Consider the following 57,671-nt stretch of genomic DNA (forward strand, 5'->3'; position numbering starts at 1 on the left):
GCGTGGCGGAGCCGCCCACCGACAGCTGGAACGACGGCACCGCCGGCACCAGCGTGCGCACGCTCGGCGGCGTCACGGTCACGGCGACGTCGCCCACCGGACGCCCGCTGAACCACGCCTGCACCGTCGCGGTGCCGCGCGCGACGCCGGTGACCAGGCCGCTCGCGGCATCCACGCGCGCGATCGACGGGTTGACGCTGGTCCACGACACCACGCGTCCCGCGACCGCCTGCCCGGCGACGTCGAGCGGCGTGGCCGCGAGGCGCAGCGTGTCGGACTCCTCGACGCGGGCCGCGAAGGTGCCGCCCGTGCCGGCGGTCACGCCCGGCGCGGTCACGCGCACCGCCTGCACCTCGTACAGCGTCACCGACGGCGCCGCGGCCGACTCGCCCGGCCGCACGACCACCGGCACCGACCGCTCGTCGAGCGTCGTCGCGTCGCGCAGCAGCCGCACCCGCAGGTCCACCATGCAGTCGGGCATGACGGGCACGCGCTGCGCGTCGGCCAGACACGGGCGCAGGTCGAGCGACAGGCGCGCCTGCTGCGACCCGCCGGCGAGCGGCACGCGCGTCGATGCCAGCTCGACGCGCGCGCCGTTGCTGCGGAGGTAGCCGGCGCTCACCTCGACGGCGGTCGCGGACTGCGCCTGCAGCACGGCGTGCACGCCGATGGAGGACGGCGCGAGCCGCGCATCCGGCCCGCTCGCGTCGCCGCTGCATCCATTGAGGAGCGCGAGCGCCACCGCGCCGAGCGACAGCCGGGAGGTCGGGCGGATCGGGACGCGCCACCGGAGGGCGGCGGCGGACACGGACGACACGAGCATGTGGGGAGGGCCGACGCGTCCGCGCGGACGCGAGGTGCAGAAGGGGCGCGACGCTCGGAGGGTCGCGTGGCCCCGCACCAGCGCGAGGCCGCCGCCGCCGCTGGCGCGAGGCGCCGGGGACGGAACGGGCGGAGATGTTACGGTCGAGCACGGTGGCGTGCAATGTTGCGCGATCGCAGCAGCACGCATCCCGGGCGGGCGGCGCACGCGCGCCGCGGCACCCCACTAGGAGAGGGACGGGCGCCGGCGCCGCTCCCGGCCGCGCACGTCCGCGCCGTCCGCGCCGCTCACGTCCGTCGCGTCAGCGTCGCATCAGCAGCGCCGACACGACGTCGCGCCGCTTCTGCACCCCGAGCTTCTGCATCACGCGCTCGGTGTGGTGCCGCGCGGTGTGCACGCTCACGCCCAGCGCCGCGGCCAGCTCCGCGTTGCTCAACCGGCGCGCCAGCAGCTGCGCGACCTCCGTCTCGCGCGTCGTGAAGCCCAGTGCGGCGAGCGCCGCCAGCGGCAGCGCGCCGGCGCCGAGGTCCTGCGCGGCGACGAGCGGCGCGTCGACCGGCGACGCGACGACGGCCTCGCGCTCCAGCGACACGAGCACCACGCCCGCGATCCCCCACAGCGCCTCGCTGCCGTAGGTCGCGCGCACCGCGTAGCGCGCGTGCGCCGTCACCACCCGGCGCTCGCCCGCGGCCGCGCGCGACGTCGGCAGCAGCAGCATCGTCGGCGACGCGGCGCCCTGCGCGTCGGTCAGCGCCCGGGCCGCCGCGCGCATCGTCTCCAGCACGCGCTCGCGCTCGGGCTCCCCGGCCAGCTGCTGCACCAGCGCCCTGTTGCGATGCCGCTCGCGGCCGTCGGGGCCGATCACCAGCAGCGCATCGGGCACGCCGTCGAGCGTCGAGACGACCGCCGCCTGCCGCGCCGCGAGCGACGCGAACGCGTGATGCCCCGCCTGCATCGCCGGGTGGAGCACCTGCAGCAGCGCCATCCCCTCGGTCTGCTGCATCGACCAGCGGTCGCCGCGCTCGATGCTCCAGCACAGCACCGCCTCGCGCGCCTCGACCTCGGTGGTCATGCAGACGTAGCCCTTGAGCCCCGCGGGCACGAGCCCGTCGTGGTACCAGAGCGCGTCCGAGAGCCCGAACCCCATCGTCGCGAGGTCGCGGAAGTTGGTCGCCTCGCCCCACACGGCCTGCCGCGTCGCGCGGCGGTGGCGCAGCCACGCGTCGGTGGCCCGGCACTGGATCGTCATGTGTCCGTCGGCATTCACCGTCGTGAACGCCGACAGCTGCCGGATCCAGGCGTCGTCGATGCCGTTCGACAGGTGCCGCGGACGCTCCCCGTCGAACGCGGTCAGCATCGCGTTCGAGCCGGGCACGAGGCCCTGCATCCGCGACTCCACCTCGCGCCACCAGGCGTCGAGCGTCGGCCACCGGAGCGGCGACAGCATCGCCTCGGCGGTGTGCCCGAGACGCCGGGCGACGTCGCCGGAGAGGTGGAGGGTCATGACGCGGGGGGACAGCCGGGGGAGGGGGTGGGCAGAAATAGGCAGTTTCGTCCCATTCGCGTCAATCACGGCCCTCGCATCCTACCTCCGTCGGCGACCCGACGCGGGGGCGCCGGCTGCAACCTTGGCCGGATGGGAGAGGACGGGCGGGAGCGCCCACATCCGGCCGCGCAGGACGCTCCCGTTTTCCCCCCGGTTCCGCTCATGTCGACCGAGACCACCCGCGCCCACTGGCGCACCGGCGAGTTCCCGATCCACCGCACCGGCGAGTTCCGCATCGTCGACCGGACCGTGGCCCGTCCGCGGCCCGCGCCCGCCGACCAGGCGCCGTCGCTGACGCCGTCGCCGGCCGACCTCCGCCTCGACGCGCTCGGCCACGCGCTGCGCGTGCTCCTCTCTCCGCTCGACGCGACGGGCCTGACGGCCTGGCGCGAGGCGGTCCACGCGGCCCTCCTGCGACTCTTCGGCGCGGAGCGCGTGGCCCTGCACTTCCCCGTGCACCCGGACGGCGCGCCGGCCTCGGTGCTGGACGACTGGACGGCGCCGCACCTGACGCCCGACGCCATCGCCGCGCTCCACGCCGCGGCCCAGCGCGACGACCTGCCGGCCGACCGCGCGCCGCTGCTCCGCCTCGACTTCGGCGGCGCCGACGAGGCGCGCGTGTGGATCGAGGGCGGCGCGGTCGCGGCCGGGGTGCCCGACGCGCACACGCAGCAGCTCGCGCGCACGGTGCTGCCGGCGCTGCGCGCGGGGCTCGCGACGTGGGCGCAGCTCGGCGCCCGCCGCGCGGCGCTCGGCCGCCTGCTCGACACGGGCGACGGCAGCGCGCTGCTGATCGGCGCGCGCGGCGAGGTCGCGCACGAGAGCGCGGCCTGCCGCCGCCTGCTCTCCGACGAGACGCCGGCCGACGCGGAGTGCGTGCGCCAGGCGGCCGCGCGCCTCGCGCTCGGCGCGCACGCGGCGGACCGCGGCGCCGCGCGCGGCCAGCCGCACGCGCCGGTGAGCACCGTGGTCCGCACCGCGCGCCACCGCTACGAGCTGGCGTGCACGCGCACGCGGTCCGCGGACGATCGCTCGCCGCTGGCGCTGGTGACGGTGCAGCGCCAGGTGCCGCGCCCCCTCACCGACGACGAGATCCGCGCGCGCTTCGGCCTCACGCCGCGCGAGCTCGAGGTGGCGCGCCTGCTGGCCGAGGGGCTGACGAACCAGGAGCTGGCGGAGCGGCTGGGCGTCAGCTTCTTCACCGCGCGCAACCACGTCGAGCGCCTGCTGCCGAAGCTCGGCGCGGCGAACCGGGCGTGCGTGGGCGGGGCGCTCATCGGCGCGTGATACCACGCGCTCCTCGGAGCGCACGCCGCCGTCCGTCAATCATCTCACGTCGCGGCGCACAGCGAGCGCCGGGCGCGGAGCGCCGAGCGGAACTCTCTGCTCGGCGCTCCGCGCTCGGCGACACCAAGCAGGATGACTGGGAGGCTCTGTATGGCGCGACGTTCCATGCGCCGGTGCGGAGCCTCTTCGTCATCCCGTCCAATGCCGTTCCGGATCCCGCGCGCCGGACCTGCGGCTCTTGGAGAGGGATGCGGATGCTCCGGATCGGGCGGATGCTGCGGATCGCTCCCTGTGGCGCATGGGGCGTCGCCGCCACGCGGGACGATCCGCAGCATCGGCTCAGATCCGGAGCATCCGCGTCCCCCCAACAGGTAAGAGGATCCGGCGCGTCGACGCGTCCCGAGGCAGTGCACGCAGCACGGAGCACGCAGCGGATCGAGAGTGTCCACCCGGGTCGTGACTGGGTAATTCGAACCATGCGACACCTTCCACCCCGTCGCACCGTACGGGCGAGGCGCGCCGCGATCGCGGTCCCGCGACACGCCCGGCGCCTCTCTCTGCACGCACTTCACGACACATCCGGGGATCCTCCCATGCTGCCTCCCTTCGCCCGTCTCCTGGCCGTCGTCTTCGACGCGTCGCGCCGCACCGCCCCGCACATCTGGCTCGGCGCCGCCGTCGCGCTGACCGTGGCCGCGGCGCCCGCGCCGGCGCACGCGCAGCTGCTCAAGCGCATCAAGCAGGCGGCCACCGAGAAGGCCGCCGAGGCCGCGGGCCGCAAGGTGCTCGGCGGCGACAGCGCGAGCGCGCCGGCCGCCGCCGATGCGCCGGCGGCGCGCGGCACCTCGTCCGCCGCCGCGTCCGCGTCCGCGCGCAGCAGCGGTCCCGCGAAGCTCGAGATCACCGGCGAGCGCGTGGCGCTCTTCCTCACGGCGATGGAGCCGGCGCTCGACGCGGCGCGCGAGCGCGACGCCTACCTCGCGGCCAAGGCGAAGCGCCAGCAGTACGACAAGTGCGTCGGCGACGTGCAGGTGAAGAACGCGCAGGCGATGGCGCGCGGCGAGGACGTCCCCACGCCCACCAAGGCGCAGCAGGCCGAGATGGACCGCATCGCGGACCGCGGCACCGTGATCGTGAACGAGATGATGGCCGCGCAGCAGAAGAACGACACCGCGAAGATCCGGGTGCTCGTCGAGGAGTCCGAGCGCAACCTGTTCCGCATGACGCTCCTCGCGACGCCGGCCATCGGCAGGACGTGCGGCACGACGCCGCCGCCCAAGGCGGTGGAGCCCGACGAGGCGCGGATGAAGGAGAAGTCGCGCCCGCGCAAGGTCGACGGGATGTCGGCGACGCAGTTCGGCCGCATGCGCGAGCGCATCGCGATGTACCTCGTCGCGCCCGAGAAGGGGAACGACCTGACGCCCGAGGAGAAGTCGGCGATCGACGCGCGCCGCGCGGACTTCGCGCCGTTCGTGAAGGCGTGGAAGGACGGCTCGCTGGAGTGGAGCTACTGGGGCGACGTCTTCAGCGCCTGGAAGTGACGTGACGACGCGGCGGCGTCTCGCGGTCGCGGCGCTCCTCCTCCTGGGAGGGGCGCCGGCGGCGCCGGTTCGCGCACAGAGTGCGCGACCGGCGCCGCTGCGCGTGCGCACGCCCGACGGACGCTGGCACGCGTGGTGGCAGGCCGACCGCGCGCCCGCGCGCTGGCCCGCCGCCGACGCGCGCGTCGCCGCCGCGGTGCAGTGGCGCGCCGTCGCGCCGGGGCTCGAGACCGCGGAGCTGGAGGTCGCGACGCCCGGCGAGGCGGGGATCGCCGCGCTGGGACGCATGCGCCTCGTGCTCGCGCGCATCGATCCCGCGCGCCACGCGCTGCGCCTGGTCGCCGGCTCGCCGCCGGGCGCGCCGTGGAAGGTGGACGACGCGCCGGGCGACGCGCGCCTCGCGCTCAACGCGGGACAGTTCACCGACGACGGCCCGTGGGGCTGGCTGGTGCACGGCGGCCGCGAGCTGCAGGCGCCCGCGACCGGCCCGCTGTCCTCGGCGCTGGTGGTCGCGCGCGACGGCGCGGTGCGCCTGGCCGATGCGGCCGAGCTCACCGCGGTGCGCACCGGCGTGGCGCGCGGCGAGATCGCGGAGGCGGTGCAGTCGTACCCGACGCTGCTCGCCGGCGACGGCGCGGTGCCCGCGCCGCTGCTCGCCGACGGACGCGGGCTCGATCGCGAGCACCGCGACGCGCGCCTCGCGGTCGGCACGCTGCGCGACGGACGCGTGCTCGTCGTCCTCACGCGCCTCGACGCGCCGGGCGTGATGGCGCGCGTCCCCCTCGGCCTCACGGTCCCGGAGATGGCGGCGGTCACGGGCGCGCTGGGCGCGTCGCGCGCGATGCTGCTGGACGGCGGGCTGTCGGCGCAGCTGCTCGTGCGCGACGCCCGCGGCGACGCGCAGCGGTGGCCGGGGCTGCGGCACGTGCCCGTCGGCCTCGTGGCGACGCCGCGCGTGTCCGAGGTCGCGGCGCGGCGCTGACACTCACGCGCGCCGTGGGGAGATCGACCCATGAGAACGCGCGCCGGGTGACCGATCGTGAAGGCGAACCCTTCACGCGCTCACCATGTCCCGCCCCACGTCCGGTTCTCCGTCCCGCCTGCGCACCGTCCTTCGCTGGACGGGCCGCATCGCGCTCGCGCTGGTCGCGCTGCTCGTCGTCGCCGCCGGCTCGGTCTACGCGCTCTCCGAGACCCGCCTGCGCCGGCACCGCGACATCGCGGCGCACCCGTTCACGGTGCGCGCGGACTCCGCGACCATCGCGATGGGCGAGCGCCTCGCGCTGACGCGCGGCTGCAAGGACTGCCACGGCGAGAACCTCGCGGGCAACGTCCTGATCGACGACCCGGCGATCGGCCGCTTCGCGGGCCCCAACCTGACGATGGGCGGACGCGGGAAGCACCTCACCGACGCCGACTGGGAGCGCGCGGTGCGCCACGGCCTGCGCCGCGACGGCTCGCAGCTGCTCGTGATGCCGTCGAACGAGTTCACGGGCTTCTCGGACGAGGACCTGGCCGCGATCGTCGCCTACGCGCGCAGCCTCCCTGCAAGCCCGAAGGTCGCGCCGGCATCGTACGTCGGGCCGGTCGCACGCGTGCTGTTCGTCACCGGCCAGATCGACGCGCTGCCCGCGCAGAAGATCGACCACGCGGCGCCGCACCCGGCGCGCGTCGTGCCCGATCCGACGGCCGCCTACGGGAAGTACCTGGCCGCCGGCTGCCAGGGCTGCCACAACCCGAGCTTCACCGGCGGCAAGATCCCGGGCACGCCGCCCGAGTGGAAGCCGGCGGCGAACATCACGCCGGAAGGCATCGGCCACTGGAGCGAGTCGGACTTCGTCACCGCGCTGCGCACCGCGCGCCGCCCGGACGGCAGCGCGATCGATCCGCAGATGCCGGTGAAGATGACGAAGCACATGACCGATACGGAGCTGAAGGCGCTGTACGCGTACCTGCGGACGGTGCCGCGCAGACCGTACGGCGTCCGATAACCAAGAATCGGAGAACGAAGAAGCGGAGGACGGAAGGGCGGAAGCCAGTGAAGCGTGAGACGGAACGGCGGACCCATCGAGCTTGAAGCTTCAAGCCGGGGGGTCCGCCTCCTCGTTTCACGCTTCATCGTCCTCCGCTGCAACGTTCTCCGCCGTTCCGTCCTCCGCTCTATGGCTCCGCCATTCGTGCGGACGCTTCACGGCGCGACGACACGCCGAGCTTCGCCATCACGCGCTCCGTGTGGTGCCTTGCGGTGTGCGCGCTCACGCCCAGCGCCGCCGCCAGCTCCGCGTTCGTGAGCCGCTGGCCGAGGAGCCGCGCGACCTCGCTCTCGCGCGCGGTGAAGCCGTAGCGGGCGCGCAGCGCGTCGTCGGTGGCGTCGGGCGCGCCGGTGACGGAGAGCGCGACCAGCAGCGTGCCCGGCGCGGCCCACAGCTGCGCGGGCGCGGGCGTCGCGCGCAGCGCGTAGCGCTGCCGGGCGCCGTGCACCACCTGCTCCTTCGCGGGCGCGAGCAGGAGCGCGGGCGAGAGCGGCGCGCGCAGCGCGCGTGCGGCATCGTGCATCGCCGCCACCAGCGCGTCGCGCGCGGGCTCCGCCGCCAGCAGCTCGACCAGCGTACGGCTGCGGTGCGCCTCGCGGCCGTCGGTGCCGATCACCAGCACCGGTGCGCCCGCCGCGTCGAGCATCGCCGCCAGCGCCGTCCCCTGCGCCGCGTGCGCCAGCATCGCGCGGTGCGCGGTGCGCAGCGCCGGGAGCAGCAGCCCGAGCCGCGCCGTGTCGTCGTCGCGCGCACGGCCCGCACGATCGTAGCCCACCTGCATGAACAGCTCGGCCGATCCCTCCTGCGAGGCGACCGTCGAGAAGTCGTGCATCCCCGACGCGAGCAGCCCCTCGTTGTAGAAGAGCGCGCGTCGCTGGTCGAATCCGATCTCCGCGAGCACCGCCCCGTTCTGCGCCTCGTTCCAGATCGCCAGCCCGCGCTTGCGCCGCGTCTCGAGCATCACGGTGGTGATGTCGCAGTGGACGATGAACTGGCCCGTGCGCGGATCGGCGTTGAGCAGCGCGCCGATGCGGTCGCGGCGCGTCGCGCCCATGCTCTCGGACAGGACGCGGAGATGCCGGCCCTCCGGGAGCCCGAGGGCGACGTTGGCGCGCGGGAAGAGCGGCTGCACGCGCGCCTCGACCTCGCGCCACCAGGCCCGCGGGTCGACGGCCGCGATGGGCGCGAGGAGCGCGTCGGCGGCGTCGTTGAGCAGCCGCGTGTCGCGGGCGGTGAGATGGAGGGTCACGCGGAGGGGCGGCCGACGGGTGGGATCGGTCGAAGATAGGACGCCGACCGGCGCCGGCAACTCGGGGCGCGGTGACGCGGCGGGCCGCCGCGGTGCGTGCGCTGCGGCATGCGAACGTCCGCACCACGGGCGACGAACGGCCGTCGGGCGCGAGACGGCGCCGGAATCATCACGGCCGTGCTTGCACGAATGCCCATCGCGTTGCACCGTGGCAACAGGTCTCCACTTCGGGAGGCCCCCAACGCCTGGCGACCCCCGGCTACCCTGCTTGCAGGGCGGCAGGGGGCCGCTTGCATGTCAGTCAACCACAAACACTTAGCGCACCAGACGCGCGCCAAACGTTCCCGTGGCATGACGAAATCGAAATGATTATCGTGTTGCGCCGTCACATCGCCGAGGCACGTTCGGTGCGGTGCCGGGAGAGCCGCCCATCGGCTCGATGGGGCGGCAACCCATGGGTTGGCAGCAGTCCGACCGTTCCGCGGAGGAGGAGCGTATGAGATCGAGAGGCCTGGCCCGTGTTCTGGCGATCGCCACCGGCGTGATGGCGATCAGTACCACGACCGTCGAAGCGCAGGATTTCAACTTCTCGACGCGAGGGTACTTCAGTAGTGCCTTCGGGACCTGTAACCAGGGCGCGGGGGGCGCGGCCCTGTCCGTCACGTGCACCGGTGGTGGGTTCACGCTCAACTACACCGGCGTCAACACCTTCCCGGGCAACTATCTCTCGGGTTCGAACGTGAGCCTCGGCACCTTCACGATCTCCGGGACTGGCGATGTCACCGTGCCCGGAAGCACCGTGAACTTCACGCTCCTCGTCGACAACACGGTGCCGTCCTCTGGAACCGGCAACTTCAGCGGATTCATCACCGGGCAGATCAGGGTCGGGCAGGCCGGGCTCTCGAACTTCAGCAGCCTGATCTGGTCGCCCAACCCGACCACGGTCGCCGACGGTGTGACGTACAGCCTGATCCTCGACGCCGTGACGGGAGGCGTGAACATCCCGGTCAACGGCAACGTCGACATCCGCGCGCGCGGCGTCGTCAGCACGATCCCCGAGCCGTCGACCTACGCCCTCCTCGGCTCCGGACTGCTCGGGCTGGCGGGCCTCGCCCGTCGGCGTCGCACGACGGTCTGACCTCCAGCTCCACGGCCATCACGCACCATCGCCCGGCGTCGCCCGCAGCATAAGCGGGGGGTCGGAGTGATGTGGCCCGGAACGGCGTCGTCCGCGCAGCGGACGACGCCGTTCCGTCGTTCGGGGGCCCTGCGCCGGCATCCGGCGGTGCCCCCCCCTGGGCAGGCATGGGCAAAAGATAGGACGTTTCGTCCCATGTCCCCCCACCCGGGATGGGTCATTCTAGGGTCGCGGCGCACCACGGCCGCACCGGGCTCCCCCCGCGCGACGCCGACGATGACACCACGGCCATCCGCGCTCCGTAGACCCTCGGCAGTCCCAGCGACGACTTCCATGCCGACGACCCTGACGACCCAGCGCTCCGCCTCCCGCCACGCCGACCACGCGCCCGCCGCGACCGGCGCCGCCGTGCTGGCCGACGCCACGACCCTGCAGCGCCTCGAGCGGACCCTCCAGACCCTGCTCGCGCCGCTCGACTATCCCGACTGGCAGACGTGGCAGGTCGCCGTGCACGGGCGCCTGCTGGAGCTCACCGGCGCCGACTCGCTGTGCGTCTTCACGCCGCTCGCCGAGGGGCCGGGCGCGTGGTACAGCCCGCACATGTCGGAGGAGGCGATGGTCGCCTACGGCCGCCGCGTCGCCGCGGACCCGTCGTGGGAGCTGGTCGAGACGCGCTTCGCCGCCCTCGGCACCGACATGGCGCACGAGTCGCAGCTCTACACGCGCGACGAGCTCGAGGCGCATCCGTTCTACCGCGAGTTCCTGCTGCCCAATCACATCCACGACCTCACGGTGGCGGGCGTGGAGTTCGGCGGCGCGATGCCCGCGCGCCTGCACTTCTCCAACCGCGCGCCGCGCGGCGAGGCCTGGGAGGCGCGCCGCGGCGCGCTGGTCCGCGCGATCCTGCCGGCGTTCCGCGCCGCGCTCGGGCTCTGGCGCCAGCTCGGCGAGCGCCGCGCGGAGCTGTCGCGGATGATGGACGCGCTGCCGCAGGCGGTCTTCCTCTACGAGGCGTCGGGCACGCTGCTGCACGCCAACCCGGGCGCGGCGCGCCTGCTGGACGGCGGCGGCGACGCGGAGCGCCTGCGCGCCGAGGCGCAGCGCGTCGCGTGGTCGGTGGGCGCGATGGCGCGCCGCGCCACGAGCGGGCTGGTGACGGCCGGCGCCCGCGCGCAGGTCGCGAACGCCGCGTCCGCGCACGACCGCGAGCTGCGGGTAGGCGCGCGCACCTTCCGCCTGCATGGCGCGGTGGCGCCGGCGTGGATGCTCGGCCGCGAGCCGGGCGTGCTGGTGACGGTGGAGTCCGCGGTCGCGCGCCCGCTGACCGACACCGAGGTGCGCGAGCGCTTCGGCCTGACGACGCGCGAGACGGAGGTCGCCCGCCTCGTCGCCGACGGCCTGTCGAACCAGGAGATCGCCGACCGTCTGGGCGTCAGCTTCTTCACCGCCCGCAACCACGTCGAGCGGCTGCTGCCCAAGATGGGCGCGTCGAACCGGGCGCGCGTGGGCGCCATGCTGCGGGGAGAGACCTGACGCTGCGTGCTGCGTGCTTCGTGCTGCGTGGCATGCACCGACGCGCCGGACCCGAAGAGCGAAGTGCTTTGACAGGATGACAGGATGACGAAGAGGCTCCGCGCGGCGCGCCGTTCCAAGCGCTACACGGAGCCTCTTCGTCATCCTGTCATCCTGTCTGATGTCGTTCGCTCATCAGGGTCCGGCGCGCCGGCCGCCTTCTGCCATTGGAGGGGTGCGGACGCTCCGGATGGAGACGGATGCTTCGGATCGCTCCGCGCCGCGGCGACGTCCCATGCGCTCCGAGGAACGATCCGCGTGATCCGTTCAGATCCGAAGCATCCGCGTCTTCCCCAATGGACCATCAGGCCCGGCGCGCCGACGCGTCCCGAGGCCGTTCACGGAGCACGCAGCTCCGCGATCAGTCTCCCGCCTGCGGCACCGGCGCCGGCGCCGCCCCGTGCGTCGGGCGCGTCTTCCGGAAGCGTGCGCCGAGCGCGGTGCGCCAGCCATCGAAGATCTCGTAGACCGTCGGGATCACGAACAGCGTCAGCAGCGTGCTCGTGATGGTCCCGCCGATCACCGCGCGGCCCAGCGGCGCGCGAAAGTCGCCGCCCTCGCCGCTGCCCAGCGCGACCGGGATCATGCCCGCGATCAGCGCCAGCGTCGTCATCAGGATCGGGCGCAGGCGGATCGCGCCGGCCTCGATCAGCGCCTCGCGGATCGGCAGGTCGCCGCGCTCGTGCGTCCACTTCGCGAAGTCGATCAGCAGGATCGCGTTCTTCGCCACGATGCCCATCAGCAGGATCACGCCGATGAGCGACATGATGTTCAGCGAGTCGCCCGTGAGGATGAGCGTCAGCACCACGCCGATGAGCGACAGCGGCAGCGAGAGCAGGATCGCGATCGGATCGAGGAAGCTGCCGAACTGCACGACGAGGATCAGGTACATCAGCATCACCGCCACGCCGAGCGCGGTGAAGATGCTCCCGAACACCTCGGCCTGGCTCTCGACCTGGCCGCCGGCGACGACCTCGTAGCCCTCGGGCAGCACGAGCCCGCGCATGCGCTGGTTCACGCCCGCGGTGACGGCGCCGAGCGCCGCGCCCTCGAAGTTGGCGCCGACGGTGACGACGCGCGCGCGGTCCGCGTGGTCGATCTGCGCGGGTCCGAAGCCCGGCGTGATGCTCGCGACCTGGCCGAGCGGCACGACCGCGGGCCCGCCGCCCGGACCGGCGCCGGGCAGCACGAGCGGGATGCGCTGCAGGTCCGCGGGGCTCTCGCGCGCGCCGGGTGGGAGCCGCACGCGCACGTAGCGCGTCTCGCCGGTCGGATCGACCCAGTTGCCGGCGTCGACGCCCGCGAACGCGGGGCGCAGCGACTGCGCGATCTGCCCCACGCTCACGCCGAGCGCGCCGGCGAGCGCGCGGTTCACCTCGACGCGCAGCTCGGGCTTCTGCCCCTTGGTCGAGAGGCCGACGTCCACGGCGCCCGGCGTGCGCCGCACGATGGCCGCGACCGAGTCGGCCAGCCGGTTGAGCGTGGTCGCGTCGGGGCCGCGCAGCTGCAGCTGGAACGGCTTCTGGCCGCCGGCGGGACCGCCCGCCTCCAGCAGGTAGGCGGTCACGCCGCCCAGGCCGCGCAGCTCGCGCCGCAGCCGCGCCCCGAACTCGGCCTGCGTCACGGCGCGCGCGGCGCGCGGCACCATGCGCACGTACACCGACGCCGCGTCCACCGCGCCGGATCCCGACGCGCTGCCGACGGTGGTGTACGTGTACGCGACCTCGCGGTGCGTGCGCACCTGCCGCGCGACCAGCTCGGCCTGCAGGCGCGTGTACTCCAGGCTCGCGCCGGGCGGCGACTCGACGGCGACGGTCAGCTCGCTGCGGTCGCTCTCGGGCGTGAAGCCGAACGCGCCGAAGCGCGCCTGCAGCGCGATCGCGCCGACGAACGAGCCGACGGCGAGCGCGATCATCGCCAGCCGGTGGTCGAGCGCCCACGCCACGCCGCGGCGGTAGCGCGTGGCCTGCCGGTCGAACCAGCGGTTGAAGCGGTCGAGCGCGCGCGCGATCGGGTTGCGGCGCTGCCCCTCCTCGATCTCGGGGTCTGGCCAGTAGGCCGAGAGCATCGGGTCGAGCGAGAACGACACGAAGAGCGAGACCAGCACCGACGCCGCGATGGTGAGCGCGAACGGCTTGAACCACTCGCCCGCAAAGCCGCTCATGAAGCCCACGGGCACGAACACGGCGACGATCGAGAAGGTCGTCGCGGCGACGGCGAGCCCGATCTCGTCGGTGCCCTCGCGCGCGGCGTCGAAGTGGTCCTTCCCCATCTCGACGTGGCGCACGATGTTCTCGCGCACCACGATGGCGTCGTCGATCAGGATGCCGATCGCCAGCGAGAGGCCGAGCAGCGACATGGTGTTCAGCGTGAAGCCGAACACCCAGAGCGGGACGAAGCTCGCCAGCACCGACACGGGCAGCGCGAGGCCGGTGATGACGGTCGAGCGCCACGAGTTGAGGAAGAGGAAGACGACGAGGACGGTGAGCACCGCGCCCTCGACGAGCGCCTCCTGCACGTTGCGCACGGAGTTGCGCACGCGCTCGCCCGCGTCGCGCACCACCTCGACGCTCACGCCCGCGGGCACCTGGCCGCGCAGCCGCGCGATGCGCGCCTTCACCGCGTCGCTGACCTGCGTGGTGCTGTAGCCCTTGGCCTTCACGACGTCGAGGCCGATCGCCTCGCGGCCGTTGTAGAGCGCCGCGCTGCGCCGCTCGGCGCTCCCCACCTCCACCGTGGCGACCTGGCCGAGCGGGATGCGCACGCCGCCGCGCTGGGCGACGGTGAGGCTCGCGAACTCCTCGGGGCGCGTGAGGCGCCCCTCCAGACGGATGGCGCGCTCGGTGATGGGGCCGGTCACCTGTCCCACGGGCGCGGCGAGGTTCTGCGCGCGGAGCGCGGCCACCACCTGGTCGACGCCGACGCCGCTGGCCGCCAGCCGCTGCGGGTCGAGGACGACGTTGAGCGTCGCGCTGTCGGCGCCGGCGACGTTCACCTGCGCGACCCCCGGGATCGAGCGCAGGTCGCCGGCGATCTGCTGGTCGGCGATCTGCGTCAGCTGCGCGGGCGTGAGCGTGGCGCTGGTGATGGCGAGCGACACGATCGGCAGCGCGGCGGGATCGAAGCGCTGGATGATCGGCTCGATGATCTCCTGCGGCAGCTGCGCGCGCACGGCGCTGATGGCGTCGCGCACGTCCTGCGTCGCCTGGTCGACGGGCTTGTCGAAGTCGAACTGGACGATGATCTGCGCGAAGCCGTCGGTCGACGTCGAGTTCAGCTTGTCCAGGCCGCTGATCGCGGCGACGCGGTCCTCGATGCGGTCGACGACCTCGCGCTCGACCTGCTCGGGCGAGGCGCCGGGATAGGCGACGCCGACGAAGACGATGGGCGCGTCGATGTCGGGGAACTCGTCGGTCTGCAGGCGCAGGAGCGCGACGAGGCCGAAGACGACCAGGGCGATCATCGTCACGACGGTGACGATGGGACGCCGGATGGCGAAATCCGAGATGAACATGGCGGCGGTTGGAGCTTGTGGCGTGCCAACGCGCGCGCCCTGGCGTGCGTTGCCGCCGCGCTCGGCTGCTTCGGATTCAGCGGCTGGTGAGCCGGCGGGCGCGGCGGGCAGCGACGCGCGTCGGGGGCACGCTCGGCGCTCGGCGCTCAGCGCTCGGCGCTCATCGACAGACGTAGCTCGCCAGCACCGCCTGCACCGCGTAGATGCTCAGCCGCCGGTTGAACGTCGTGGTGAACGGCTCCGCGCGTCCCGACACCCAGATCCGCAGCTCGGCCTCGAGGTCGAAGTGGCCCGCCGTCTCGACGCTGAAGTGCGTGATCGCGCGGTACGGGAGCGAGTGGTACTCGACCTTGCGGCCCGTGGCGCCCTGCTTGTCGACGAGGATCAGCCGCCGGTCGGTGAACAGCATCGCGTCGCGCACCAGGACGTAGGCCCGGTCGATCCGCTCGCCGGTGGCGAGCACGCGCGCGAACTCCTCCTGCATCTCCGTCGCGTCCACCTCCGACGCGTTGCCCAGCAGTCCGTCCAGGAGACCCACGGGTCGCTCCGTCCGTGAAGGGTGGGTGAGGAACGCGCCGGCGGCGGCGCGGCGTGGCACGGGCGCCCGCCCGCGAGCGTACGATATCTTCCCGGCGCCACTCCCGCGTCCGTCGCCCCGAGGCCACCGCCCGTGACTCCCGTCGTCCGCTCGCTGCTCATCGCCACCGTCGCCGCCTTCTTCCTCCAGAAGACGCTGCCCGGCCTGACGGAGGCGTTCCTGTTCGTGCCGCAGCTGCTCTGGCGCCAGCCGTGGACGCTGGTGACCTACATGTTCCTGCACGGCGGGCTCACGCACCTCCTCTTCAACATGCTCGGCCTGTTCTTCTTCGGGTCGCGCGTGGAGTCGCGCATCGGGTCGCAGCGCTTCGCGACGCTGTACTTCCTGAGCGGCATCAGCGGTGCGCTGCTCTCGCTGCTGCTCTCGCGGAACCCGATCCTGGGCGCGTCGGCGGGCGTGTTCGGCGTGATGCTGGCGTTCGCGCACTTCTGGCCGGACGAGCCGATCCACATCTGGGGCGTGATCCCGGTGCCGGCGCGCATCCTCGTGATCATCACGACGGTGTTCACGCTGTGGAGCGGCATCTCGGGCGGCGGCGGCGGCATCGCGCACTTCGCGCACCTCGGCGGCTACGTGGGCGCGTGGCTCTACATGCGGTGGCTGGACCGCGCGCGCACCGACTTCCGGCGGAAGGCGACCTCGGCGCCGCCCGAGGTCACGCGGCAGATCCGCGGCTTCGACCGGATCGACCGCTCGACGATCCACGAGGTGAACCGCGGCGAGGTCGACCGGATCCTCGACAAGATCAGCGCCGGCGGCGTGGAGTCGCTGACGCCGCAGGAGCGGCTCTTCCTGTCGAACTTCGTCCCGCTCGACGACCGGATGCCGCCGAAATCGTGACCGGCGCGGAATCCGAACGGCGAATGGCATTGCAAGGATGAAGATCGGATAAGGTCCGACAACGACGGATGGCTCCGCGTGGTGGCGAGGAAGGTCGCCCGACGCGGAGCCATCCGTCGTTATCAGATCTTGTCAGACTTTCATCCTTGCGAAAGCAGTTCGCCCTTCCGTCGCGAAACGCCAGACTCCCGCACGAGCGCGGTCACTTCCACGACATCGCCGGGATCGTCGCCTTGTGCTTGAACGGCCCCGCGGCCAGCTGCGCCCAGCCGTTCGGGATCCCGTCCACGAGGCTGTAGCTGTACACTGACACCCCGGTGATCGCGCGGTCGTGCGCCAGGTCGAGCTGCGCCTTCATCTCGTCCCACCCCTTGATCGCGCCGACGCCGACGTACACGTGGCGCCCCGCCTGCCGCTCGATGCGCGTGATGTGGTCGTCCATCACGCACGTCCAGTCGAGGCTCGAGCAGTAGACCGGCTTCACCGTCCACGAGGCGGACGTCGCCGTGGCCGGGTAGTTCATCGGCACCTCGACGTCGAGATAGCCGCCCTGCGCCCACGCCTGCGGGTCCTGGAACAGCTCGGTGAGGCTCCACTGGGCGCTCCACCCGGTGCGCTGCTGGTAGCCGGGGAACACCGCCGCGGAGAGCACGAACGACGGGTTCACCGCGCTCACGCTGTCGCGCACCTCGCGCACCGCGCGGTTCACGAGCTGCTGGCGGAACGTCACGAACGCGGCCGTGAAGTCGCTGGTCGGGCGCGCGCCCGTCTGCTGGCGATAGGCTTCCTGCGTCGCCTCGTCCCAGCCGAAGCGGTTGTACCCCGCGATCTGCCCCGGGAAGCGGATGCGGTCGAGATGGATTCCCTTCAGCCCCTTCGGCCCGTAGCGGCGCGCGAGGTCGGCCGAGACGCGGGCGAGCTGCGCGCGCACCTCGGGCACCGCCGGCGAGACCCACATGTACTCGGACGCGAGCGTCGCGCTCGTGCAGTTCTCCACCTGGCGCATGATCGCGCCCGTGGTCGAGTTTCGCGCCGCCGCGCTCCACTGCGGGTTGGCCCGGAGCCAGTTCATCGGCGTGCTGTTGATGAACTGGCTGCACGCGGTCGTGCCGCCCGCGATGAAGCCGGTGAGCGCGTTGACCCACGCGTGCACCTCGATGCCACGCTTCGCCGCCTCGGCCAGTGCGACGTCGAGCGGGTCCTGCGCCGGGCGCGTGCCTCCCAGGCTGCCGCACATGCGCGGCGAGCAGGGCTCGATGTCGGAGAAGTAGAGCGCGTCGCCCGACGTGCGCACCTGGAAGTACACGACGTTGAAGTTCGCGCTCGCCGCCTTCTGCATGATCGTGGCGATCTTCGCGAAGTCGACGGACGTCGCCGTGGTGTACTCGAAGCGCGTGACCCAGAGCGCGCGTGCCTCGACCGGGTTGCCCACGGTGACCGGCGCCGTACCGCTCACGCCCTCGGACGTGGCGGTCAGGGTCGCCGTGCCGACGTCGCGGGCGACGACCGTATCGCGGTCCGCCAGCACCGCGAGGACCGCCGGCGCCGACGAGCTCCACGCGATCGCGCGGCCCGTGAGCACCTTGCCGCGCTTGTCCTTCGCGACGGCGCGGATGGCCGTGCGGCGGAACTGCGGCAGGCCGATCGTCGCCGGCACGACCGTCACCGTCGCCACCGGCTGCGGTGTCACGCGGAGCGCCCTCACGCCGTGGACGCCGTCGACGGCGGCGTCGATCACCGCGTCGCCGACCGCCAGCGCCACGAACTCACCCGCGTTCGTCGTCGGCGCGGCGACGGTCCGGGGCGTGGCGCTCCACGTCACCTCGCGTCCCAGCAGCGGCACGCCGGCCGAGTCGAGCGCGGCGGCGGTGAAGGTCGTGCTGTCGTCGACCGCGATCGTGCCGGCGCCACTCACCACCACCGAGCGCACCGGCACGGGCACGACGCTCACCTGCACGGTGTCGGCCCACAGCCCCTCGCGGTGCGCGACGACGACGCGCGTGGCGCCCAGCCCCTGCGCCGCGAGCAGGCCCGTCGAGTCGACGGTGACGACCGCCGGATCGAGCGACGCCCAGACGACCGTCCGGGCCTCGGCCGGCGCGGGCAGCGTGCGGCCGGACTTCGTCTTCAGCGTCGCGTCGAGCTGCCGCGTCGTGCCGCCGCGCTCACCCGGCGCGGCCGTGGGCGTGCGCACCATCAGCGTGACATCGGCCGCCGAGGCGCCGACCGTCAGGTCGAAGCGGGGAGCGGCGTCGGGCTGGCGGGCGTCGGGCGCGGTGCCCTCGCCGCAGGCCGCGGTCGAGAGGAGCAGGGCGGCGGCGCCGGCGCGTCGGGCGCGGCGCGGGTACGCAGGATTCGTCGTGGCCACGAGATCGCGATGCGGGAAGAAGACGCGCCGCCGTCATACCGGGACGGCGGCGCGACAATCTCCCTTCGGGACCGTCGGCCAGCAACGGTGCTCCTGACCCTCCTATCGGCCGCGCGGCGGATCGAGGATCACGTCGATGCGGTCGGCCATGTCCTGCCAGTGTGCGCGCGCCATCCCCGCCGACAGCGCGGCCGAGCGACGCGCGGTGTCGCGGAGCGTGCGCAGCTCACCGCGGGCGAGCGCGGGGAGGTCCGTGCGCGGCACCGCCGGCGGCGCGAGCAGCGCCGGGAGCTGCTGCCCCGGCCCGCCCGGTCCACCGCCACCGCCGGCGCCCTGACCGCCGGCCGGCGGCGCGGGCGGCGCCACGAGCGCGCCGAGCCGCTCCACGTGCACGCGCTGCAGCGCGCGGCGGTTCGCGTCGGGCGCGGCGACCGACGGCACCGCGCCCCACAGCGCGCGCCGCACGTCCGCGAGGTACGCCGTCGGCGCGTAGGCCGCGTCGGGCGTGCGCGCCTCCGCGTCGGCGAGGCGCGCCAGCCGCGCGGCCGCGAGCATCTGCGTCAGCACCGCCGCCTGCGCGTTGGCCAGCGACGACGCGCCCGACTGCGGGCCGATGCGCGACAGGATCTCCTCCGGCGCCAGCCACGCCGGCGTGCGCAGCACCTGCTCGGCCAGGAACGCCACCGCCTCGCGCTGGCGCGCGCGCGGCACCGCGCGGTACGCGGGCCCCGCCTGGTCCGCCGTGCGCGCGTCCACCTCCACGCCGCCGATCGTCGTCACCGCGTGGTTCATGTACGTCGCCCACATGCGCATCGCCTCGCCGTACAGCTCCGCGAGGTCGTCGTAGTCCTCGCCCGGCTTCGTCGTCCACTCCACGAGGCTGGGCACCACGCGGCGCAGGTTGGCGACCGCGTACGTGCCGGCGCGCACCGGATCGTCGCCGAGGTCCTCGGTCTGTGCGCGTGGGTCCACGCCGCCGAGCTGCTGCGGCACGTAGCGGTAGGCCAACGGGCCACGCTGCGCCATCAGCCAGCCGTGCAGCGTCGCGCGCTCGTCCTCGGGGGTGCGCGCCTGCGGGAGCGCGCGGTAGCCCCAGTTGATCACGAAGTCGTCGTACGGGCCGAGGCGTCGGATGAAGTCCTTCGGCGCCAGCCCGTCCCCAGGCTGCGCGACGTAGTTCTGCCGCGCGTAGTCCATGATCGTCGCCGACACGCCGTAGCGCCGCACGAACGACGCGCGCCGCAGCGAGTCCACCGGGAACGCGCTCGACGCCACCATGTTGTGCGGGAGGCCGAGCGCGTGCCCCACCTCGTGGGTGATGACCTGGCGCATCGTCTCGCCCATGAGCTCCTCGGGGATCTCGAGCGTGCGCGCGGCGGGATTCGCGGCGCCCGTCTCCACCATCAACCGGTTGCGGTACGACCGCATGTGGTTGTGGTACCACGTGATGTCGCTCTCGATGATCTCGCCCGTGCGCGGGTCCGAGGTGCTCGGCCCCACGGCGTTGCGCACGAGGCTCGCGGCCCAGCGCACCACCGAGTAGCGGATGTCCTCGGGATCCCACTCGGGGTCCTCGGCGCGCGACGGCGGATCCTTGGCGAGGATCGCGTTCCGGAAGCCCGCGACCTCGAATGCCTTCTGCCAGTCCTGGATCCCCTGCCGCACGTAGGGCCGCCACTTCGCGGGCGTCGCCGGATCGAGGTAGTAGACGATCGGCTTGATGGGCTCCACCAGCTCCCCGCGCAGGTAGGCCGCGGTGTCCTTGGGCTCCAGGCGCCAGCGACGGATGAAGCGCTGCGACGCGGCCTTCTGCTCGTCGAGGCCGTAGTTCACGCGCTCGACGGCGAAGAAGCCGACGCGCGCGTCGGCGTAGCGCGGGCGCATGGGCGTCTTCGGCAGCAGCACGAGCGACTGCCGCATCTCGAGCGTCAGCGCGCCGCCGCTGCGGTCCGACGGCGGCTCGGCCGCGTCGAACGTCTGCGTGTGGCGCACCTCGACGTTCATCGGGAAGCTGCGCACCGTGCTGACGTAGCTGCGCGCGGGGTCGAGGCGGCGCACCTGGTACTGGCGGCGCTGGGCGGCGGTGAGCCCGGCGATGGCGGGCGTGTCGCCGGCGAAGAAGTCGGTGACGTCGACGACGGCGGTCGCGCTGTCGCGGCCCCCGGCGCGCCCGAAGGCCTGCACCGGGAAGGCGGCGAGGATCGGGCCGACGTTGTTGCTGGCGACGGAGAGCGCGATCGGGAGCGAGTCGTCGGCCACGGCGTCGAAGCCGATGCTGCGAAGCACGAGGCGGTCGCCCGTGCGCTCCCAGCGGACCACGCGGTCCTCGACCGACGTGCCGGCGGAGACGAAGCCGTCGAAGTTCGACGGCACGCCGGCGACGCGGCTGACGAGGAGGAAGTCGCGCGCGAGCAGCGAGTCGGGCACCTCGAACAGCCACCGGTCGTCGACGCGGTGGACGGTGATGCCGCCGGCGTCGGTGACGGCGCGCGCCGTGACGACCTGCGCGTACGGGCGCGGCGCGCGGCGCGGCGGCTGCGCGCTGGTGGGGCCGCCGGGCGTCGCGGGTGCGCCCGCCGCAGGAGGCGTCTGCGCGGGCGTGGCGGGGGGCTGCGCCATGAGCGGCGCGAGGGGAAGCGCGGCCAGGGCCGCGAGCACACCGGGGCGGACGGAGCGTCGCATGGGATGGGGTGAGGGGCGGCGGCAAGGTACGGCCGGGGGCAGTCCGGCGCCGCCGCACGGCGGCATTTCGACCGTTGTCGCACAACCCGTCGCGCGGTGGACGCCCGCCGCGCCGCTCGCTAGCGCCGCTGCGCGCGCGCGCAGCTCGCGGGCAGCACCTCCAGCACCGCGCCGGCGAGGGCGTCCGCCAGCTGCGGACGGCGCAGCGCGCGGCGCCGCACGAGGCGGATGGTGCGCGTCGGCACCGGGTCGTCGAAGGCGCGCACCAGCCGGCGCTGCGCCGCCGTGGGCAGCTCGGCCGCCGCGAGCGCCGGCAGCAGCGTCATCCCCTGCCCGCGCTCGACGAGGCGCTTGAGCGTCTCGAGGTTGCCGCTCTCGAACCGCGCGCGCCCGGGCCCCGTTGGCGCGGCCCCGCGCGCGCCGCGCGCCTCGCGCTGCCCGCACAGCCGCACCGCCTCGCTGCGCAGACAGTGTCCCTCGGCCAGCAGCCAGAGGTCGTCGAGCGAGAGGTCGGCCGCGGCGAGCGTGTCGCGACCTGCCAGACGGTGCCCCGCGCCGACGTAGCCCACGAACGGCTCGTGGAAGAGCGCGCGCTCGTCCAGCTCGGCCGCCGGCCCGGCCGGCGTCGCCAGCAGCGCGACGTCGAGCGCGTCGTGGCGCAGGCCATCGAGCACGTCGTCGGTGAGCCGCTCCTCCACCACGAGCTCCAGCCGCGGATGGCGGCGCGCCAGCTCGTCGAGCACGCGCGGCAGCAGGTACGGCGCGAGCGTCGGGATGACGCCGAGGCGCAGCTCGCCGGCGACGTCGCCGTCGGCGCCCTGGCCGAGCTCGACCACGCGCGCGGCCTCGCGCAGCACCACGCGCGCCTGCGCCGCGACCTGCGCGCCGAGCGCGGTGGGGACGACGGGCGCGCGCGTGCGGTCGAAGAGCGTGGCGCCGAGCGCGCGCTCGAGCTTCCCGAGCTGCATCGAGAGCGTCGGCTGCGTGACGTGGCAGGCGGCCGCGGCGCGCCCGAAGTGGCGGTGCGTGTCGATGGCCACGACGTAGGCGAGCTGCGTCAGCGTGAGCGAGCCGAGCTGGGCGAGCGGTGCATCCATGCCCGCAGCATAGACGGGCTCGATGGGAGAAGCAACGGAATCGATTTCCCCGATGAACCCATCCGCAGACGCGGAGACAGGGCGAGTCGGGTGGTCATGGTCTGGCGCGTCGGCTCCGGCGGCGGGACGGGCTGCGGCTCCCACTGATCGCGGTCGCTGCGGAGCCCCCGACGGCGCTGCGCGCGTCGGGTCTCCTTGCTGCGATCAGAGGTCGCCTTCGCCCGCCCCGCCGCCTTCGCCAGCAGGCATGGTCGCCCTGGCCGGCGCGCTGGCCGCTCACCGCTCACCGCTCACCGCTCACCGCTCACCGCTCACCGCTCACCTCCCATCCACCCGAAGAGGGACGCGCGCCGACAAACCCTCCGCCGACTGCCGCTGTCCCATACCCGCCTGCCTTCATCGTCTCCCTGGCCCGAGCCTGCCATGCGCGCTGCCGTCCTCCCGACCACGCTGCGGATCGCCCCCGCCCTGCTCCTCCTCGTCGGCGCCTCCGCGGGCGCGCAGGCGCGCGACGCGCGCGAGTGGCTGGAGGACTGCCGCAGCGGACGCTGGGGCGGCGACGACGCGCGGGCGTGCGACGTGCGCGAGGTGACGCTCCCCGCGCGCGCGCGCGTGGTGGTCGACGGCGGCGACAACGGCGGCGTCACGGTCACCGGGTGGGACCGCAACGAGATCCGCGTGGTCGCGCGCCTGCAGGCGCAGGCCGACCGCGACGCCGACGCGCGCGCGCTGCTCCAGGACCTGCGCATCGAGACCGACGGGACGATCCGCGCCAGCGGGCCGCGCCGGCGCTCGCGCGAGTCGTGGTCGGTGAGCTTCGACGTCTACGTGCCGCGCCGCACCGACCTGTCGCTCGACACGCAAAACGGCGGCGTGCGCATCTTCGACGTCGAGGGCGCGGTGCGCTTCAGCGCGGTGAATGGCGGCGTCGTGCTCGACGACCTCGCGGGCGACGTGCGCGGCGAGACGCAGAACGGCGGCGTCAACGTGACGCTCGCCGGCAACCGGTGGCGTGGCGAGGGGCTGGACGTGCGCACGCAGAACGGCGGCGTGCGCCTGTCGATCCCGTCGGGCTACGACGCGCAGCTCGAGACGGGCACGGTGAACGGCCGCTTCGACATCGACTTCCCGATGACCGTCAGCGGCCGCATCGACCGCACGATCCGCACGCAGCTGGGCTCCGGCGGCCCGACGATCCGGGTGCGGACGACGAACGGCAGCGTGTCGGTACGCCGGCGCTGACCAGCGCGCGACTCCTCGCTGCGCCGCGGCTCGGCGTGCGAGGCGCGAGCATTCGGCAAGTCCGGCGCGGCGCTCAAACCCGAGGTCCTTCGCGGCGCTGCGCGCGCCCGGGGCGACAACGCGTGGCGGCGGAAATCGTCCTGGCAGGCGGAGGCGACCTGTGATCACAGCAAGGAGACTCACGCGCAGCCGTGAGGCTCCGCAGCGGCCGTGATCACCGGGAGCCGGAGCCCGCCGCGACGATGCCCGCCGCGGCGCGACGAACCCCGAGGCCTCAGCGCTGCAACCGATACCCCGTCTTGCGCACCGTCAGCAGGTGCCGCGGATTGGCCGGATCGTCCTCGAGCTTGCGGCGCAGCTCCAGCACGTGGGTATCGACCGTCCGACTCGTCACGCTCGCGTCGTAGCGCCACACCTCGCGCAGCAGCTCGTCGCGCGTCACCACCGCGCCGTCGTGCCGCAGCAGCGCGACCAGCAGCTCGTACTCCTTCGGCCGCAGCGCGATCGGCGCGCCGGCGCGCGTCACCTCGTGCGTCGCCGGGCACACCTCCACCGCGCCGAAGCGCTCGCGCGGCGGCGCGGGGCGCGCGGCGCGGCGCAGCAGCGCGTCCACGCGCGCCAGCAGCTCCAGCAGCCCGAACGGCTTGGTGACGTAGTCGTCGGCCCCCAGGCGCAGCCCACGCACCTTGTCCGCCTCGTCGCCGAGGGCGGTGAGCACGAGCACCGGCGTCGCGTCGCCCGCGCCGCGCAGCGTGCGCAGCACGTGGAAGCCGTCGCCGTCCGGCAGCATGAGGTCGAGGATCACGAGGTCCGCCGCCTCCGCCTGCAGCGCCGCGAGGCCGGCCTGCGCGCCGCCCGCGACGCGCACCGCGTAGCCCTCGAACGCGAGGTTGTGGCGCAGCCCCTCGGCCAGCACGGTGTTGTCCTCGACGACCAGGATGCGGCGCGCGCCGGCGCCGTTGGCGGAAGACGACGTCGCGGCGCTCACGCCAGCGCCTCCGCGACCGCGTCGCGCGCGGGCGAGTCGTGCGCGATCGGCGTCGGAACCTGTGCCACGGGCAGGCGCACCGACACGCGCGTGCCGCCGCCGGGGGCCTCGCCGATCCACGCCTCGCCCTCCATCGCACGCACCAGGTCCGCGACCACCGCGAGTCCCAGCCCGCTCCCGGTGCGGTCGCCCGCCTGCCGGTCGCGCGCGAGCCGCACGAACGGCAGCCACACGCGCTGCCGGTCGCGCGGCGCGATCCCCGGGCCCGCGTCGTCCACCGTGATCCGCACCGTCGTCTCCGTCTCCGCGATCGCGGCCACGCGGATCGTCTGCGCGGGCGCGCCGTAGCGCAGCGCGTTGTCCAGCAGGTTGAGGAGGATCTGCCGCAGCGCGCCCGCCTCCGCGCGCGCGCCGAGCGTGGGCGGCACGTCGGTCGTCACCCGCATGCCGGCCGCCTCGGCCAGCGGCGCGAAGCCGTCGGCCACCTCGCGCACCAGCGGCGCCAGCGCGACGGCCTCCGCGCGCACCGGGTTCGCGCGCCGCTCGGCGCGCGCGGCGTGGAGCACGTTCTCCACCATGTGCATCAGACGCCGCGCCTCGCGCACGATCGTGTCGGCCGCGGCGCGCCGCTGCGCCTCGTCGTGCACGCGGCCGAGCGCCAGCGTCTCGCCGAAGAGGAGGATCTGCGCCAGCGGCGTGCGCAGCTCGTGCGACACGCTCGACGTGAAGTCCGCGCGCAGCCGCACCAGCTCCTGCTCGCGCCGCAGCTGCCGCAGCGCCAGCAGGCCGAGCGCGCCCGTGATCGCGGCCAGCGCGCCGACCACGAGCACGCGCGTGCGACGCTGCGCGGGCACGAGCACGCGGCCCGCCGCGCCCGGCCCCTCGAACGCGCGCAGCGTGAGCCCCGCGACGCGCCGCTCGGCCACCACGGGCGCATCGGTCACAGCGGCCGCACGCGCCGGCGAGCGGCCGAGCAGCGTGCCGGCGGCGTCGCGCACCTCGATCGTCAGCAGCGAGTCCGCGAGCGCCAGCGACAGCGCGTCGCCGCCCGCGCCGGTGCGCCGCGCGGCGCCCAGCAGCGACGCGCCGAAGACGTCGTCGCACGTCACGAGCGCGTAGACCGCGAGCGGCGCGTCGAACGGCGCGCGCTTGACGCCGAGCGCCACCACGCGCCCCGCCATCGCGCCGGTGCCGGCGACGATCGCGTAGCCGCCGTCGGTGGCCGCGGCGCCACCGTGCGCGATCGTGCGCGCCGCGCCCACCGCCCACGCCGCGACCGCGGGCGGCACGTGGCCGGCGACGTCGAGCGATCCGTCGCGCAGGTCGAGCCGCAGCCATCCGGGCGACGGGACCATGCAGGTGAGCCGCGTCCCCATGCGGTTCGCGAGCACCGTGGGCGACGGCAGCAGGTCGTAGGGCGTGGCGGCGCGCCCCTCGACCGCGGGACCGAGCGACGTCGCCAGCGCCTCGCGGAGCGCCACGGCCGTCGCGTCCAGCGCATCCCGCCCGGTGGCCGCCAGGTGCTCGCGGAGCACGCGCGCGCTGGCCACGCGATGCGCGCCCACCTCCTGCTCGGCCTCGAAGGCGAGCAGTCCGGAGAGCAGCAGCGTGAGGAGCAGGAGGGCGATGAGCGCGCGCGCGTCCGGCGCACCGGCCAGCGCGCCACGCGAGCGGCGGGCGGGCATGTCTGTAGCGAACCCCCGCGTGCCGGCGGGCGCAAGGTGTGGCCTCGAGGGCCCTCTCCGCCTGACCGGCTTCTGACGGAGGGGCGCCGGGCTGCGGGCTGCGGATCCTTGGCCCGGACGCGTCGGCGCGCCGGACCTGTTCTCCATTGGAGAGGATGCGGATGCTCCGGATCGGAACGGATCACTCGGATCGCTCCGCATGGCGGCGACGCTCCCTGCGCCGGTGCGGAGTGATCCGCAGCATCCGCCGCATCCGAGGCATCCGCGTCCTCCCCAAAGGCAAAGGGTCCGGCGCGCCCACACGGGCCACGAGGCATGGTGAGCAGGTCCCTCGCGATGCTCGGGACGACACCTGAAACGCGCGCCGTGGGGCTCGAGATCCGCAGCCCGCAGCCCGCGGCGCCGTTCACCGCCAGCGCACCACCGCCAGCACGTCCGTGTAGTCGTCCGTCCACAGCCGCACGCGGCCGTCGGCCTGCAGCGGCGACCAGCCCTTCACGCCGCCCAGCGAGCCGAAGGCGGCGGAGTCGCGGGCGAGGGCGATCCACTTGGAGGTCGTCACCGCGGGGTCGCGCTGCACCGCGCCGCTGACGTCGCGCCCCACGAGCCCCGACAGCCGCGCGTCGCGCGCCAGCTCGGCCACCACGGGCTCGAGGTCCAGGTAGCGGTTGCTGACGTGTACCATCAGCACGCCATCGGGCGCGAGCGCGTGCAGGTAGGCCGCGAGCGCCTCGCGCGTCAGCAGGTGCGTCGGGATCGCGTCGGAGCTGAACGCGTCGAGCAGGATCAGGTCGTAGGACGCCGCGGGCGCCGCCGCGAGCCGCAAGCGCGCGTCGCCGAGGACGACGTCGACGGTGGGCGGGCAGTCGCGCAGGTAGGTGAACAGCTGCGGGTCGCGCGCGATGCGCTCCATCAGCGGGTCGATCTCGTAGAACGTCCAGCGCTCGCCCGCGCGGCCGTGGCAGGCGACGGTGCCCGTGCCCAGCCCCACCGCGGCCACGCGCCGCGGCGGCGACGTGGGCGCGAGGCGCGGCGCGACCGACAGCAGCACGCCGAGCGGCCCCTCGCGGTGGTAGTAGCTGAGCGGCGTCGTGCGGCGCGAGGGCGAGCGGTCCTGCGTGCCGTGCAGCGTCGTGCCGTGCTGCAGGTAGTGCATCGGCGACGCGTCGCGCACGGTGTAGGCGCCGTAGAAGCTGCGTGCGCGCAGCAGCACGCTCGCCTGCCGCGCGCGCTGGCCGAGCGCACCACCCGCCAGCAGCGCCGCGACGCCCAGCGCGAGCGCCACGCGGTCCGCGCGCAGCAGGAACGACAGCAGCACCGCCGCGCCGCCGTACCAGACGGCGGCGTTCACCTCGGCCGTGCGCGGCACGATCGACAGCCGCGACGCGGCGGCCCACGCGACCACCCCGATCGCCAGCGGCATGGCGACGCGACGGAGCGCGAGCGCGAGCGGACGCCGGTCGGGCGCGGGCGCGGCGAGGCCGGCGATCTCCTGCAGGCGCGCGCCGAGGCGCGTGTGCGCGGGCGGCGGCGCCGGATCGACGGGCGGTGCGGCGAGCGCGCGCGCCGCGGCCGCCAGCGCGACGCTGATCGGATACTCGGCCAGCCCGGTGAACAGCGCGGGCGCGAGCAGCGCGTTGAACACGCCGCCCAGCAGCCCGCCGAGCGAGATCCACAGGTAGTACTCGGTGAGGTGCGCGACGTCGGGGCGCGACTCGGCGAGCGTCTGGTGGCACCAGAGCGCGACGATGCCGAACGCCACGAGGTGCGCCGACGCGACCGGGCCGAGCGGCGAGTTGGCGCCGAGCGCGACGAGGATCGCCAGCACGGGCAGCACGCCCGCCGCCGCGCGGTCGAGCACCAACGTGCGCGGACGCAGCCCGGGCGCGAACGCGACGATGAACGTCAGCAGGTACATCGCGAGCGGCACCACCCAGAGCAGCGGCACCGGCGCGACGTCGGTCGAGAGGTAGCGCGTGACGGCCAGCAGCAGCGCCGACGGCACGAACGCGAGCAGCGTCCAGCGCGCGCGTGCGCCGCGCGTGACGCCCCCCGACGTCGCCGTTGCCACCGCGTCGCGCGTGCGCGAGGCGCGCAGCGGTCCGCCGCCGCGCGCGACGACCGCCGCGCATGCCAGCAGCACCGCGCCGAAGGCCACGTACGCGCCGCTCCACCAGCGCGACTGCGCCGCGAGGCCCAGGCGCGACTCGATCAGCAGTGGATAGCCGAGCAGCGCCACGAGGCTGCCCGCGTTGCTGGCGGCGTAGAGTGCGTAGGTCGCCGCGTCGTCGCCGGCGTGGTCGGGCGCGGTCTGCGCGCGCCAGGCCGCGAACCAGCGCTGCAGCAGCGGCGCGCCCGCGCTCAGCACGAGGAACGGTGCGCCGACGGCGCCCAGCAGCAGCCGCACCACCCACGCCGACGGGCCCCACGCCTCGACCGCGATGCCGGCGGCGCGCACCGCGACGGGAAGCGCGAGCAGCGAGAGCCCGAACAGCGCGAGGTGCACGACCGCCTGGCCGCGCGTCGTGCAGTGGCGCGCCAGCGCGTGCGCGTACAGGTAGCCGACGAGCAGCAGCGCCTGGAACGTCATCAGGCAGCTGTTCCACACCGACGGCGTGCCGCCGAGCAGCGGCAGCAGCTGGCGGCTGACCAGCGGCTCGACCGCGAACAGCAGCGCGGCGTTGGCCGCGACGCCGACGACGAACAGCGTCGTGACGGCCGCGGCGTGCGAGGGCGGCGCGTCCGGCGCCGCGGTGGGCTGCGGCGCGGCCGCGGTGGCGGTCACGCGCTGCCGATGATGGCGTCGGCCTCGATCTCGATCAGCATCGCCGGGTCGACGAGCGCCGTGATGCCGTACATCGCCGTCGCCGGCCGCACGTGCCCGAACACCTCGGCGTGCGCGCGCCCGTACTCCTCGAAGCGCGCGATGTCGGTGACGAACATGCGCGTGCGCACCACGTCCTCGACCGACGCGCCGGCCTGCGCCAGCGCGGCGGCGACGTTGGCGAGCGCCTGCCGCGTCTGCGCGTAGGCGTCGCCGGGATGCATCAGGCGCCCATCCGGCCCCGTGGCGGTGGTGCCCGAGACGTGCACGAACGGTCCCGCGCGCACCGCGCGGCTGTAGCCCACGCGTGGCTCCCACGGCGTGCCGCTGGAGACCAGCTGCCGCGCGAGCGGCGGGGACGAGGGATCGCGTGTCATGATGCGCGGCACGCTAACCCTCGCCCCACGCGCCAGCAACCAGCGCGACTGGCGGCGATCAGCGCGGCGGGCGCTGCGCCATGTCGAGGATCTTGCCGAGGATCCCGCCGATCTTCGGATTGCGCTGCGCGGCCCGCGCCTCGGCGGTGCGCGCCTCCTGCTCCAGGTAGTCGGGGATGCCGTCGCCGTCGCTGTCGACCATCGACGCGTCGGCGGGGCGCTGCGCGCCGCCCATGCCGGGGATGCCCGTCCCGCCACCCATCCCGCCACCCATGCCCGGGATCCCGAGCCCGCCGCCGCTCGCCACCGCGCCGTCGGCGGTGCGGCCCTGCCGGCTCTTCATGATCGCGGCGAGGACGATCGGCGCGAGGATCATCAGCAGCTTGCGCGTCTGGTCCGAGTTGAGGCCGGACGCCTGCTGCACGCCGTCCTGCACCGCCGGCTGCGAGCGGCCGAGGATGCTGCCGAGCACCCCGCCGAGGTCCATGCCGCCCATGCCACCGCCCGCGCCGGCCGCGTGCCCGCCGCCGCCCAGCATCCCGCCGAGGATCCCGCCCAGGCCGCCACCGCCGAGGACGCCGGCGAGCGCGTTCGCGCCCTCGGGCTCGCGCGTCCCCGCCGCCATGCCGCCGAGCATCATCGGAAGCGCCGCCTCGACGGCCTGCTCCGTGGCGGCGGGGTCGGCGCCCACCTGCTGGCTGATCTGCTGGACCTGCTGCGGCCCGAGCTGCTGATGGATGAGGTCGAGAAGGCTCACGGCACGACTCCGGATCGGATGGGAAGCGACCGCGCCGCGCGGGATCGCGGCCGGGGCCCACCGCTCCGGGAAGAAGCGCGCCGCCGCGCTCAGCGACCCGTGACCGCGAACAGCGAGAGCACCAGCGTGTGGTTGCTCTCCGAGACGCGCGAGCCGCCGCGCTGGATGAACTGCTGCATGTAGCCCGCCTCCGCGCGCAGCCGCGGCGAGAAGCGCCAGCCCGCCTGCAGCGCGGCGCGGCTCTGGTCGAAGATCTGCCCGTCCGGGCTCTCGCCGACGTGCACCAGCAGCTCGCCCCACGACGTGAGGTACGCCCTGGGCAGCGCGACGCCGAGCGCCTGCGCGTCGACCGTGGCGCGCGTGAGCGCGCGGGCGCGATGGCGGAAGGCGTAGCCGTCGTGCGCCGCGACGCCGTCCACCGTGCGGATGCGTCCCACCCAGCGCTGCTCGGTGCGCAGGCGGTGCGACCACGCCACCGCGCCCGTGCGCGACGGGAACTGCAGCATCTGCCACGTGCGGTGCTCGGGGAACGGCGCGGCCGCCGGCGCGTCGCCGTAGACCGACGTCCCCGCGTACGCGTAGCCCGCGCCCAGCAGCGCGCCGCCGCCCAGCTGGTACAGCACGCCCGGGCGCAGCACGAGCTGCTGCGGCGTCTCGCCCGCGAGGTCGGCGCGGCGCAGCTGCGCCTCGAGGCTCAGCGACCAGCGCGCGTCCAGCCGGTGCTCCCCGAACAGCTGCAGCCAGCTGTGCGTGTTGGTGGCGGCGCGGCGCGCGGGCGTGGTGGCCTGCGCGTGCGCGCGGGCGGCCCCGCCGATCGCGAGCGCGCCGGCGGTGAGGACGAGCAGACGATGCATCACGCGCACATCACGAGCGTGGGGTCCAGGGGCGCGGCGGCGCGGGCGGCTCGCGCGTCGAGTAGCGCAGCTTCGCGTCCACGAGCTGCACGCGATGCTTCGGCTGCCCGCCGTACACGTGCTCCGCGAGCCACTTCGACTCCGCCTCGAGCGACGCCTCGGGCACGTCGCGCCACCACGCCTTCAGGCGGCCGTTCTCGCCGCCGCTCCAGCGGTAGCCGCGGCGCTTGAGGACGTCCTTCGTCTCGAACGGGCTGTCGCACGCCCAGATGCGCGCCGTCTTCGCGCGCGCGCAGTCCAGCAGCACCTCCATCGCCAGCTTCCCCGACGGCAGCCGGCTGGCGAGCAGGTGGATCGCCATCAGGCAGTCGGCGTCCGCGCGGTGCGCCTCGTAGAACATCCGGCACATGCGGTACGCCAGCCACCCGAGCTTCGACGACTCCAGCCCCTCGGCGCGCCAGGGCACGTCGTCGCAGCTGCACGCCCAGTGCTTCTCCGCGAACAGCGGGAAGCGGCGCTCCAGGTGCGGGCGGTCGAAGCGCGCGTTGTGCGCGAGCACCAGCGCGGTGTCGGCGAGGATCGCCTCGACCTCCGCGTCCGGGATGCGCTGCCCGTCCACGTCCGCCTGCGAGATCCCCGTGAGCGCGGTGATCTCCTCGGGGATCGGGATGCCCGGGTCCTCGTACCAGTTGCGGCACGCGCCGACCGCGAAGATCCGCCCGTCCTTCGCGAACTCGAACGGGATCATCGCCAGCTGGATGATCCGGTCGTCGTCGCCGAGGCCCGTCGTCTCGACGTCGACGAAGAGCGCCTGCTTGGTGGGCGTGCCGTCGGGCGCGTGGTAGTGCGGGCGCGGCTCCAGCTTCTCGATGACCTGGTAGCGCCCCGACGCCGTCAGCGCGTCGATCAGCCGCCGCTCCGTCTCCGCGTGCGCGGTCGTCTGTGCGACGCCGTCGGCGGCTCCGGGGACGAAGCCCCAGGCGTCGGCGGTGGGCAGGCGGTCGGCGGTGGGCATGCGGCAGCGGTGTCTCGGAAGCGTCGCCGCGAGGATGAAGGTCGGCGCGGCCCGACGCAATAGAACACGCGGCCGCGCGCGCCGGAACCGGGGCGGCGGAACGTCAGCGCGTACGCGGCGGGAGCGACGGAGGCGGCGGCACCGGATGGGTGCCCGTGTGCACGCCGCGATGCAGCCCGTCCACCGCCAGCGCCTCGGCCTCCGCGAGGAAGGTGCGCAGGAGATCGAGCTGGTCGCCCAGCGCCGCGGCGTCGCGGCCGCGCGGCGGGACGCCCACCAGCACGTGCTCGATCGCGTCGCCCAGGTGCGCGAAGTCGCGCGCCAGCAGGCTCGCGTCCCAGCCCAGGCGCCCGCGCTGGCCGCCGTGCCGCTCGGCCAGCAGCGCCTTGAACGCGCCGCCGTCGGCGATCAGCGAGCCGCGGTCGGCCGCGTCGTCGTCGAGCACCGCGAAGTCGTGCGCCATCGCCGCCAGCAGCGCGCCCGCGTGGCCCTCCAGCGCGGGGCGCGTCGCCTGCGCGGCGCCCGGCAGCGACGCGTCCTGGCGCAGCGCGGCCACGTAGGCGGTGAGCACGTCGGCCATGCGCGCCAGCAGCCGCTCGCCCAGGCGCACGCGCGCCTCCCAGCCGGCGGTGGACGCGGGCAGCCGCAGCGTGAACGTCGAGCCCTCGCCCGGCGCGCTCTCGACGGCGATGTCGCCGCCCATCAGGTGCACGAGCTGGCGGCTGATCGCGAGCCCCAGCCCCGTGCCGCCCACGCGCCGATTGAGGCCGCCGTCCACGCGCACGAACGGCTCGAAGATGCGCGCGTGCTCCGACGCCGGGATGCCGATGCCCGTGTCGCGCACGGCGACCGCGACGCGCGGCGCGCTGCCCGCGTCCTCCACCGCGCACGCGACGGTCACCGTCCCGCCCTCGGGCGTGAACTTGACCGCGTTCGAGAGCAGGTTGACGAGGATCTGGCGCACGCGGTCCGGATCGCCCACGTAGCGCAGCGCGCGCCACGCCTCGGCGTCGGGCGCGACGAGCGCGACGCCCTTCGCGTCGGCCTGCGGGCGCACGAGCGCCAGCGCCGCCTCCACGACGTCCGCCAGCTCCGCGGGGCGCCGCTCCACACTCAGCTCGCCGGCCTCGATCTTCGACACGTCCAGCACGTCGTCGATGAGCGCCAGCAGGTGCCGCCCGCTCGCCTCGATGCGCGTGAAGTACCGCCGCTGGTCGTCGCTCACCGGCCCCGCGACGCCCATCCCCAGCAGGTCCGCGTAGCCCAGGATCGCGTTGAGCGGCGTGCGCAGCTCGTGCGACATCGTGGCCAGGAAGTCGCTCTTGGCGCGGCTCGCCGACTCGGCCCGCGCGCGCGCCTCCTCGAGGACGTGGTTGGCGTGGGCCAGCGCCTCCTCGTCCGCCTTGCGGCGCGTGATGTCGCGCGCGATCCCGAACACGCCCGCCACCGCGCCCGACGCGTCGCGGAAGGCGCTCTTGGTCACCAGGTAGGTGCGGCGCGCGTCGCCGTCGCCGGTGACCACCTCGATGGTCTCGCTGCCGCCGCCCGCCAGCACCCGCGCGTCGCGCGCGCGCGCCGCCGCGGCCCGCTCGGGCGGCAGCAGCTCCTCGTCCGTGCGGCCCACGATCTCGCCGGCCGGCCACCCCATCGCGCGCGCCGCGGCGGCGTTGCACAGGAGATAGCGCCCGTCGCGGTCCTTGGCGTACGCCGGATCGGGCGAGTCCTCGAACATCGCCTGCAGCAGTGCGTGCTGCGTCGGCGCACCGGCCGCGTCGGACGCGCGCACGCGGCGGCGCGCCGCCAGCGCCGCGATCGCGACGACGGTTGCGAGCAGGCCGACGGACCCCGCGACGGGGCCGGCCGAGAGCTGGAGGAGGGACGCGAGCATGGGAGGGAAGGCCCGGGGCGGGCCGGCGGTGCGCCCGGGCGGGCGCGGCGACGCGGGAGGGGGGCGTCACCGGGTGCGCCTCGCCGACGCCGGTCGTCGCGCGCGGGGCGGAGCACCCGGGGTAGTATCGGCATCTGCACCGCCGGGCGACAGGGCAATCGCTGATACCCCGTGACACGCGTCGCGTGCGGTCCGCGCCGGCGGTCGAGCCTCGGCGCATCGCCCCCTGTGGCTTTTGGGAGGGGTGCGGATGCTCCGGATGGAAGCGGATCGTTCGGATCGCTCCGCTCGGGCGCATGGAACGTCGCCGCCACACGGGACGATCCGAAGCATCCGAATCAGATCCGGAGCATCCGCATCCCTCCCACAGGCACAAAGGGGTTTCGCGGTGCTGCTACGCGTGCGCCGCGTGGTTCCGTCGCTCGCCGCGCGGGAGCGTGAGCGTGAACGTGCTCCCCTCGCCCGGCACGCTCTCCACCGTCAGGTCGCCGCCCATGCCGCGCGCCAGCTCGCGGCTGATCGCGAGGCCCAGCCCCGTCCCGCCCTGCTCGCGCGTCAGCGTCGCGTCCACCTGCACGAACGGATCGAAGACGCTCTCCAGGCGGTCGGCGGGGATGCCGCGCCCCGTGTCGCGCACGCGGATGGCGACGCGCCGGCCCTCGTCCAGCGACGACGCTTCGAGCGCGATGCGGCCGCCGGGCGGCGTGAACTTCACCGCGTTCGACACGAGGTTGAGCAGGATCTGCGAGACGCGCTCGGCGTCGGCCTGCGCGTGCAGCGGCTGCACGAGCGGCGTGATCGCGAACGCCTGCGCCTTGGCCGCGACCTGCGGCGCCACCAGCGGCTCGACGTCGGCCAGCAGCTGCGCGACGTCCAGCGGCTGCAGGTCGAACGAGACGCGCCGCGCCTCCAGCTTCGCGAAGCTCAGGACGTCGTTGATGCGGCTGAGCAGCGCGAGCTGGCTGCGGCGAATGCGCGCCAGCGCGTCGCCCTGCGCGGGCGTGACCGGGCCGTGCACCTCGAGCGCCATCAGCTCCGCGTAGCCCAGCGCGGCGTTGATGGGCGTGCGCAGCTCGTGCGACATGGTCGCGAGGAAGTCGCTCTTCGCGCGGTTCGCGGCGTCCGCCTCGGCGCGCGCGACGCGCTCCGCCTCCAGCAGGCGCGCGCGCTCCAGCGCCTGCGCGCCCTGCGCGGCGATCGCCTCCAGCAGCGCGCGCTCCTCGTCGGTCACGGCGTGCGGCGCGCTCCACGACAGGCTGACGTAGCCCTGCGCCCGGCCGCCGATCGCCAGCGGCAGCACCGCGGTAGCCTGCAGCCCCGCGGCGGCCGCGGACGCGGCGGCGGCCGGAAAGCGGGCCGCCAGCTCCTGCGGCGTCGCGACGAACACCGGCACGCGGCTGCGCAGCGCCTCCAGCCCCGGCGAGCCGCTGGCCGCCAGCGAGTAGCGCTCCCACAGCCCGCGCCCCGCCCAGCCGATGCTGGCGACGGTCGTCATCGTGTCGCCGTCGGGGCCCAGGAGACTGACCGATCCCGTGGCCGCGCCGACGGCCGCCGTGCCCTCGCGCAGCACGACCTCCGCGACCTCCTGCGGCGTGGGCACGCGCGCGAGCTCCGCGGTCAGGCGCTGCAGCCGCTGCGTGTGCGCGAGCGCGCGCTCGGCGCGCGCGCGCGCGGCCCGCTCGGCCTCCACGAGCCGGCTGCGCGCCACCGCCAGCGCGCACTGGTCGGCGAAGCCCATGAGGAACTCGCGCCGCTCGTCGTCCACCTCGGGCGCGGCCGGATACCCCAGCGCCAGCGTCCCCAGGACGCGCCCGTCGACGCGCAGCGGCAGCGCGACCCACGCGCTCGCGCCCGTGGCCGCGGCCAGCGCGCGCGCCTCGTCGGCGGCGGGCGCGGCGTCGCGCGCGTCGCCCCACACGGGCACGCCCTCGCGCACCGCGCGCGCGACCGCCAGCGACGACGCGATCGGCAGCCGCCACCCGGCCGCGAGGTGCGCCGCACCGCCGACGCCGTTCACGGCCTCCAGCAGATCGGGATCGTCCGCGGTGCGGAGCAGCAGCAGCGCGACCGTCGCCGACGCGGCGGCCACCGCGCGCGGCAGCACCGCGCGCGCGACCTCCGACACGGTCAGCATGCGCGCCAGCGCGGCGCCGAGCTCGCGCAGCCGGTCGAGCCGACGCGCGCGGGCGGCGCCTGCCGCCTCCGCCGCGCGGCGCGCGGTCACGTCGGTCACGCCGCCCACCGCGCGCACCGGGCGGCCCTCGGTGTCGCGCACGACGTGCATGCGGTCCGCCACCCACAGCCAGCGCCCGTCGCGGTGGCGCACGCGGTACTCGAACTCGTACGACGTGCGCGTCGGGTCGTGCAGCAGGTCCACGTGCCCGTCGGCGCCCACGCGCGCCGCGTCGTCGGGGTGCACGCGGCCGTGCCACCAGTCGATCGTCGGGTCGGCCTCGGACGGCGCGACGCCGATCGTCTCCAGCAGGCCGCCGGTCCACTCCACGCGGCCCGTGCGCGCGTCCCAGTCGTAGACGAAGCCGCCGATGGCGCGCGTCGCCAGCCGGAAGCGCTCCTCGCTGCGCGCGAGCGCGACCTCGACGTCGGGCGCCATCGGAGGCGCGGACGGCGCGGGCACGGAGTCGTGCGGCGCGGGAAATTCCGACGGGTAGCGCTCGGCCGGCATCGCGGCTCCCGATGAGGCGTGGAGGCCGAACGTAAAACCCGTCGTCGCTGCGCGACAGACTGGACGCTTTCAGCGCGTCGCGTCCGCACCGACTGCGGGCGATGCGCTGCACCAGTCGATGCGCGCGCCGGCCATCGGTCCGCGTCAGGGGCCCGCTTCATGCCCCGCGGCCTGACCGACATGCCCGTCGCTCCCCTCCTCGGTCTCCTCGCGCAGCCGCGCGCGGTGGGCGAGCAGTCCGCCCTGCGCGTGGGCGGGCCGCACGCCGCGCGCATCGGCGAGCTGTGGAACCTGATGCTCTGGCTCGGGCTGGCGGCGACGGTGCTGACGTTCGCGCTGCTGGCGTGGGCGCTGCTCCGGCGGCGACGGCCCGACGAGCTGCCGCCCGAGGCCGACCGCCCCGCCGACCCGCGCGGCGAGCGCACGAACGACGAGAGCGGCGGCCGCGGACGCGCGGGGCGCGGCCGGCCGGCGAGCGAGCGGCGCGGCGCGCGCTGGGTGGTCGCGGGCGGCATCGTCTTCCCCACCGTCGTGCTGCTCGTCGTGCTGGTGGCGACGCTGCGCGTGCTCGGCGCCGTCGTCGCGCCCGCGAACGCGCTCGCCGCACCCGATGCCGCGCCGCGCGCCGACGAGCTGGCGATCGAGGTCGTCGGCCGGCAGTACTGGTGGGAGGTGCGCTACTTGGACGCCGAGCCCGCGCGGATCTTCGAGACCGCCAACGAGCTGCGCATCCCCGTCGGACGACGCGTGCTGCTGCGCCTGCGCAGCGGGGACGTCATCCACAGCTTCTGGGTGCCGGGGCTGCAGGGGAAGATGGACCTCGTGCCCGGCCGCGTGAACGTGCTGTCGCTGCAGGCCGACCGCCCGGGCGTGTGGCGCGGGCAGTGCGCGGAGTTCTGCGGCGTGCAGCACGGGAAGATGGCGCTGACCGTGGTGGCCGAGCCGCCACAGCGCTTTGCCGCGTGGCAGGCGGCGCAGCGCGCGGAGCCCGCCGCGCCCGCCGATTCCGCGCGCCTCGCCGACCGCGCGGCGTTCCTCGGCTCCGGCTGCACGCTCTGCCACACCGTGCGCGGCACGCTCGCCCGCGGTCGGCTGGGGCCCGACCTCACGCACGTGGGCAGCCGGCTCACGCTGGCCGCCGGCACGCTCCCCAACTCGCCGGGCAACCTGCACGGGTGGATCGCCGATCCGCAGGCGCACAAGCCCGGCAGCCTGATGCCCCCGGTGCCGATGACGACGGCCGAGCTGCACGCGATCGCCCGCTACCTCATCACGCTGCGCTGACGCCATCGATGGCCACGCTCGCCCCACCCGAGGAGCGCTCGCCCGAGGAGCGGCCGCCCGCGCCCCTGCCCGGCGAGAGCGCGGCCCAGCAGCGCGCGCGCGAGTTCGAGGCGACGTGGGACGCGCCGAAGGGCCTCCTCGGCATCTTCACGGTGATCGACAACATCCCGATCGCCAACCGCTACATGGTGACGAGCTTCGCGTTCTTCATCGTGGGCGGGCTGCTGGCGCTGCTGATGCGCGTGCAGCTCGCGCGGCCGGAGAACGGGTTCGTCGATCCGCACACGTACAACCAGCTGTTCACGATGCACGGCACGACGATGATCTTCCTCTTCGTCGTCCCGTTCATCGAGGCGTTCGCGAACTACCTGATCCCGCTGCTCAACGGCACGCGCGACCTGCCCTTCCCGCGGCTCACCGCGCTCTCGTACTGGACCTACCTGTTCGGCGGGATCTTCATCTACAGCTCCTTCCTGTTCGGCCTCGCCCCGGACGGCGGCTGGTTCGCGTACGTGCCGCTGAACCTGAAGCAGTTCTCGCCGGGGCTGAACATGGACTTCTGGGACATCGGCCTCAGCGTGGCCGAGGTCGCGGCGATCGGCGCGGCGGCGGAGATGATCGTCGGCATCCTGCGCATGCGCGCGCCGGGCATGTCGCTCAACCGCCTGCCGCTGTTCTGCTGGGCGATGCTGGTGACGAGCGCGATGATCATCTTCGCGTTCACGCCGCTCATCGTCGGCACGGCGATGCTGGAGCTGGACCGCAAGGAGCTGACGCGCTTCTTCGACGCGCGCTACGGCGGCGACCCGCTGCTCTGGCAGCACGTCTTCTGGGTGTTCGGCCACCCGGACGTCTACATCATGTTCGTGCCGCTGGTGGGCGTCGTGTCGCACGTCGTGCAGGCGTTCGCGCGCCGCCCGGTGATGAGCTACTCGCTGATGGTGCTCGCCATCGTCGCGACGGGCTTCCTCAGCTTCGGGCTGTGGGTGCACCACATGTACACGACCGGGCTCTCGCCGATGGGGATGGGCTTCTTCGCGGCGGCCAGCATGGCGGTCGCGATCCCGAGCGCGGTCAACGTCTTCGGCTGGATCGCCACGCTGTGGGCGGGGAAGCCGGTGTGGCGCACGCCGCTGCTGTTCGCCATCGGCGGCCTCGTGGTGTTCGTGATCGGCGGCGTCACCGGCGTGATGGTCGCCGCCACGCCGTTCGACTGGCAGGCGCACGACACCTACTTCGTCGTCGCGCACCTGCACTACGTGCTGTTCGGCGGCACCATCTTCCCGATCTTCGCGGGCCTCTACTACTGGATCCCCAAGTTCTCGGGAAAGCGGCTCGGCGAGCGACTGGGGCGGTGGCACTTCGGGCTGATGTTCGTCGGCTTCAACGTCACCTTCCTGCCGATGCACTGGACGGGGCTGCAGGGGATGCCGCGCCGCGTCTACACGTATCCCGCGGGGCTCGGGCTCGAGGGGCTCAACCTCCTGTCGACGGTCGGCGGCGTGGTGCTCACCGCCAGCATCGCGCTCTTCCTGGTGAACCTCGCGCAGTCGCTGCGGCACGGCGAGGAGGCGGGCGACGATCCGTGGGGCGGCGACTCGCTCGAGTGGTCGGAGTCCTCGCCGCCCGAGAACGCGCAGTTCGCGCGCATCCCCGTCGTGCGCAGCCGCCACCCGATGTGGGACCAGGCGACGCTGCTCCCGGTGCCCGACGACGACCCCGACACGACGCGCGCGGCACGGCTGCTCGACCACGCGCCCTCGCGCTGGCGCGGCTCGCTCGTGGTGGACGTCCTCGACGGCCGGCCGATCGGCCTCGCGCACCTGCCGCGCAAGAGCGGCTGGCCGTTCGTGATGTCGGTCGGCTTCACGCTCGTCTTCGCGGCCGCGCTGCTGGACCGCGCGCCGGTCTTCTTCGCGGGCGCGGCGGTGACGCTGGCGGCGATCGTCGGCTGGTTCTGGCCGCTCGACACGGAGCGCACCGCGATCGACGAGGCCTACGTGGACGAAGCGCTCGCGGACGCGACGCGCGTGGACGAGCAGGCGCACGCACACGGCGACCCGACCGACGCGCGCCCGGCCGCGCACGCGCCGCAGGACTACCGCCCGGGCGCGCACGGCCTCGCGCTGGTCGTCGGCGACCGCGCCGCGAACGGCTACTGGGGCACGGGCGTGCTGGTCGTGATCCTCCTCGTCGCCCTCGCGACGCTGCTGGCGTCGTACTTCTACCTCGGCGACGGCCCGACGCCGCTGCCCGACGGCCGCCACGCGCCGCCGCTCGCGCCCGCGCTGTGGGCCACGGGCGCGGCGGTGCTCGCGGCGATCCTCACGCGCGTGCTCACCGCCGCCTGCGACCGCCGCCGCGACGGCGTGCGCCGCCTCGTGCTCGTCGCGCTGCTCGCGCTCTGGGCGGCGTTCGCGTGGCTGGTGGTGCGCGCCTACCGCGCGGGCGAGTTCGCGCCCGCGGCCGACGCCTACGACTCGAGCGTGCTCGCGCTGCTGGGCTACGCGGCGCTGCTGGGCATCGCGGTCGCCGGGATGATCGTCGCGGCGCTGGCGTGGGCGTGGCGCGCGCCGCGCGATCCGCGCGGCCGCGGCGTCGCGCTCAACACGTCGCTCGTGAGCTACGCGACGTGCGCCGTCTGGCTGCTGGTGCTGGGCGCGGTCCACCTCTGGCCGCGCGTCGCATGAGGCCTTCGTGAGAGACGACGCGGGCACGCCCTCGCGCACCGCGCTCCTCGTCGCGCTGCTCGGCGCGCCGGCCGCGTGGACGGTGCACCTGCTGGTGGCGTACACGCTGGTCGCGCTCGACTGCTCCACGCGCTGGGGCGGCGGACGCGGCGCGATCGCCGCGCTCACGCTCGTCGCGCTGCTGGGCGCCGGCGCGTCGGGGCTGCTGGCGCGCCGCCTGTGGGTGCGCGCGCGCGCCGCCGACCGCCCCACCGACGACGCGTGGGACGCGCGCATGGGCGACCGCACGTCGCGCGTCGCGTTCCTGATGCTCGTCGGGCTCGTGCTGGCGGTGCTGTTCGCGGTCGCCATCGCCTACCAGGCCGCGCCGGTGCTCCTGGTGCCGGTGTGCTCGGCCGGGAGGAGCGCATGAGGGTGCGTGCGTGTCTCGCGGCCGCGCTGCTCGCGCCGGTGGTCGCGCTGGCCGGCTGCCGCGAGGGCGGCGTCACGCCGCGCCCCGCCGTCAGCGGCGGCGACGCCGAGCGTGGGCGCCGGATGGTGGCGGCGTACGGGTGCGGTGGGTGCCACGCCGTGCCCGACGTGCCCGGTGCCGTGGGGCGCGTGGGCCCGTCGCTGCACGCGCTCGCGGCGCGGTCCTACCTCGCCGGCACGATCCGCAACGACCCCGAGACGCTCGTGCGCTGGATCCAGGATCCGCAGGCGCTGCGGCCGGGCACCGCGATGCCCGACCTGAACGTCGGCCCGCGCGACGCGCGCGACATCGCGGCCTTCCTCTACACCGACCACGCGGGCGGCCTCGGCCCTCCGCACCTGCTGCCGAAGCGATGGCTCGGCGCACACTGAGAGTGAGTGGTATGCCTCCTTCCCGCCGCATGCCCAACTGCGCGCTCGTGCTGCTGCTCGCGGCGTGCGACCGCTCCGACGCCACCGTGGAGTCCGCGGGCGCACGGCCGACCGCGGCAGCGAACGACTCCGCGCCAGCCGCGTCGCCCGCCGCGCCCGATGCCGGCGAGGACGGACAGTGGACGATGCCCGCGCGCGACCACGCGTCCACGCGCTACAGCCGGCTGACCGAGATCACCACCGCGAACGTGAAGGACCTGCAGCTCGCGTGGACCTTCTCGACCGGCGTGCTGCGCGGGCACGAGGCGGCGCCGCTCGTCGTCGGCAGCACGATGTACGTCGTCACGCCGTACCCCAACCACCTGTACGCGATCGACCTCGCGCAGCCGGGCGGCGCGCTGAAGTGGCGCTACGACCCGAAGCCCGCGCGCGCCGCGCAGGGCGTGGCGTGCTGCGACGTCGTCAACCGCGGCGCCGCGTATGCGGATGGGAAGATCTTCTTCAACACGCTCGACGTGCAGACCGTCGCGGTGGACGCGGCGACCGGCAAGGAAGTGTGGAAGGTGCAGCTCGGCGACATCAACCGCGGCGAGAGCATCACCATGGCGCCGCTGGTGGTGAAGGGCAAGGTGCTGGTGGGCAACAGCGGCGGCGAGTTCGGCGTGCGCGGCTGGCTCACCGCGCTCGACGCGAGCACGGGCGCGATCGCGTGGCGCGCGTACGGCACGGGCCCCGACAGCGACGTGCGCATCGGCGCCGACTTCCAGCCGTTCTACGCCGCCGACCGCGAGAAGGACCTCGGCGTGAAGACGTGGAGCGGCGACCAGTGGAAGGTCGGCGGCGCGACCGCGTGGGGGTGGATCTCGTACGATCCGCGGCTCGACCTGATCTACTACGGCACGTCGAACCCCGGCGTGTGGAACCCCGCGCAGCGGCCCGGCGACAACAAGTGGGCGTCGTCGATCTTCGCGCGCGATCCTGACACGGGCATGGCGCGCTGGGCCTACCAGTGGACGCCGCACGACGAGCACGACTTCGACGGCATCAACGAGAACCTGCTGCTCGACCTGCCGATCGGCGGGCGCACGCGCGCGGTGCTCGTGCGCCCCGAGCGCAACGGCTTCGTCTACGTGCTCGATCGCGCGACGGGCGAGGTGCTCTCCGCCGATCCCTTCGGGCCGGTGACGTGGGCGCGCGGCATCGACCTCAAGACGGGGCGCCCGATCCTCAACCCCGAGAAGGCGACGGGCAACCGCCTCGCGCGCGACGTCTGCCCCGCGTCGCCGGGGATGAAGGACTGGCAGCCGTCGGCGTGGTCGCCGCGCACGCGCCTCCTCTACCTCCCGCACAACAACCTGTGCATGGACTACGAGGGCGTGGAGACCGGCTACATCGCCGGCACGCCGTACGTGGGCGCGCAGGTGCGCATGTACGCGGGCCCCGGCGGACATCGCGGCGTGTTCGCGGCGTGGGATCCGGTCGCGCGCCGCAAGGTGTGGGAGATAAAGGAGAAGTTCCCGGCGTGGAGCGGCACCGTCGTCACCGCGGGCGACGTCGTGTTCTACGGCACGATGGACCGCTGGTTCAAGGCGGTCGACGCGCGCACGGGCGCGCTGCTCTGGCAGTTCCGCACGGGCTCGGGGATCATCGGGCAGCCCATCACGTACCGCGGGCCCGACGGCAAGCAGTACGTCGCGGTGCTCGCCGGCGTCGGCGGCTGGGCGGGCGCCGCCGCGCTCGGCCTCCAGCCGGAGGTCGATCCGCACATCGCGCTCGGCTTCGCGGACGCGATGAAGGACCTGCCGCAGCACACGCCGCAGGGCGGGATGCTGTACGTCTTCGCGCTGCCCGACCGCGGAGGCACGCGATGACGCGCGTCCGGTTGTTCGTGCTCGCGACGGCGCTCGCGACGGCGCTCGCGGCGTGCGGCGAGCCGGCGGCGGAGCGCACGCTGCCGGGCGGCGCGCCGGTGCGCGACACCGCCGCGCTGCGCACCAGCGCGCTCTCGGCCGGCGGCGCGCGCGCGGACGTCGCGATGCGCAACCCGTACGCGGACGACGCGCTCGCGGTCGCCGAGGGGCGCACGCTGTACAACGCGATGAACTGCAGCGGGTGCCACGGCGGCGCGGGCGGCGGCGGCATCGGCCCACCGCTCGCGGACGCGGACTGGATCTACGGCGGCCAGTCGGAGAACATCGTCGAGGCGATCCTCAAGGGCCGCCCGAACGGCATGCCCGCGTTCGGCCAGCGGCTGCCGGCGGCCGAGGCGTGGAAGATCGCGGCGTACGTGGCGACGCTGCACGATCCCAAGGCGGACGCCAGTCGCGTGGGCATGCCGGGCCGCTAGCCGCTGCTGCGGTCGAGCTTGCGTCGCGTGCCCGGACGCGCGATGGTGGCGGCCGCCGCGCTGGGGTATGCGCCGAGTCGCGTGTTTCCTCCCAGCACGGTGGCCGCGCCGCGGCGGCCACCGACGTTCCAGGGCCGCGCGCCCCGCGTGCCGACCGGGAGATCGCCGTGACCGACCAGCTCGAGTCCGTCGAGGCGCTCGCGCGCACCGTGGCGCGCCGCCTCGCGCCCGCCTGCCGCTCGCTGAACGACAGCGAGTTCCGCGACGTCGTGGCGCGCGTCGTCAGCCTGGTGGTCGCCTTTCGCGACGACCGGCCGGCGACGGCGCCCGCCGCATCGCTGCCGGGCGACCTGCGCGGCGACGCCTCGTAGCGCACGTCGCGGCGGCATGGGCATCGCAGTGCTGGCGTCGCGTCATTCGCGACCCTCGCACTCCCACCGATGCCCGAGCGCCCGACCTTCCGCGCGTGCCTGCTGGCCGCGCTCCTCGCCGCATGCGCGACCGCCTGCACGCGCGGCGACGCCCCGCCGCGCGCCGACAGCGCGGCCGCGCCACGCGCGTCCACCGGCGCGTCCACCGGCGCATCCACCGGCGCATCCACCGAGCTCGCGTACGTCACGAACGAGGGCTCGGGGGAGATCAGCGTGATCGACGTCGCGACCGACAGCGTCGTGGCGACGATCGCCGTCGGCACGCGGCCGCGCGGCGTGCGCGTGACGCCCGACGGGCGGCTGGTCTACGTCGCGCTCTCGGGCTCCCCGCGCTGCCCGCCGACGATGCCGGACGAGGAGTGCGAGAAGCTCGCGGCCGACAAGAGCAAGGACGGCATCGCGGAGATCGACGCCGCGACGCGCCGCATCCTGCGCGTGCTGCCGGGCGGCTCCGATCCGGAGACGTTCGACCTCACGCCCGACGGCACGCGGCTGTTCGTCTCGAACGAGGACGTCGGGCTGGCGAGCATCGTGGACGTGCGGAGCGGCCAGGTCGCGCAGTCGGTGAAGGTCGGCACGGAGCCCGAGGGCGTGCGGCTCGCGCCCGACGCGCGCACCTTCCACGTCACCTCCGAGAGCGACCACGCGGTGACGGCCATCGACGCGTCCACGGGCGCGGTCCGCGGCCGGGTGTCGGTGGGCCGCCGTCCGCGCGACATCGCGTTCCGCCCGGACGGCCAGTACTACGTGTCGAACGAGATGGGGGGCACGGTGTCGCTCGTCGACGCGGCGGCGCACCGCGTGGCGGCGACGATCACGCTGCCCGAGGGCGCGCGGCCGATGGGCCTCGCCGTCACGCCCGACGGCGCGCACCTGTTCGTGTCGACGGGCCGCGGCGGCACTGTCGTCGCCGTCGACACGCGCACCAACGCGATCGTGGGCACCGTCGAGGTCGGCACGCGTCCGTGGGGCATCGCGCTCACGCGCGACGCGCGCAAGCTGTACGCCGCCAACGGCCCGTCGCACGACGTCAGCGTGGTGGACGTCGCAGATCCCGCCGCGATGCGCGTCGTGAAGACGCTGCCGGTGGGGCAGCTGGCGTGGGGGGTGGCGGTGGGGCGGGCGCCCGACTGAAGACTGCGGGCTGCGGGCTGCGGATCCTCTTGCTCCGTGCCCTCGGCGTCCCACGTCGCACCGTGCGTGCACGAACTACGCGTTGGGATGCGGATGCTTCGGATGGGAACGGATCCTTCGGATCGCTCCGCGCTGGCGTATGGGGCGTCGCCGCCATGCGGAGCGATCCGGCGCATCGGTCTTCAGATCCGGAGGATCCGCATCCCCAGTTCGCCGACCCCCACACGGCGCGCCGGCCCCTGAACGGCGGACGGCTGTGACAGGATCGGTCGGATGACGGGCTCGACCGGCGCCGATCCGGCCCGGGCGGCGTGATGGCCGCCCGAAACCGCGGAATCGTGCCCCGGCGGACTCGCGCGGCACGCCTCACGCATCGGGCGGCGGCGGGCGCGCGACGCAGCGCTGCCCCATCATCGCGATGCCCTGGGAGGACATCATGCACGATGCCTCATCCGCCGAGGAGTACAGTCCCGGACCGAGTCGGGAGGCGACGCGCGACGCGCTCTTCTTCCGGCTGGCGTACGCCGCGCGCTGTCAGGACGTGGCGGTGTGCCGGCGGCTCCACCAGACCGACGAGTTCGAGCTGCCGCGCCGACCGGTCCCGCGCGCCGACTGAGCGACCGCACCAGCGCACGACACGACGACGAGGCCACCCGGCACCGGGGGCCTCGTCGTCGTCGTTTCAGGGGCGCGGGACCACCGGCGCCGCCGTCAGTCGGAACTCGAAGGGCTGCTGCACAAGCTGCCGCACCTTCCGCCCGCCGACCTCCGCGGGCTGGAAGCGCATGAGCAGCACGGCGTCGCGTACCGCGCCGACGAACTCGAGGTTCGTGTAGCGCAGCACGCGGAACGACGTCGGCTCGGGGCGGCCGGTGGTGTCGACCACGAACTGCGCCAGCACCTCGCCCTCGATGTTGCTGGCGCGCATGGTGGGCGGGTACTGCGGCCCCACCGTGCCGCGCAGCGGCCGCACCGGCTTCTCCACCTGGAACTCGAAGAGCGCGCGCTGCTGGGGCACCTCCACCAGGAACTCGCGCTGCAGCACCGCGTCCATCGCCAGGTCGAACGAGTCGCTCACCACGTGCACGTCCTCGCGCACGCGCAGCGTCAGCTGGTAGCGGCCCGCTCCGGGGAGCAGCAGCGAGAAGACGCCGTCGGCCCCCGTCTTCATCGCGACCACGCTGTCGCGCGCCAGCTCCGCGCGCACGTCGACGCCGGCCAGCGGCGCGCGCGTCCGCGCCTCGACCACGCGCCCCATCACCACCTGGGCGGCGGCCACGCCCGGGCAGAGCGCGGCGAGGAGGAGGAGCGGCGGGAGGGCGGGGATCCGGGGCATCGGCGCAAGGGAGGCGGGTGGCCGACAAGGTGAGCCGTCGCGGCCCGGGCCGCCAGCGTAGCGTCGCGTCACGCTGCGCAGGGATGGCGCGCCCGGCCGTTCGATCGCACTCTCCGCGCACCCACCCGTGGAGAGGAGGCCATGAGCCGAGCGGACTGGCTCCGCGCGATGCCGATGATCGTCCAGGCGCTCGTCGGGCTCGGCGTGGGCGTGTGGACCACGTGGGCCGGGCTGCGCGGCATCCGCCGCCGCCCCGAGCACCCCATCGACGGCGTCGCGTGGGAGGAGCGCCCGCTCCCCATCCGGCAGCAGGACGCGATGGTCGGCGCCTTCATCGGGCTGCACGGCGCGGGACACGGCGCGCTGGCCGTCCTCGCGCTCGTGGACGCGATGCGCGGCCCCGATCCGTCGTCGGTGCCGCCCGGCGTGTCCCCCACCGTCGTCTTCTGGGTGGGCATGCTCGGCCTCCTCGTCGCGTGGGTGCTGGCCGGCGTCACGCTCGGCTTCCCGCTCGTCTATCGGCGCACCGCGCTCGTGCCGGTGCGCTTCGGGCCGTACGGCTTCCAGCACGGCGCGCGCGTCGTGGGATGGGAGGGGTTCAGCCACTTCGCGGTCGACCTGCCGGGTCGCGTGATCCGCGCGTACGGCGCGCGCATGCCGGACGTCGCGAAGGGCGTCTGGCATCCGCCCACGGAGGCGCTGTGTGCGCAGGCGGCGGCGGTCCTCGACGGCGTGCTCCCGCGCGCGCACACGCCGCGGCCGGGCGCGCCCGCGGCGCCGCATCGCTGGGCGCCGGTAGCGTGGCTGCTGGCGGGGATGGCGCCACTGCTGCTGGGCGGCGTGCTGCTCGCGGGCCACTGGTGGAGCGGCGCCTACTTCGCGGCGGCGGCGGTCGCGACGATGCAGCTGGGGAACTCGGTGCTGCACCACTTCGGGCTGGATTGACGCGGAGGACAGGTCCGTGAGGGAATCCGAGGCCGGCGCTCCGCCCCGAAGCTCCGCTGACGGCGTACGGCCCCGTCACCGAGACGAGTAGACGATTCGCGGCGGAACCGTTCGTCGGGCCATGCACGCTGAGACTGCAACGGCGGTGCGTCTCGACTCGCGCCGCTCTTCACGTGCCCGAAGGATTCACCTTGTCGATCTCATGCCAGAACAGTTGGGGGCTCGTGGGGTTCTCCGTCTCCTCCGCGCTCATCAGCGAGTCGGGGACATCATTGTGCGACAGGCCCAGCGCGTGGCCGACCTCGTGCGCCAGCACGTAGACGCTCGATCCATCCGCCAGAAACACCAGCGCGGTCGGCTCGTTCGTGACCCCCAGCTGCCGCCCTGCGAGCCTCCAGCTGAAGATCACGCGGACGTTGTTGGCGATCAGCAGCAGTTCGTCCGTCGGAAGGAAATGAAGGATGCGGTCTCGCCGCTCCTTCGTCACGTCGAGCGGGATTCCCAGGTCATCGCTCACCGTGAGCGTACGCGGAGCGAACTTGGGAGCCAGCTGCACGTTCGCCTGCTGGAGATACAGCTTCCCGACCGCTCCCATCATGCGCTGCGCATCCGGGATGGAGCGCACGGTCGAATGCTGGCGATCCTGCAGGAGCAGGATCGAATATGTTCGCACTCGCCGCTCCTTCACGCTCACCGTGAGGTGCGCGAGCGCATGACCGCGGCGGCTCTCGACGACGACCTGTGTGCGCCCCACCGAATGGCCAACCAGCGGGAACTGATAGTGCTCATCGCCCCAGAGGCTGATGCGCTCCTGGCATGCCACTGACACGATTTGGTCGTGGAGACTTCGGACGAAGCAGTCCTGATGTGGCGTTCGGATTCCGACGAGACGCGCTTCCTTGACGGGCACCATCTGGTATGGACCGGACTTCGAGTCGTGCCCGTCGAAGCCGTGGAATGCCATCGGTGTGAAGAACACGGCGGCCATACCGTAGCTCCTCCGTTGAACTGACGGTGGCCCAGGGCAGTCGACTTCCACGGTCGCCGCCGGGCGACGCATCCACTCTTGTCCTGCAGTCGTGATCGCACAAGGCCGCGCGACCGGGAGTGTGCGCACTCGAAGGTCGGCGGCATGCAGAGCGGTCCATGTCATTCGCTGCCGCGGCACGCGACTGCGGGGGGTCTCGGGCGGATTTTGCCCGTCGCCCTCGCCCTCGCGATGCGGTGCTGGCGCCAAGCGGGAACGGCCTCCACTATGGGGCGCCCGCCACGCGCCCCCGAGCCGCTCCGACGCCGGGGCTGGGTGCCAGTGGGCCCCGCCGTTTCGCCACTGCGCCGACGGGCTACCCCTCGCGCGACTGCGCCACGTGATCCTCGCGAAGCACGCCGAGTGCGAGAGCCGTCGCGTGGTGCGCGAGATCCTGGCCAAACGCGCGCGCACACCCTGAAGGCAGCGCTCCGCTAGATCGCACGACGGCACGGAAGACCACCCCGGTTCGGAGGCGACGCCGCCTTCGTCGGGCGGTTTGACCCGCAGCTTGGTCGCATGCCACGGATGGCGTCGTCCGTTGCACCTTCACTCTCGCACGTCCCTTCGCGCTCGGCGCCCCGGATCCCGGCGCTCGACGGCCTGCGTGGCGTGGCAATCCTCCTGGTGCTCGCCAATCACACGATTGCTCAGCTCGGGGATACGCTGCTCGGAGCTCGCCTCATCGCGGTCACCCGAGTGGGATGGCTGGGCGTCGACCTCTTCTTCGTGCTCAGCGGGTTCCTCATCACGGGGATCCTGCTCGACGGGCGCGGCGCGCCGGGCGCGCTGCGGCGGTTCTACGCGCGCCGCGCGCGCCGCATCTGGCCGCTCTACCTGCTCGTGCTCGCGATCCTCACGAGCATCGCGTTGTGGACGACGTGGGCCGCCGACGTGGAGCGCGCCGCGTTCCGCGACGCCGCGCCGTGGCTCTGGACGCATACGGTGAACTGGTATCACGCCCGGCCGTTCCCGACCTACCACAATCCGCTCGGCATCGCGGGCTACTGGTCGCTGGCCGTCGAGGAGCAGTTCTACCTCGCGTGGCCGCTCCTGCTCCTCGCAGTGCGGCGCGCGTGGGTGGGAGGGCTCTGCCTCGCGATCGCGGCTGCGAGTCTCGCGCTGCGCAGTGGATTGCTGGTGAGCGGCATGTCGGCCGGCGCCACCTACATGATGACCGTGACGCGACTCGACGGCCTCGCACTGGGCGGATGGTTGGCGGTGTGCGCGCGCGACGCCGCCCGGTGGGCGGCACTGCGGTCGCTCGCGAGGCCACTCATCGTCTCTCCGATGCGCGGTGCGCTGGCCTTCCTCGCCCTCGCGGCCATCGCGTGGGCGCTGGATCCCAGCATGCGCGCGGGCGCGGCTCCCGTGCAGCTCATCGTGATTCCTGCCGGCAACCTGGTGGCCGGGTGGGCGCTGGTGGCCGCGGCGACGGCCCCGGCGGGCTCGCCGCTCGCGCGAAGGCTCACCTGGGCGCCGCTGCGCTGGGCAGGCACCGTGAGCTACGGGCTGTACCTGCTCCACGGGCCGGTCCTCTACTTCGTCGACGAGGTCGCGACGCGCGTGGTGCTCGACATGCCGCGGCTGGTGCAGTTCCTCGCCGCCCTCGGGCTCACCGCCGTGCTCGCGGCTGCGTCCTGGCGATGGTGGGAAGGGCCCTGGCTGCGCGATCCGTCGGTGGAGCGCGGCCGCGCGCAGCCGCAGATCGTCGCGCCGTGACCCCGCCATGAAGCGCTCGTTGTGGCCCGCACCGCGGCGTGTCGGGATCGCCCTGCTGCTCGCTGCCCTCGCGTTCTCCATCATGGCGAACGTGAAGCTCTGGCGGCTCGTGAATGGCCTCGAGCGCGCCGCCGCGCGCCAGGCGCTGGACCCGATCGGCCTCGAGGTCTTCGCGTCCGATCGAGCGGCGGCGACGCGTCCCGCGGGACGCCGCCTCGTCATGTTCGGCGACTCGCGCGTGGTCACGTGGCCCGTCCTGGTCGTACCCGGGCTCGAGTACGTCAACCGCGGCATCGGCGGCCAGAGCACCGCGCAGCTGGTGCTCCGCTACCCGGTGGACGTCGCGCCCCTGCAGCCATCCGTGGTGCTTGTCCAGGCGGGCGTGAACGATCTCACGAAGCTGGCGCAGTTCCCTGAGGAGCGTGCGAGCATACTGCGCCAGTGCAAGGCGAACCTTGCCAGACTCGTGACGCTCGCGCGGGCAGACAGCTCCAGGGTGCTCCTGACGACCATCTTCCCGCGCTCGAGCGCGGCGCGTGGCGGCCGCGCGGCCCCGGTGGACGCGGCGATCGCCGAGGTGAACGCGTACATCCGCACGTTGGCGGGGCCGGGCGTGCGCGTGCTTGACGTCGTGCCGTTGCTCGTGGGTCCGGATGGCGGGGTCCGTCCCGAGTTCGCGGACGACAGCGTGCACCTGAACGCGGCAGGGTATGAGGCGATCTCGCGATCGGTGCTGCAGGAGCTTGAGCTCCTGAAGGCAGACCTGGCCGCCGCACCCACCGGCACTCCGGAGGTGCCATGACGCGCACGGTCGGCATGAGCCGCGTGGCGTGGGACGGCCTGCCGGCGGAGCTGAAGCGCGAGCGGGAGCGCGTCCACGCGCTCGCTCCGCGTCGGCACGGCCCTGGGCGCTGTTTCTCGCCGACGGCCGGCTGCGCGACAGGATGCCGTGGAGCGTGGCGATCGTGCCGACGTCGAAGCTCCCGCCGTCGAGGATCAGCGTCAGCGACGTGATCGCACGGGTGGACTTCCACGCGCCGCCACCGTGAATGCCAACGCCCACGCCGTTGGCGAGCCCGATGTCGTGGTCGTCGGCGTGCTCCCAGAGCTCGTGTCGCGGTAGCAGAACAGGCGCACATCCACCGCGCCCGCGCGCCCTGCCGCCGCCGACGCGGAGCCGGGGACCCCGAGGTCGACAGACGCGACAGCGGCGCCGTTCGCCAGCGTGACGGTGTCCTCGGACGGAGGCCATGCGCGTGGCGGCGACGGCGCACGCTTGTGACGCTCGGTGACAGGCTCCACGTTTCGCCACCCGACGGCCCGATGCAGGGCTCCCGTCGGCGAGGCTGCGCAGCTCTCGCGGTCTCGCGTCGCGCGATTCGCCCTCCGAGACTTCTGGTGCCGCCGTCCCGATTGCAGCCGCGCCGCGCGGCCGTCCTGCTGCTCCTCGTGGTGCTCCTCGGCTGCCGCGAGGGAGCCGGACCGACTGGTGGTGGGCAGCAGCCACCACCACCCACTGCGGCCACCGTGCTGGTGCGGGGCGCGCCGACGACACCGGTTCTCGTCGGTGGCACCGTGCAGCTCGAGGCAACGGTGTTGGACGGCAGCGGTGCGCCGCTCGCTGGCCGGCCGACCGCGTGGACGACGAGTGACACGGCCATCGCGCTCGTGAGCTCGACGGGGCTGGTGACGACCGTCGGTGCGGGTCGGGTGACGATCACCGCGTCGAGCGACGGGAAGGCCGGCACCTCCGTGCTCGACGTGCGCGCCGGTGGGGCGATCGGCGCCGAAGGCGGGGTGCTGCTCATGCTCGGCGGTCGCGCGGTGCTGATCGTGCCGCGGGATGCCGTCACGCAGTCCACCACGCTGCTGCTCGCGCCGTCGACCGCGGGCGCCTCGGCGTCGCGCCTGGTCCCGGGCACCGCCTTCGAGCTCGCGCCCGAGGGGCTCACCTTCGCGTGGACGCCCACGCTCAACCTGAAGTACGACGCGGCGCGCATCCCCGCCGGCGTCCCGGCGAGCAGCCTCCGGCTCCACCTGCTCGTGGACGGCGTGTGGACCCAGATGCGCGGGGGCGGTGTGGACACCACCACGCGTCTCGTCTACGCGCCGATCACGCGTACGGGCGTGTACGCGGTCGTCGGCATCGCCGTCGACCGGGTGACGCTGACGGGCGGTCTGGTCGGTGGTGCGCTCGTCGTCGGGCAGTCGGCGCGCCTGGGTGCCGCGACCTTCGACGCGCTCGGCACGTCGCTCGTCGGGCGCGCGGTGACGTGGCAGAGCTCCGACCCGTCCGTCGCCACCGTCGGTGCGGACGGCACCGTGACGGCCGTGGGCGCCGGCTCGGTGACCGTGACCGCGACCAGCGAGGGCCGGAGCGCGGCCACGACGCTCGCCATCCTTCCGCGCCCGACGCCCGACTGGCGCGAGGCCGTCGAGTGGACCACGTACCAGGGCAACGCGCGGCGCACCGGCTTCGTCCCCGTCACCGCCGATCCTGCCGCGTTCCGCGAGCTCTGGGTCTCGACCCCGTTCGGCGCGCTCGCGCTCAGCCCCGTGACGACGGCCGCCGGGCAGGTGTTCGTGTCGACGGGCGCGTACTCCGGCACGTCGGTGAAGTGGACGGGCGCGGTCGACGCGCGGACCGGCGTCGTGCAGTGGTCGCGCGACTTCGGGGCCATTCACGGCGCGAACCCGCCCGCGTATGCGGACGGCACGGTGTACCTCAGCACGAGTGGCTTGAACTTCCTCTGGGCACTCGATGCCGCGACCGGTGCGGAGCGCTTCCGCAGCCCGTACCGCAACCAGCGCTCCGCCTACTTCGCACCGGCGATCGTCGGCGGTGTGGTCTACGTCGGCGGGGGTGAGTTCGATGGCGTCTACGCGTTCGGCGCCGCGGACGGCGTGGAGCGGTGGTTCCGCTCGACGCTCCAGATCGATCGGTGGACGCCCGCCGTGGACGAGGGCGTGGTGTACCTCTACCCCAGCGCGAGCCCGCCGAAGGTGAGCGCGCTGAACGCGGCCACCGGACAGGTGCTGTTCGAGATCCGCGATCCGGGATACGACGGGCCGTTTCCGGGCCTCAACCTCGCGCCGGCACTCGGCGGATCGAACGACCTGCTCGTGACGAACAATGGTCGGCTCCTCTCGTTCGACCTGCAGCGCCGCGTGATCGGGTGGACGCAGTCGGGCGAGTACACGGGCACCGTGGCCGTCGGCGGCGGCGCCGTCTACGCGGTCAACGGCACCCAGGTGGACGTCCGACGGCAGAGTGACGGGTCGCTGATCGGCTCCTGGACGCCGCCGGAGGGACAGGTGCGCGCCCCCGTCCTCGTGACGCGGAACCTCCTCTTCGCGAGCACGGCCGCCGCCACGTACGCCGTGGACCTCGCCACGCGGCGGCACGTGTGGAGCTATCCGGGTGGCGGCGCCCTGGCGCTGAACGCGAACGGCGTGCTGTTCATCGCGCAGGCGAACGGACGGCTCGCCGCGATCACGCTTCGCTGAACGGGCGGACGAGGCGGCGACGCGGCACGCTGGCGCGGACCGTCTCCTGCACGCGACGACGGCCCGCTCTCCAGTTGGAGAGCGGGCCGTCATGCGTTCGAGAGAGGCACCGGTCGGAATCGAACCGACGAATAGCAGATATGCAGTCTGCTGCCGCCGTTCGTGGCTGGTTGCGCCACGTTCGTATCTCTCGCACCGGCAGGCACTTCGCGCCAGCCCGCCATTACGCCTCTCGGCACGCGATTGCGGGGCATTCCGGGCAATTCCTGCCCAAGGGGTTTGCCTGCGCCTCCCCTACCGCGGGCGAGGATGACACCGCCGCGCCATCATGTGCCGCGCACGCGCTTGCGGATATGGTGCGTAGCTCCCACGCCCGTTACCACCACGGCCCGTGCAGCCGCATTGAGGAGACCTTGCCATTCAGCCCGTTACCGCCCGAGTACCACAGAAGCAACCCGGTCCGCCTTACCCATGACGCGACCGGCGTGATCTCAAGCTGGCCAATACTTCTCTTGGCATCATCAGTCTTGATCACGATCACGAAGTCGTCGTCCGTCTTGCCCTTGGGGGAGTCATACAGGGTAATACAGGTCCCCGCCGGGCCCGTGATGGTTAGAGATCGCGTGGCGTCATTCCAGAAAACGAGTTCGGCGAAGGACTTCTTGGCGCGCGCCGCCCGAACGAAGTGTGCGTCGCCCTTTGTGTCATCGTCATCGAACAGCGAGCAGAACACGTCAGCCGCCCGCGTTTCTTCAAACGTCAGCAGCCGCGGACAGCCCTCGGGCAGCCCCCGCGGACGCTTAGGGCGCGGCGGCGGGACCGGGGGGCGCGGGATCGGCCACAGCACCGCCTCTGCGGGGCTGTTGAGGGTAGGCTGCGAGTGCCCGTGATCGTTGTCGTGCTTCACGTACCAGCCTCCGTGGGTGAGCGTCAGAGGGCCGGGCGCCGGGACGGTCGCAGCGCGGCCACGCTAACATGTACCGACCCGCCAGATTGGCTAGTGCCAGGATCGGTGGCCACGAGCCCGGCGCACCGCTGTCGCGCCTCGCGCGCGTGGTCGCGGCGCACCATGCCGACGATCCGTCAGTGCCCGCCGTGCTGGCGTGGATCGAGCGCCGCCAACGACAGCTCGCCGCGCCGTCCGTGTTCGCGGCAGGGCACACGGGCGCCCACCGTGCCCGCCTATGAGGCCCCAGCGTCCCCGTCGTCGGCCGCCGTGGCTGCGGCTCGTGAGGGACCACCCGGCGCTGCTCATGCGGGTCGATTTGGCCGCCGTCGACCACGTGGCGGCCGCGCTGGGGCGCGCCGCGACCGATCCCCGCCACAGGCCGGCCGACCGCCAGCTGTTCGAGCAGGCGCACGACGTCGACCAGGTGTTGCGGGCGGGCGGCCGCGAATGGGAAGCGTTCACCGCCGCACAGCTCGCGTTGCGGCTGCGGGAGGCGTTGAAGCCTCAGCCGCCATCGAGGGGCGCGTGACACCGCGTGACGCGAGGCCTGCCAGCTCGTCACGGGTTTCGGTGAGCATAACGCGGGTTGCCCCGCGCGTGCCCGCCGCTCGGTAAACGCGGTCAGCCGCGTCCCATCCGGCAGGATCGTGACCCTCCGTGCAAGGGGAAGCGACAAAGGCAAACCCGACGAAAGTCGGCGACGCAAAGCTACGAGGCTACCGCAGCGAGATCGCTGCCATGCCAGTCGGGCTGCCGTCACTTCCATAGCCCGGGAGGGCTACTTGTATGCATCCGCTTTGGCGGGATGTAGTGGTTGCCAGCGCGCTCGTCGTCGTGCTTGTGACCTTGCTGGTGTGCCTCGCTGCGATCGCACACACGATGATCGTGCAACGAGCCGCGCTCGAGCGCGCGCGCATTCAGGCAGCGGCCGATCTCGCCACTCTGCGCACGACCTGCGGGCGCAGTGCAACCGTCGTGGTGCGACGGCAGCATTCAGAGCGAATCCAGCACGTCATACCGGACGCGAGCCCTGCCCTCTCGGCCCTCGCGATGCGCCGAACAGTCACTTCATGGCCGCGAGCAGGGGCCGCAAAGTCTCGGCACGAGTGACGACGAAGTCGTGCGCCAACAGGTCGGCCGCCATTTCGTGCTGACTGTACCCGCTCGGGCAACCGTCGCCCTTGGGGACCACCAAGGCGTGCCGCGGGTCGGGGCTGCAAGAACGTTTGTGAGTGCCGCTGCGCTCCTCGCCAATAGTTCAAGGCGTAACCCTTAGCGCGGTCGTTGATCTGGACTACGTCCGACCATCCTAGCCACAAGAATCCATCCGCCAAACTCGCATGACGGTTCCGCGCGAGACGAGGCCACATAAGGGGGAGCTGTGCGCTGGCGCTGTGCTCGGCCACCACTGGCATCTTGCGCGCCCGGAGGGGGGGGCCAAACATTGGCCGCGTCCCCTCCTCCTGTTTCGTCAGTCTTGCCGCAACTCGTATGCTGCCCGGTGCTGTTCTCCCCCGCACCCCGTTGATCGCAGGCACGCTCCTTCAGGGGCAGTTCCGCGTTGAACGGGTGCTGGGCCAACCCGGAGGTTTCGGTATCACCTACCGGGCGATGGATGAAGACCTGCGCATCCCGGTAGCGCTGAAGGAATACATTCCCATCGACATTGCATACCGCGGTGCCGATGGGTTGGCCGTGCAGACACCGAGCGGGCAAGCGACTGAGATCTACAACGACTATCTCGCGCGCTTTCTAGATGAGGCGCGCACGCTTGCCCAAATCGACCATCCGAGCGTAGTGCGGGTACGCGCCTTCTTTCGAGACCATGGGACGGCGTACCTGGTGATGGATTACTACGAGGGCGAGACCCTCGAGGAGTATGCGGGCCGCCATGGCGGACGAGTGCACTGGGAAGTGGCAACACAGATGGTGCTGGAGCTTCTGGACGGGTTGGAAGCGGTGCATGCGCGGGGAATCCTGCATCGGGATGTAAAGCCACAGAACGTCTATCTCACGACGGCTGGCCGGGTGGTGCTGCTCGATTTTGGAGCCGCTCGCGAGGTAGTTGGTGAGCACAGTCGTTCGATGACGATGATCCTCAGCGGAGGCTACGCGCCCATCGAGCAGTACAGCACGAAGGGCCGCGAACAGGGGCCGTGGACCGACGTGTACGCCTGCGCCGCGACGCTCTACCGCCTCATTACCGGAGTGCGGGTGCCGGATGCCGTAGACCGCATCGGCGAGGCGAGGCTCCTCTCGACGCGAGCGCATGTGCGCGATGTGCCGCCGGATATCGACGCGGCGATTACGTGGGGGCTTGCGGTGCACGCGCGAGATCGCCCTCGGTCTGCGTCGAGCTACGCCGCGATGATTCGAAGTGCCCTCGATGGGACCGCTAGAGCTCCACGGGCCGTGCCAGCAGCACATCCTCCGAAGGCAGTCCCGCCGGCTCGGAGGGCGGTGCATGCGCCGACGGCGTCCGACACGGAGACTAGTAAAGTCCGCGAGTTGCACTCTCTTCCGCTGCGGATGGGAGTGATGGGGGACTTCGCGGGCGGGGCCGATCTGCACGGTCGGTCTCTAAGAGATCGCGCCTTCATGCGGATCGACACGGAGTGCTTCGGCGAAGTCATGGCCAGCATCGGCCCCCGCCTCACGCTGTCTGTCGCGGATCAGCACACGGGAGGCGGCGCGAGGGTCGACGTCGAGCTGCGGTTTCGGAGTATTGCGGACTTCTCCCCTGACGAAATCGTGCGGCAGGTCGACGTGCTGCGCCAACTGTGGGTTGTGGGGGACGATCAGCTCCGCGCTCGACAGCTCGACAGTATTCTCCACCACCCCGAGTTTCAGCGGCT

At 73.8% G+C, this 57,671-nt stretch carries 43 protein-coding genes and 1 riboswitch (2 of these 44 only partly in view); of the genes, 23 read left to right on the forward strand and 20 right to left on the reverse strand.

The window, feature by feature from the left end; all coding sequences use genetic code 11:
• A protein-coding gene (locus rosag_RS09920) for an Ig-like domain-containing protein (protein WP_284349948.1) crosses the window boundary here: on the reverse strand, positions 1–823 show its 5' portion. It extends 1,289 nt beyond the left edge of the window; 823 of the gene's 2,112 nt are visible here — the first part of the coding sequence; the start codon lies at positions 821–823; the stop codon falls past the left edge of the window.
• Positions 824–1,124: 301 nt separating this feature from the next.
• Entirely contained in the window at positions 1,125–2,327 is a 1,203-nt protein-coding gene (locus rosag_RS09925) for a helix-turn-helix transcriptional regulator (RefSeq protein ID WP_284349949.1), read from the reverse strand.
• A gap of 204 nt (positions 2,328–2,531) precedes the next feature.
• Between rosag_RS09925 and rosag_RS09930 the strand changes: the two genes are divergently transcribed.
• From rosag_RS09930 to rosag_RS09945, 4 genes are all read left to right on the forward strand, one after another.
• On the forward strand, positions 2,532–3,656 hold the full coding sequence (locus tag rosag_RS09930) for a helix-turn-helix transcriptional regulator (protein WP_284349950.1): 1,125 nt from the start codon (positions 2,532–2,534) through the stop codon (positions 3,654–3,656).
• A 593-nt stretch (positions 3,657–4,249) separates the two neighbouring features.
• A complete protein-coding gene (locus rosag_RS09935; protein ID WP_284349951.1) occupies positions 4,250–5,197 on the forward strand; it encodes a hypothetical protein in 948 nt (315 codons plus the stop codon).
• Positions 5,198–5,300: 103 nt separating this feature from the next.
• A complete protein-coding gene (locus tag rosag_RS09940) occupies positions 5,301–6,179 on the forward strand; it encodes a phosphodiester glycosidase family protein (RefSeq protein ID WP_284349952.1) in 879 nt (292 codons plus the stop codon).
• Positions 6,180–6,264: 85 nt separating this feature from the next.
• Positions 6,265–7,188, forward strand: a complete 924-nt coding sequence (locus rosag_RS09945; protein ID WP_284349953.1) for a c-type cytochrome — start codon at positions 6,265–6,267, stop codon at positions 7,186–7,188.
• A 169-nt stretch (positions 7,189–7,357) separates the two neighbouring features.
• Here the strand turns inward: rosag_RS09945 and rosag_RS09950 are convergent, their stop codons facing one another.
• A complete protein-coding gene (locus rosag_RS09950) occupies positions 7,358–8,479 on the reverse strand; it encodes a helix-turn-helix transcriptional regulator (RefSeq protein ID WP_284349954.1) in 1,122 nt (373 codons plus the stop codon).
• Positions 8,480–8,975: 496 nt separating this feature from the next.
• Here rosag_RS09950 and rosag_RS09955 point away from each other — a divergent pair, with 496 nt between their 5' ends.
• Both rosag_RS09955 and rosag_RS09960 read left to right on the forward strand, forming a co-directional pair.
• On the forward strand, positions 8,976–9,617 hold the full coding sequence (locus rosag_RS09955) for a PEP-CTERM sorting domain-containing protein (protein WP_284349955.1): 642 nt from the start codon (positions 8,976–8,978) through the stop codon (positions 9,615–9,617).
• Positions 9,618–9,950: 333 nt separating this feature from the next.
• Positions 9,951–11,150, forward strand: coding sequence for a helix-turn-helix transcriptional regulator (locus rosag_RS09960; protein ID WP_284349956.1), 1,200 nt, complete (start codon positions 9,951–9,953; stop codon positions 11,148–11,150).
• A gap of 400 nt (positions 11,151–11,550) precedes the next feature.
• Here the strand turns inward: rosag_RS09960 and rosag_RS09965 are convergent, their stop codons facing one another.
• Positions 11,551–14,703, reverse strand: a complete 3,153-nt coding sequence (locus tag rosag_RS09965) for an efflux RND transporter permease subunit (RefSeq protein ID WP_284349957.1) — start codon at positions 14,701–14,703, stop codon at positions 11,551–11,553.
• A gap of 160 nt (positions 14,704–14,863) precedes the next feature.
• Positions 14,864–15,241, reverse strand: coding sequence for a PH domain-containing protein (locus rosag_RS09970; RefSeq protein ID WP_284349958.1), 378 nt, complete (start codon positions 15,239–15,241; stop codon positions 14,864–14,866).
• A gap of 132 nt (positions 15,242–15,373) precedes the next feature.
• Here rosag_RS09970 and rosag_RS09975 point away from each other — a divergent pair, with 132 nt between their 5' ends.
• On the forward strand, positions 15,374–16,141 hold the full coding sequence (locus rosag_RS09975) for a rhomboid family intramembrane serine protease (RefSeq protein ID WP_284349959.1): 768 nt from the start codon (positions 15,374–15,376) through the stop codon (positions 16,139–16,141).
• Between the two features lie 202 nt (positions 16,142–16,343).
• Here rosag_RS09975 and rosag_RS09980 read toward each other — a convergent pair whose 3' ends face one another.
• The 3 genes from rosag_RS09980 to rosag_RS09990 all read right to left on the reverse strand — a co-directional run bounded on the left by rosag_RS09980 (position 16,344) and on the right by rosag_RS09990 (position 22,288).
• Positions 16,344–18,509, reverse strand: a complete 2,166-nt coding sequence (locus rosag_RS09980) for a family 10 glycosylhydrolase (RefSeq protein ID WP_284349960.1) — start codon at positions 18,507–18,509, stop codon at positions 16,344–16,346.
• 102 nt (positions 18,510–18,611) lie between these two features.
• On the reverse strand, positions 18,612–21,191 hold the full coding sequence (locus rosag_RS09985; protein WP_284349961.1) for a zinc-dependent metalloprotease: 2,580 nt from the start codon (positions 21,189–21,191) through the stop codon (positions 18,612–18,614).
• A 119-nt stretch (positions 21,192–21,310) separates the two neighbouring features.
• Positions 21,311–22,288, reverse strand: coding sequence for a LysR substrate-binding domain-containing protein (locus rosag_RS09990; protein ID WP_284349962.1), 978 nt, complete (start codon positions 22,286–22,288; stop codon positions 21,311–21,313).
• A 423-nt stretch (positions 22,289–22,711) separates the two neighbouring features.
• Between rosag_RS09990 and rosag_RS09995 the strand changes: the two genes are divergently transcribed.
• Positions 22,712–23,530, forward strand: coding sequence for a DUF4097 family beta strand repeat-containing protein (locus rosag_RS09995; protein WP_284349963.1), 819 nt, complete (start codon positions 22,712–22,714; stop codon positions 23,528–23,530).
• Positions 23,531–23,804: 274 nt separating this feature from the next.
• On the opposite strand, the gene rosag_RS10000 is transcribed toward rosag_RS09995, so the two are convergent.
• The 9 genes from rosag_RS10000 to rosag_RS10040 form a co-directional block, all read right to left on the reverse strand.
• Positions 23,805–24,518 carry a response regulator transcription factor gene (locus tag rosag_RS10000; RefSeq protein WP_284349964.1) on the reverse strand — a complete coding sequence of 238 codons (714 nt, stop codon included), beginning with the start codon at positions 24,516–24,518 and terminating at the stop codon, positions 23,805–23,807.
• Positions 24,515–26,203, reverse strand: a complete 1,689-nt coding sequence (locus rosag_RS10005) for a sensor histidine kinase (RefSeq protein ID WP_284349965.1) — start codon at positions 26,201–26,203, stop codon at positions 24,515–24,517. The genes rosag_RS10000 and rosag_RS10005 overlap by 4 nt, the downstream gene beginning before the upstream one ends.
• Positions 26,204–26,609: 406 nt before the next feature.
• Positions 26,610–28,988, reverse strand: a complete 2,379-nt coding sequence (locus rosag_RS10010) for a fused MFS/spermidine synthase (protein ID WP_284349966.1) — start codon at positions 28,986–28,988, stop codon at positions 26,610–26,612.
• Complete coding sequence (locus rosag_RS10015) at positions 28,985–29,404, reverse strand: RidA family protein (RefSeq protein WP_284349967.1); 420 nt, start codon at positions 29,402–29,404, stop codon at positions 28,985–28,987. The genes rosag_RS10010 and rosag_RS10015 overlap by 4 nt, the downstream gene beginning before the upstream one ends.
• Positions 29,405–29,462: 58 nt before the next feature.
• Entirely contained in the window at positions 29,463–30,161 is a 699-nt protein-coding gene (locus rosag_RS10020; protein WP_284349968.1) for a DUF937 domain-containing protein, read from the reverse strand.
• 89 nt (positions 30,162–30,250) lie between these two features.
• Positions 30,251–31,015 (reverse strand): DUF2490 domain-containing protein, encoded by a 765-nt coding sequence (locus tag rosag_RS10025; RefSeq protein WP_284349969.1) that lies wholly within the window; start codon positions 31,013–31,015, stop codon positions 30,251–30,253.
• A gap of 10 nt (positions 31,016–31,025) precedes the next feature.
• The gene (locus rosag_RS10030) at positions 31,026–32,030 is read right to left on the reverse strand and encodes a 3'-5' exonuclease (protein ID WP_284349970.1); all 1,005 of its coding nucleotides are present in this window, start codon (positions 32,028–32,030) and stop codon (positions 31,026–31,028) included.
• A gap of 103 nt (positions 32,031–32,133) precedes the next feature.
• On the reverse strand, positions 32,134–33,918 hold the full coding sequence (locus rosag_RS10035; RefSeq protein WP_284349971.1) for a PAS domain-containing sensor histidine kinase: 1,785 nt from the start codon (positions 33,916–33,918) through the stop codon (positions 32,134–32,136).
• A gap of 394 nt (positions 33,919–34,312) precedes the next feature.
• On the reverse strand, positions 34,313–36,553 hold the full coding sequence (locus tag rosag_RS10040) for an ATP-binding protein (RefSeq protein WP_284349972.1): 2,241 nt from the start codon (positions 36,551–36,553) through the stop codon (positions 34,313–34,315).
• A gap of 228 nt (positions 36,554–36,781) precedes the next feature.
• Between rosag_RS10040 and coxB the strand changes: the two genes are divergently transcribed.
• The 9 genes from coxB to rosag_RS10085 all read left to right on the forward strand — a co-directional run bounded on the left by coxB (position 36,782) and on the right by rosag_RS10085 (position 45,946).
• Positions 36,782–37,885, forward strand: a complete 1,104-nt coding sequence (gene coxB, locus rosag_RS10045; protein WP_284349973.1) for a cytochrome c oxidase subunit II — start codon at positions 36,782–36,784, stop codon at positions 37,883–37,885.
• 8 nt (positions 37,886–37,893) lie between these two features.
• Complete coding sequence (ctaD, locus tag rosag_RS10050) at positions 37,894–40,575, forward strand: cytochrome c oxidase subunit I (RefSeq protein ID WP_284349974.1); 2,682 nt, start codon at positions 37,894–37,896, stop codon at positions 40,573–40,575.
• 7 nt (positions 40,576–40,582) lie between these two features.
• On the forward strand, positions 40,583–40,987 hold the full coding sequence (locus rosag_RS10055; RefSeq protein WP_284349975.1) for a hypothetical protein: 405 nt from the start codon (positions 40,583–40,585) through the stop codon (positions 40,985–40,987).
• A complete protein-coding gene (locus rosag_RS10060) occupies positions 40,984–41,418 on the forward strand; it encodes a c-type cytochrome (RefSeq protein ID WP_284349976.1) in 435 nt (144 codons plus the stop codon). Before rosag_RS10055 ends, rosag_RS10060 begins: the two co-directional genes overlap by 4 nt.
• An 11-nt stretch (positions 41,419–41,429) precedes the next feature.
• On the forward strand, positions 41,430–43,289 hold the full coding sequence (locus rosag_RS10065) for a methanol/ethanol family PQQ-dependent dehydrogenase (RefSeq protein WP_284349977.1): 1,860 nt from the start codon (positions 41,430–41,432) through the stop codon (positions 43,287–43,289).
• The gene (locus rosag_RS10070) at positions 43,286–43,765 is read left to right on the forward strand and encodes a c-type cytochrome (protein WP_284349979.1); all 480 of its coding nucleotides are present in this window, start codon (positions 43,286–43,288) and stop codon (positions 43,763–43,765) included. Before rosag_RS10065 ends, rosag_RS10070 begins: the two co-directional genes overlap by 4 nt.
• A 167-nt stretch (positions 43,766–43,932) precedes the next feature.
• The gene (locus rosag_RS10075) at positions 43,933–44,136 is read left to right on the forward strand and encodes a hypothetical protein (protein ID WP_284349980.1); all 204 of its coding nucleotides are present in this window, start codon (positions 43,933–43,935) and stop codon (positions 44,134–44,136) included.
• A gap of 69 nt (positions 44,137–44,205) precedes the next feature.
• Entirely contained in the window at positions 44,206–45,330 is a 1,125-nt protein-coding gene (locus rosag_RS10080) for a beta-propeller fold lactonase family protein (protein WP_284349981.1), read from the forward strand.
• 436 nt (positions 45,331–45,766) lie between these two features.
• Positions 45,767–45,946: a hypothetical protein gene (locus tag rosag_RS10085; protein ID WP_284349982.1), complete on the forward strand. Its 180-nt coding sequence runs from the start codon at positions 45,767–45,769 to the stop codon at positions 45,944–45,946.
• A 66-nt stretch (positions 45,947–46,012) separates the two neighbouring features.
• On the opposite strand, the gene rosag_RS10090 is transcribed toward rosag_RS10085, so the two are convergent.
• On the reverse strand, positions 46,013–46,666 hold the full coding sequence (locus rosag_RS10090) for a TonB family protein (RefSeq protein WP_284349983.1): 654 nt from the start codon (positions 46,664–46,666) through the stop codon (positions 46,013–46,015).
• A gap of 141 nt (positions 46,667–46,807) precedes the next feature.
• Here rosag_RS10090 and rosag_RS10095 point away from each other — a divergent pair, with 141 nt between their 5' ends.
• Positions 46,808–47,611 (forward strand): hypothetical protein, encoded by an 804-nt coding sequence (locus rosag_RS10095; protein WP_284349984.1) that lies wholly within the window; start codon positions 46,808–46,810, stop codon positions 47,609–47,611.
• A 169-nt stretch (positions 47,612–47,780) separates the two neighbouring features.
• Here the strand turns inward: rosag_RS10095 and rosag_RS10100 are convergent, their stop codons facing one another.
• Positions 47,781–48,599: a matrixin family metalloprotease gene (locus tag rosag_RS10100; protein WP_284349985.1), complete on the reverse strand. Its 819-nt coding sequence runs from the start codon at positions 48,597–48,599 to the stop codon at positions 47,781–47,783.
• A 567-nt stretch (positions 48,600–49,166) separates the two neighbouring features.
• Here rosag_RS10100 and rosag_RS10105 point away from each other — a divergent pair.
• The 3 genes from rosag_RS10105 to rosag_RS10115 all read left to right on the forward strand — a co-directional run bounded on the left by rosag_RS10105 (position 49,167) and on the right by rosag_RS10115 (position 53,867).
• Positions 49,167–50,360, forward strand: a complete 1,194-nt coding sequence (locus rosag_RS10105) for an acyltransferase family protein (protein ID WP_284349986.1) — start codon at positions 49,167–49,169, stop codon at positions 50,358–50,360.
• Positions 50,361–50,367: 7 nt separating this feature from the next.
• Positions 50,368–51,162 (forward strand): SGNH/GDSL hydrolase family protein, encoded by a 795-nt coding sequence (locus tag rosag_RS10110; protein WP_284349987.1) that lies wholly within the window; start codon positions 50,368–50,370, stop codon positions 51,160–51,162.
• Between the two features lie 596 nt (positions 51,163–51,758).
• Positions 51,759–53,867 (forward strand): outer membrane protein assembly factor BamB family protein, encoded by a 2,109-nt coding sequence (locus rosag_RS10115; protein WP_284349988.1) that lies wholly within the window; start codon positions 51,759–51,761, stop codon positions 53,865–53,867.
• Positions 53,868–54,243: 376 nt separating this feature from the next.
• Here the strand turns inward: rosag_RS10115 and rosag_RS10120 are convergent, their stop codons facing one another.
• Positions 54,244–54,774: a hypothetical protein gene (locus rosag_RS10120; RefSeq protein WP_284349989.1), complete on the reverse strand. Its 531-nt coding sequence runs from the start codon at positions 54,772–54,774 to the stop codon at positions 54,244–54,246.
• A gap of 322 nt (positions 54,775–55,096) precedes the next feature.
• Here rosag_RS10120 and rosag_RS10125 point away from each other — a divergent pair, with 322 nt between their 5' ends.
• Together rosag_RS10125 and tssC are read left to right on the forward strand one after the other, a co-directional pair.
• Positions 55,097–55,345, forward strand: a complete 249-nt coding sequence (locus rosag_RS10125; protein WP_284349990.1) for a hypothetical protein — start codon at positions 55,097–55,099, stop codon at positions 55,343–55,345.
• Between the two features lie 138 nt (positions 55,346–55,483).
• Positions 55,484–55,574, forward strand: a riboswitch (cyclic di-GMP riboswitch).
• 766 nt (positions 55,575–56,340) lie between these two features.
• Positions 56,341–57,671, forward strand: partial view of a type VI secretion system contractile sheath large subunit gene (gene tssC / locus rosag_RS10130; RefSeq protein ID WP_284349991.1) — the 5' portion only. The gene runs 1,228 nt beyond the window's last position; the window shows 1,331 of its 2,559 coding nt (coding positions 1–1,331); it begins with the start codon at positions 56,341–56,343; its stop codon lies beyond the right edge, outside the window.

This window comes from Roseisolibacter agri, from assembly GCF_030159095.1.
Classification (GTDB): Bacteria; Gemmatimonadota; Gemmatimonadetes; order Gemmatimonadales; family Gemmatimonadaceae; genus Roseisolibacter; species Roseisolibacter agri.

Coding starts and splice junctions, on each gene's coding strand:
- rosag_RS10005 (WP_284349965.1), bottom strand. CDS start 26,203: ATGCCCGCCCGCCGCTCGCGTGGCGCGCTGGCCGGTGCGCCGGACGCG.
- rosag_RS10025 (WP_284349969.1), bottom strand. CDS start 31,015: ATGCATCGTCTGCTCGTCCTCACCGCCGGCGCGCTCGCGATCGGCGGG.
- rosag_RS10065 (WP_284349977.1), top strand. CDS start 41,430: ATGCCTCCTTCCCGCCGCATGCCCAACTGCGCGCTCGTGCTGCTGCTC.
- rosag_RS10080 (WP_284349981.1), top strand. CDS start 44,206: ATGCCCGAGCGCCCGACCTTCCGCGCGTGCCTGCTGGCCGCGCTCCTC.
- coxB (WP_284349973.1), top strand. CDS start 36,782: ATGCCCGTCGCTCCCCTCCTCGGTCTCCTCGCGCAGCCGCGCGCGGTG.
- rosag_RS09955 (WP_284349955.1), top strand. CDS start 8,976: ATGAGATCGAGAGGCCTGGCCCGTGTTCTGGCGATCGCCACCGGCGTG.
- rosag_RS10015 (WP_284349967.1), bottom strand. CDS start 29,404: ATGACACGCGATCCCTCGTCCCCGCCGCTCGCGCGGCAGCTGGTCTCC.
- rosag_RS09935 (WP_284349951.1), top strand. CDS start 4,250: ATGCTGCCTCCCTTCGCCCGTCTCCTGGCCGTCGTCTTCGACGCGTCG.
- rosag_RS09995 (WP_284349963.1), top strand. CDS start 22,712: ATGCGCGCTGCCGTCCTCCCGACCACGCTGCGGATCGCCCCCGCCCTG.
- rosag_RS10090 (WP_284349983.1), bottom strand. CDS start 46,666: ATGCCCCGGATCCCCGCCCTCCCGCCGCTCCTCCTCCTCGCCGCGCTC.
- rosag_RS09930 (WP_284349950.1), top strand. CDS start 2,532: ATGTCGACCGAGACCACCCGCGCCCACTGGCGCACCGGCGAGTTCCCG.
- rosag_RS10070 (WP_284349979.1), top strand. CDS start 43,286: ATGACGCGCGTCCGGTTGTTCGTGCTCGCGACGGCGCTCGCGACGGCG.
- rosag_RS09990 (WP_284349962.1), bottom strand. CDS start 22,288: ATGGATGCACCGCTCGCCCAGCTCGGCTCGCTCACGCTGACGCAGCTC.
- ctaD (WP_284349974.1), top strand. CDS start 37,894: ATGGCCACGCTCGCCCCACCCGAGGAGCGCTCGCCCGAGGAGCGGCCG.
- rosag_RS10035 (WP_284349971.1), bottom strand. CDS start 33,918: ATGCTCGCGTCCCTCCTCCAGCTCTCGGCCGGCCCCGTCGCGGGGTCC.
- rosag_RS09985 (WP_284349961.1), bottom strand. CDS start 21,191: ATGCGACGCTCCGTCCGCCCCGGTGTGCTCGCGGCCCTGGCCGCGCTT.
- rosag_RS10110 (WP_284349987.1), top strand. CDS start 50,368: ATGAAGCGCTCGTTGTGGCCCGCACCGCGGCGTGTCGGGATCGCCCTG.
- rosag_RS09925 (WP_284349949.1), bottom strand. CDS start 2,327: ATGACCCTCCACCTCTCCGGCGACGTCGCCCGGCGTCTCGGGCACACC.
- rosag_RS09945 (WP_284349953.1), top strand. CDS start 6,265: ATGTCCCGCCCCACGTCCGGTTCTCCGTCCCGCCTGCGCACCGTCCTT.
- rosag_RS10060 (WP_284349976.1), top strand. CDS start 40,984: ATGAGGGTGCGTGCGTGTCTCGCGGCCGCGCTGCTCGCGCCGGTGGTC.
- rosag_RS10095 (WP_284349984.1), top strand. CDS start 46,808: ATGAGCCGAGCGGACTGGCTCCGCGCGATGCCGATGATCGTCCAGGCG.
- rosag_RS09965 (WP_284349957.1), bottom strand. CDS start 14,703: ATGTTCATCTCGGATTTCGCCATCCGGCGTCCCATCGTCACCGTCGTG.
- rosag_RS10030 (WP_284349970.1), bottom strand. CDS start 32,030: ATGCCCACCGCCGACCGCCTGCCCACCGCCGACGCCTGGGGCTTCGTC.
- rosag_RS10085 (WP_284349982.1), top strand. CDS start 45,767: ATGCACGATGCCTCATCCGCCGAGGAGTACAGTCCCGGACCGAGTCGG.
- rosag_RS10105 (WP_284349986.1), top strand. CDS start 49,167: ATGGCGTCGTCCGTTGCACCTTCACTCTCGCACGTCCCTTCGCGCTCG.
- rosag_RS09960 (WP_284349956.1), top strand. CDS start 9,951: ATGCCGACGACCCTGACGACCCAGCGCTCCGCCTCCCGCCACGCCGAC.
- rosag_RS10100 (WP_284349985.1), bottom strand. CDS start 48,599: ATGGCCGCCGTGTTCTTCACACCGATGGCATTCCACGGCTTCGACGGG.